Annotated in this window: 50 protein-coding genes and 1 tRNA gene (1 of these 51 cut by a window edge); 20 read left to right on the forward strand and 31 right to left on the reverse strand. The window is 70.4% G+C overall.

All coding sequences use genetic code 11. The annotated features are described in order from the left end of the window. The first annotated feature begins 128 nt into the window (after window positions 1-128). Together AB0L37_RS35165 and AB0L37_RS35170 are read left to right on the forward strand one after the other, a co-directional pair. A complete protein-coding gene (locus tag AB0L37_RS35165) occupies window positions 129-1,007 on the forward strand; it encodes an ABC transporter permease (RefSeq protein ID WP_365515061.1) in 879 nt (292 codons plus the stop codon). Between the two features lie 166 nt (window positions 1,008-1,173). Beyond that, on the forward strand, window positions 1,174-2,727 hold the full coding sequence (locus AB0L37_RS35170) for a von Willebrand factor type A domain-containing protein (protein ID WP_365515064.1): 1,554 nt from the start codon (window positions 1,174-1,176) through the stop codon (window positions 2,725-2,727). A 10-nt stretch (window positions 2,728-2,737) separates the two neighbouring features. Here the strand turns inward: AB0L37_RS35170 and AB0L37_RS35175 are convergent, their stop codons facing one another. The 3 genes from AB0L37_RS35175 to AB0L37_RS35185 form a co-directional block, all read right to left on the reverse strand. Beyond that, on the reverse strand, window positions 2,738-3,178 hold the full coding sequence (locus tag AB0L37_RS35175; protein WP_365515067.1) for a hypothetical protein: 441 nt from the start codon (window positions 3,176-3,178) through the stop codon (window positions 2,738-2,740). 303 nt (window positions 3,179-3,481) lie between these two features. Further along, window positions 3,482-4,696, reverse strand: a complete 1,215-nt coding sequence (locus AB0L37_RS35180; RefSeq protein ID WP_365515070.1) for an acyl-CoA dehydrogenase family protein — start codon at window positions 4,694-4,696, stop codon at window positions 3,482-3,484. A gap of 7 nt (window positions 4,697-4,703) precedes the next feature. Then, window positions 4,704-5,171, reverse strand: coding sequence for an SCP2 sterol-binding domain-containing protein (locus tag AB0L37_RS35185; protein ID WP_365515072.1), 468 nt, complete (start codon window positions 5,169-5,171; stop codon window positions 4,704-4,706). A gap of 137 nt (window positions 5,172-5,308) precedes the next feature. On the opposite strand from AB0L37_RS35185, the gene AB0L37_RS35190 reads away from it, so the two are divergent. Together AB0L37_RS35190 and AB0L37_RS35195 are read left to right on the forward strand one after the other, a co-directional pair. Continuing rightward, on the forward strand, window positions 5,309-5,935 hold the full coding sequence (locus AB0L37_RS35190; RefSeq protein WP_365515075.1) for a TetR/AcrR family transcriptional regulator: 627 nt from the start codon (window positions 5,309-5,311) through the stop codon (window positions 5,933-5,935). Window positions 5,936-6,054: 119 nt separating this feature from the next. Continuing rightward, window positions 6,055-7,992: an AMP-binding protein gene (locus tag AB0L37_RS35195; protein WP_365515078.1), complete on the forward strand. Its 1,938-nt coding sequence runs from the start codon at window positions 6,055-6,057 to the stop codon at window positions 7,990-7,992. Window positions 7,993-8,035: 43 nt separating this feature from the next. Here AB0L37_RS35195 and AB0L37_RS35200 read toward each other — a convergent pair whose 3' ends face one another. From AB0L37_RS35200 to AB0L37_RS35220, 5 genes are all read right to left on the reverse strand, one after another. Next, entirely contained in the window at window positions 8,036-8,824 is a 789-nt protein-coding gene (locus AB0L37_RS35200; protein WP_365515080.1) for an ABC transporter permease, read from the reverse strand. Beyond that, window positions 8,821-9,813, reverse strand: a complete 993-nt coding sequence (locus tag AB0L37_RS35205) for an ATP-binding cassette domain-containing protein (protein WP_365515196.1) — start codon at window positions 9,811-9,813, stop codon at window positions 8,821-8,823. The genes AB0L37_RS35200 and AB0L37_RS35205 overlap by 4 nt, the downstream gene beginning before the upstream one ends. A 67-nt stretch (window positions 9,814-9,880) precedes the next feature. Beyond that, window positions 9,881-10,723: a DUF4097 family beta strand repeat-containing protein gene (locus tag AB0L37_RS35210; RefSeq protein WP_365515083.1), complete on the reverse strand. Its 843-nt coding sequence runs from the start codon at window positions 10,721-10,723 to the stop codon at window positions 9,881-9,883. 84 nt (window positions 10,724-10,807) lie between these two features. Next, window positions 10,808-11,326 (reverse strand): hypothetical protein, encoded by a 519-nt coding sequence (locus tag AB0L37_RS35215; RefSeq protein WP_365515086.1) that lies wholly within the window; start codon window positions 11,324-11,326, stop codon window positions 10,808-10,810. Window positions 11,327-11,536: 210 nt separating this feature from the next. Then, window positions 11,537-12,958: a carotenoid oxygenase family protein gene (locus tag AB0L37_RS35220; RefSeq protein ID WP_365515089.1), complete on the reverse strand. Its 1,422-nt coding sequence runs from the start codon at window positions 12,956-12,958 to the stop codon at window positions 11,537-11,539. Window positions 12,959-13,290: 332 nt separating this feature from the next. Here AB0L37_RS35220 and AB0L37_RS35225 point away from each other — a divergent pair, with 332 nt between their 5' ends. Continuing rightward, complete coding sequence (locus AB0L37_RS35225) at window positions 13,291-13,743, forward strand: VOC family protein (RefSeq protein ID WP_365515092.1); 453 nt, start codon at window positions 13,291-13,293, stop codon at window positions 13,741-13,743. Window positions 13,744-13,848: 105 nt separating this feature from the next. On the opposite strand, the gene AB0L37_RS35230 is transcribed toward AB0L37_RS35225, so the two are convergent. Beyond that, window positions 13,849-13,921 (reverse strand) — tRNA-Arg (locus tag AB0L37_RS35230). 378 nt (window positions 13,922-14,299) lie between these two features. On the opposite strand from AB0L37_RS35230, the gene AB0L37_RS35235 reads away from it, so the two are divergent. The 5 genes from AB0L37_RS35235 to AB0L37_RS35255 all read left to right on the forward strand — a co-directional run bounded on the left by AB0L37_RS35235 (window position 14,300) and on the right by AB0L37_RS35255 (window position 20,374). Next, the gene (locus tag AB0L37_RS35235; RefSeq protein WP_365515095.1) at window positions 14,300-15,937 is read left to right on the forward strand and encodes a dynamin family protein; all 1,638 of its coding nucleotides are present in this window, start codon (window positions 14,300-14,302) and stop codon (window positions 15,935-15,937) included. Between the two features lie 5 nt (window positions 15,938-15,942). After that, window positions 15,943-17,703: a YfjP family GTPase gene (locus tag AB0L37_RS35240; protein WP_365515098.1), complete on the forward strand. Its 1,761-nt coding sequence runs from the start codon at window positions 15,943-15,945 to the stop codon at window positions 17,701-17,703. A 122-nt stretch (window positions 17,704-17,825) separates the two neighbouring features. Next, a complete protein-coding gene (locus tag AB0L37_RS35245) occupies window positions 17,826-18,257 on the forward strand; it encodes a single-stranded DNA-binding protein (protein WP_365515101.1) in 432 nt (143 codons plus the stop codon). 343 nt (window positions 18,258-18,600) lie between these two features. Next, entirely contained in the window at window positions 18,601-20,013 is a 1,413-nt protein-coding gene (locus AB0L37_RS35250) for a Cys-Gln thioester bond-forming surface protein (protein WP_365515199.1), read from the forward strand. 178 nt (window positions 20,014-20,191) lie between these two features. After that, on the forward strand, window positions 20,192-20,374 hold the full coding sequence (locus tag AB0L37_RS35255) for a hypothetical protein (protein WP_365515104.1): 183 nt from the start codon (window positions 20,192-20,194) through the stop codon (window positions 20,372-20,374). Between the two features lie 144 nt (window positions 20,375-20,518). Here AB0L37_RS35255 and AB0L37_RS35260 read toward each other — a convergent pair whose 3' ends face one another. Further along, on the reverse strand, window positions 20,519-21,298 hold the full coding sequence (locus AB0L37_RS35260; protein WP_365515107.1) for a GntR family transcriptional regulator: 780 nt from the start codon (window positions 21,296-21,298) through the stop codon (window positions 20,519-20,521). Between the two features lie 18 nt (window positions 21,299-21,316). On the opposite strand from AB0L37_RS35260, the gene AB0L37_RS35265 reads away from it, so the two are divergent. From AB0L37_RS35265 to AB0L37_RS35280, 4 genes are all read left to right on the forward strand, one after another. Beyond that, window positions 21,317-21,787, forward strand: a complete 471-nt coding sequence (locus tag AB0L37_RS35265; RefSeq protein ID WP_365515110.1) for an NUDIX domain-containing protein — start codon at window positions 21,317-21,319, stop codon at window positions 21,785-21,787. A gap of 9 nt (window positions 21,788-21,796) precedes the next feature. Continuing rightward, complete coding sequence (locus AB0L37_RS35270) at window positions 21,797-22,273, forward strand: hypothetical protein (protein ID WP_365515112.1); 477 nt, start codon at window positions 21,797-21,799, stop codon at window positions 22,271-22,273. Between the two features lie 462 nt (window positions 22,274-22,735). Further along, entirely contained in the window at window positions 22,736-23,917 is a 1,182-nt protein-coding gene (locus tag AB0L37_RS35275) for an AAA family ATPase (RefSeq protein ID WP_365515115.1), read from the forward strand. After that, window positions 23,914-24,510, forward strand: coding sequence for a DUF4276 family protein (locus AB0L37_RS35280; protein ID WP_365515118.1), 597 nt, complete (start codon window positions 23,914-23,916; stop codon window positions 24,508-24,510). The genes AB0L37_RS35275 and AB0L37_RS35280 overlap by 4 nt, the downstream gene beginning before the upstream one ends. 165 nt (window positions 24,511-24,675) lie before the next feature. On the opposite strand, the gene AB0L37_RS35285 is transcribed toward AB0L37_RS35280, so the two are convergent. The 4 genes from AB0L37_RS35285 to AB0L37_RS35300 all read right to left on the reverse strand — a co-directional run bounded on the left by AB0L37_RS35285 (window position 24,676) and on the right by AB0L37_RS35300 (window position 27,604). After that, window positions 24,676-25,260: a hypothetical protein gene (locus AB0L37_RS35285; protein WP_365515121.1), complete on the reverse strand. Its 585-nt coding sequence runs from the start codon at window positions 25,258-25,260 to the stop codon at window positions 24,676-24,678. Window positions 25,261-25,715: 455 nt separating this feature from the next. After that, a complete protein-coding gene (locus AB0L37_RS35290) occupies window positions 25,716-26,063 on the reverse strand; it encodes a hypothetical protein (protein ID WP_365515123.1) in 348 nt (115 codons plus the stop codon). After that, window positions 26,060-27,016, reverse strand: a complete 957-nt coding sequence (locus AB0L37_RS35295; protein ID WP_365515126.1) for a GntR family transcriptional regulator — start codon at window positions 27,014-27,016, stop codon at window positions 26,060-26,062. Before AB0L37_RS35295 ends, AB0L37_RS35290 begins: the two co-directional genes overlap by 4 nt. A gap of 306 nt (window positions 27,017-27,322) precedes the next feature. After that, entirely contained in the window at window positions 27,323-27,604 is a 282-nt protein-coding gene (locus AB0L37_RS35300) for a hypothetical protein (protein WP_365515129.1), read from the reverse strand. Between the two features lie 79 nt (window positions 27,605-27,683). On the opposite strand from AB0L37_RS35300, the gene AB0L37_RS35305 reads away from it, so the two are divergent. The 5 genes from AB0L37_RS35305 (at window position 27,684) to AB0L37_RS35325 (ending at window position 31,786) form a co-directional block, all read left to right on the forward strand. Beyond that, window positions 27,684-28,448, forward strand: a complete 765-nt coding sequence (locus AB0L37_RS35305) for a GntR family transcriptional regulator (protein ID WP_365515131.1) — start codon at window positions 27,684-27,686, stop codon at window positions 28,446-28,448. Between the two features lie 35 nt (window positions 28,449-28,483). Beyond that, on the forward strand, window positions 28,484-28,732 hold the full coding sequence (locus AB0L37_RS35310) for a hypothetical protein (RefSeq protein ID WP_365515133.1): 249 nt from the start codon (window positions 28,484-28,486) through the stop codon (window positions 28,730-28,732). 281 nt (window positions 28,733-29,013) lie between these two features. Continuing rightward, window positions 29,014-30,678 carry an energy-dependent translational throttle protein EttA gene (gene ettA / locus AB0L37_RS35315; RefSeq protein WP_365515136.1) on the forward strand — a complete coding sequence of 555 codons (1,665 nt, stop codon included), beginning with the start codon at window positions 29,014-29,016 and terminating at the stop codon, window positions 30,676-30,678. Then, window positions 30,678-31,106 carry a thioesterase family protein gene (locus AB0L37_RS35320; RefSeq protein WP_365515139.1) on the forward strand — a complete coding sequence of 143 codons (429 nt, stop codon included), beginning with the start codon at window positions 30,678-30,680 and terminating at the stop codon, window positions 31,104-31,106. Before ettA ends, AB0L37_RS35320 begins: the two co-directional genes overlap by 1 nt. Further along, on the forward strand, window positions 31,103-31,786 hold the full coding sequence (locus tag AB0L37_RS35325; RefSeq protein ID WP_365515142.1) for a hypothetical protein: 684 nt from the start codon (window positions 31,103-31,105) through the stop codon (window positions 31,784-31,786). Before AB0L37_RS35320 ends, AB0L37_RS35325 begins: the two co-directional genes overlap by 4 nt. A gap of 4 nt (window positions 31,787-31,790) precedes the next feature. Here AB0L37_RS35325 and AB0L37_RS35330 read toward each other — a convergent pair whose 3' ends face one another. The 4 genes from AB0L37_RS35330 to AB0L37_RS35345 all read right to left on the reverse strand — a co-directional run bounded on the left by AB0L37_RS35330 (window position 31,791) and on the right by AB0L37_RS35345 (window position 39,542). After that, the gene (locus tag AB0L37_RS35330; RefSeq protein ID WP_365515145.1) at window positions 31,791-32,765 is read right to left on the reverse strand and encodes an ABC transporter ATP-binding protein; all 975 of its coding nucleotides are present in this window, start codon (window positions 32,763-32,765) and stop codon (window positions 31,791-31,793) included. Window positions 32,766-32,947: 182 nt separating this feature from the next. Further along, window positions 32,948-35,686, reverse strand: a complete 2,739-nt coding sequence (locus AB0L37_RS35335) for an ABC transporter permease (RefSeq protein ID WP_365515148.1) — start codon at window positions 35,684-35,686, stop codon at window positions 32,948-32,950. A gap of 1 nt (window position 35,687) precedes the next feature. Beyond that, on the reverse strand, window positions 35,688-38,984 hold the full coding sequence (locus tag AB0L37_RS35340; protein WP_365515151.1) for an ABC transporter permease: 3,297 nt from the start codon (window positions 38,982-38,984) through the stop codon (window positions 35,688-35,690). A gap of 153 nt (window positions 38,985-39,137) precedes the next feature. Beyond that, window positions 39,138-39,542: a globin gene (locus AB0L37_RS35345; RefSeq protein WP_365515154.1), complete on the reverse strand. Its 405-nt coding sequence runs from the start codon at window positions 39,540-39,542 to the stop codon at window positions 39,138-39,140. 81 nt (window positions 39,543-39,623) lie between these two features. On the opposite strand from AB0L37_RS35345, the gene AB0L37_RS35350 reads away from it, so the two are divergent. After that, window positions 39,624-40,604, forward strand: coding sequence for a methyltransferase domain-containing protein (locus AB0L37_RS35350; RefSeq protein WP_365515157.1), 981 nt, complete (start codon window positions 39,624-39,626; stop codon window positions 40,602-40,604). A gap of 201 nt (window positions 40,605-40,805) precedes the next feature. Here the strand turns inward: AB0L37_RS35350 and AB0L37_RS35355 are convergent, their stop codons facing one another. The 13 genes from AB0L37_RS35355 to AB0L37_RS35415 all read right to left on the reverse strand — a co-directional run. Then, window positions 40,806-41,978, reverse strand: coding sequence for an FHA domain-containing protein (locus AB0L37_RS35355; protein WP_365515159.1), 1,173 nt, complete (start codon window positions 41,976-41,978; stop codon window positions 40,806-40,808). Between the two features lie 79 nt (window positions 41,979-42,057). Beyond that, entirely contained in the window at window positions 42,058-43,401 is a 1,344-nt protein-coding gene (locus AB0L37_RS35360) for a VWA domain-containing protein (RefSeq protein ID WP_365515162.1), read from the reverse strand. Between the two features lie 70 nt (window positions 43,402-43,471). Beyond that, window positions 43,472-44,782, reverse strand: a complete 1,311-nt coding sequence (locus AB0L37_RS35365) for a PP2C family serine/threonine-protein phosphatase (protein WP_365515165.1) — start codon at window positions 44,780-44,782, stop codon at window positions 43,472-43,474. A 4-nt stretch (window positions 44,783-44,786) separates the two neighbouring features. Next, entirely contained in the window at window positions 44,787-47,264 is a 2,478-nt protein-coding gene (locus AB0L37_RS35370; RefSeq protein ID WP_365515202.1) for a tetratricopeptide repeat protein, read from the reverse strand. A gap of 179 nt (window positions 47,265-47,443) precedes the next feature. After that, window positions 47,444-48,745 (reverse strand): hypothetical protein, encoded by a 1,302-nt coding sequence (locus AB0L37_RS35375; RefSeq protein ID WP_365515168.1) that lies wholly within the window; start codon window positions 48,743-48,745, stop codon window positions 47,444-47,446. Between the two features lie 51 nt (window positions 48,746-48,796). Then, window positions 48,797-49,831, reverse strand: coding sequence for a glutamate ABC transporter substrate-binding protein (locus AB0L37_RS35380; protein WP_365515170.1), 1,035 nt, complete (start codon window positions 49,829-49,831; stop codon window positions 48,797-48,799). Window positions 49,832-49,845: 14 nt separating this feature from the next. Then, entirely contained in the window at window positions 49,846-51,300 is a 1,455-nt protein-coding gene (locus AB0L37_RS35385; RefSeq protein WP_365515173.1) for a hypothetical protein, read from the reverse strand. Window positions 51,301-51,575: 275 nt separating this feature from the next. Further along, the gene (locus AB0L37_RS35390) at window positions 51,576-52,544 is read right to left on the reverse strand and encodes a BadF/BadG/BcrA/BcrD ATPase family protein (protein WP_365515176.1); all 969 of its coding nucleotides are present in this window, start codon (window positions 52,542-52,544) and stop codon (window positions 51,576-51,578) included. Next, window positions 52,541-53,806, reverse strand: coding sequence for a 6-phospho-beta-glucosidase (locus tag AB0L37_RS35395; RefSeq protein WP_365515178.1), 1,266 nt, complete (start codon window positions 53,804-53,806; stop codon window positions 52,541-52,543). The genes AB0L37_RS35390 and AB0L37_RS35395 overlap by 4 nt, the downstream gene beginning before the upstream one ends. Window positions 53,807-53,816: 10 nt before the next feature. Beyond that, window positions 53,817-54,728, reverse strand: coding sequence for a carbohydrate ABC transporter permease (locus AB0L37_RS35400; protein WP_365515181.1), 912 nt, complete (start codon window positions 54,726-54,728; stop codon window positions 53,817-53,819). A 5-nt stretch (window positions 54,729-54,733) separates the two neighbouring features. Beyond that, a complete protein-coding gene (locus tag AB0L37_RS35405; RefSeq protein ID WP_365515184.1) occupies window positions 54,734-55,669 on the reverse strand; it encodes a sugar ABC transporter permease in 936 nt (311 codons plus the stop codon). A gap of 17 nt (window positions 55,670-55,686) precedes the next feature. Continuing rightward, window positions 55,687-57,030 (reverse strand): extracellular solute-binding protein, encoded by a 1,344-nt coding sequence (locus AB0L37_RS35410; RefSeq protein ID WP_365515187.1) that lies wholly within the window; start codon window positions 57,028-57,030, stop codon window positions 55,687-55,689. Between the two features lie 86 nt (window positions 57,031-57,116). Beyond that, window positions 57,117-57,145, reverse strand: partial view of an ROK family transcriptional regulator gene (locus tag AB0L37_RS35415; RefSeq protein ID WP_365515190.1) — the 3' portion only. The gene runs 1,147 nt beyond the window's last position; the window shows 29 of its 1,176 coding nt (coding positions 1,148-1,176); its start codon lies beyond the right edge, outside the window; its stop codon occupies window positions 57,117-57,119.

The raw sequence follows: 57,145 nt of genomic DNA on the forward strand, positions 1-57,145 counted from the left end.
GCAGGCACTCAGCGCAGCCGCACCCGACATTGGTCGTCCGGAGGCGACGACACCAATCCGGCCGAGGAGGCACCCCGGCACGGCCCCGCCCCCACCACTCGCAGGCGAACGACGCCCGGAGGCCCAGCATGACCGCCGAAACAGCGCCACCCCCGGCCCCGGTCACCGAACTCGCCGACGGCTACCGCCCCGGCCGCACCCTCCCGTTCCGCGTGGAGCTGATCCGCCAGGTCAAGCGCCGCCGCACCCTCGCCATGGCCGCCGTCCTGGCCCTGCTCCCGTTCATCCTCGTCATCGCCTTCGCGATCGGCGGCGACCCGGGCGGCCGCAACGGCGCGGTGACCCTCATGGACACGGCCACGGCCTCCGGCGCGAACTTCGCGGCGACCTGCCTCTTCGTCTCCGCCGGCTTCCTCCTCGTCATCCCGGTCGCCCTCTTCTGCGGCGACACCATCGCCTCCGAGGCGAACTGGTCCAGCCTGCGCTACCTCCTCGCCGCCCCCGTCCCCCGAGCCCGCCTCCTGTGGTCCAAGCTGACCGTCGCCCTGGCCCTCAGCCTCGCCGCGATGCTCCTGCTCCCCGTCGTCGCCCTCGCCGTGGGCACGGCCGCGTACGGCTGGGGCCCGCTGGAGATCCCGACCGGCGGCGCGCTCGACGCGGGCACGGCGGCGCAGCGCCTCCTCGTAGTGATCGCGTACGTCTTCGTGTCCCAACTGGTCACGGCGGGCCTGGCGTTCTGGCTGTCGACGAAGACGGACAACCCCCTCGGCGCGGTGGGCGGCGCGGTCTTCCTCACGATCGTCGGCAACGTCCTCGACGCGGTCACGGCCCTGGGCGACTGGCGCGACTTCCTGCCCGCGCACTGGCAGTTCGCCTGGGCGGACATGATCCAGCCGCAGCCGGAGTGGAGCGGCATGATCCAGGGGGCGTCGGTCTCGGTGGCGTACGCGCTGGTCCTGTTCGCCCTGGCGTTCAGGGGATTCGCGCGCAAGGACATCGTGTCGTAGGAGACGCAGGGCGCGCGGCACGGCGAGATCTCCGGAGGATCACCCACCGGTCACAACTGCCGCCTCCCGTAACCCCTTTGAGGCCAAGGCGCAACCGCGAGGAACGAACACTCGACCCGTCCCGCACGTCACAGTCACAGGACATCGGCGTACGGGAGGGGCGGGCATGAGGATCGGCTCGGCAGGGACGGCTCTGGCGGCGGTACTGACAACGGGGCTGCTGCTCACAGGATGCGGCGGCCCAGGAGGCTCAGCGGACTCCCCGGACTCGGCGAAGGGGAAGGCGAACCAGGGCGTCACCGGAGGCGGAAGCACAGCCGACGAACCAGCGGCATCCGTAGCCCCGGACGCCAAGGGCCGGAAGGAGAACACCACCCCCGACCCGAACCACCTCTCCACCTTCGCCCTGGACGTGGACACGGCCTCCTACGGGTACGCGCGCCGCTCCCTCCAGGAGGGCCGCCTCCCGGACCCGATTTCGGTCCGCCCGGAGGAGTTCGTCAACAGCTTCCGCCAGAACTACCCGCGCCCCGAGGGCAACGGCTTCTCCGTGACGATGGACGGCGCCCGCATGGGCCACGACGGCTGGCGCCTGATGAGGGTGGGCCTGGCGACGGCGCAGGCCCCGGCATCGGGGGAACGCCCACCCGCGGCGCTGACGTTCGTGGTCGACATCTCGGGTTCGATGGGCGAGCCGGGCCGCCTGGACCTGGTCAAACAGTCACTGACAACGCTCACCGGGCAACTGGGCCCGGACGACTCCATAGCGCTGGTCACGTTCAGCGACGAGGCGAAAACGGTAGTCCCGATGACCCGCCTCGGCGCCCGTGACGGCACGGCCCGAGACCGCATCCTGGAAGCGGTGGACACCCTCGAACCCACCGACTCCACCAACCTCGACGCGGGCATCCGCACGGGCTACGACACCGCGGTACGAGGAACACGCGACGGCGCGACGAACCGAGTGGTGCTCCTCTCCGACGCCCTGGCGAACACCGGTCGGACGACAGCGGACGCGATCCTGGAACGCATCACGGACGCCCGCCGCGACCACGGCATCACGCTCTTCGGCGTAGGGGTGGGCAGCGACTACGGCGACGCGCTCATGGAGCAGCTGGCCGACAAGGGCGACGGCCACACCACGTATGTGTCGACGCCCGAGGACGCCCGCAAGGTCTTCGTCCAACAGCTTCCGGCGAACGTCGAGTTGAGGGCGCGGGATGCGAAGGCGCAGGTCGCCTTCGACGAGAAGAACGTCACGGACTTCCGTCTCCTCGGTTACGAGAACCGCCGCGTCGCCGACGACGACTTCCGCGACGACCGCGTCGACGGCGGCGAGATCGGCCCGGGCCACACGGTGACGGCCCTGTACGCGGTCAAGCTCCGCGAGGGCGCGTCGGGCCGCATAGCGAAGGCGACGGTCCGCTGGCTCGACCCCGACAGTCGCGCGCCCCGCGAGGAGTCCGGCACCGTCGCCGCGTCCGACCTGGACCGCGACCTCTGGTCGGACGAGACGGAACTCCGCCTGAGGGTCGACGCGGCAGCGACGTACTTCGCGCACAGCCTGGGCGACGCCTCGAAGGCGACACTCCCCGGCGAGCCATCGCTCACCGAACTGGCAACGCTGACGCGCCAGTTGGCAGACGAAACGGAAGACGCAGACGTACGGGCCATGGCGGAAGCGGTACGCCAGGCGTCAGCCCTGAAGGCGGCGGAGTAGGACCCACGGATCACCCGGTGCGCCGCACATCGGCGCACGCCACCTCGGGCGCGCCACCGTACGGATCGAAGGCGATCCTGTCAGCGGAGACATCACCGCCGAGACACAACTGGGCGCCCATGAACCGCAGATCGAGAAGAAAACGCACGGAGTCCCCGGCGCGCCGGGGCCCGTCCATCGCGGCGTCGTCATAGCCGAGGCGCCGGAGCGCGGCGCCGACCTGTTGCGGGCCCGCGGATTCGATGCCGCGCAGCGCCTTGCGGATCCGGCGCTCGTGCTCGCGGGCGGCGCACTGTTCGGCTTTGCCGAGCTTCACCTCCTTCTTCAGGAGGTCGGGGTCGCGGGCCGGGTCGGCGGAGAGAGCGTCCTGTGGGACGGAGAGCGAGGGCAACGGCAGATCCCTCGCCGCGCGGGGCGCCTCGGTGCCCTCGTCGGCTTCGTCGTCGTCCATGTCCTCCTTCGCGTACGGCGCACATGGCGAACTGACCTTGTCGAGCATCTCGGCGAAGGCGAAGAACTCGGGGCTCCCGGTCTCGTCGTCACTGAAACCAGCACCAGAAGGGAACGACGAAGCAGCCCGCACATGAGCTTCACTTCGCGGCGCGCCCCCGCCCCCACAGCCGGTGACCCCCGTCGCAGCCACGACAGCCAACACCAAGCAGCACAGGGCACGTTGAACAGTGAAAAGTCTCATGGAGGCAGTTTTCGCCCGAAGACCACCCGGGTCATGAGTACAGCTACTCAACCGACCTGCTCACCGAATCTGCCGCCCGGAGATGGCCCGGGCGATGACCAGCCGCTGAATCTCACTGGTCCCCTCGAAGATGGTGTAGATCTTCGCGTCCCGATACATCCGCTCCACCGGATGCTCCCGGCTGTACCCGGCCCCGCCGAGCACCTGCACGGCCTTCCCGCTTGCGGCGACGGCGAGTTCACCGGCCCGCAGCTTCGACATCGACCCCTGCGCGGCGTCGAAGACCTTGTCGTTGCGGGCCATCCAGGAGGCCTGCCAGATGAGCAGCCGGCACGCCTCGATCTCGGTGCGCAGGTCAGCGAGGGCGAACGCGATCGCCTGGTTCTCGATGATCGGCCGCCCGAACGCCTCGCGCTCGCCCGCGTACTCCAGGGCGTACTCGTACGCGGCCCGGGCGATCCCGAGCGCCTGCGCCCCCACGGTGGGTCGGCTGACCTCGAACGTCGACATGGCGGCCTGCCCGCGCCCGCCCCTGGATCCGTCCCGGGCCCGCGCGAGCCGCGCTTCAAGGCGTTCGCGCCCGCCGAGCAGGCAGTGTCCGGGCACGCGCACGTCGTCGAGGAACACATCGGCGGTATGGGAGGCCCGCAGACCCAACTTCCGTATCTTCTTGGCGCCTTCGAGTCCGGCCGTCCCAGGTGGCACAATGAAAGCTGCCTGCCCGCGCGCACCCAGCTCGGCATCCACCGACGCCACGACGACATGCACGTTCGCGATGCCGCCGTTGGTGATCCAGGCCTTCTGCCCGCTGATCACCCACTCGTCCTTGGCCGCGTCGTAGCGGGCCCGCGTCCGCATCGCCGACACGTCGGACCCGGCCTGCGGCTCCGAGACGCAGAAGGCGGCGACCTTGGGGTCCGCCTCGTCGCCGTAGCACTGCGGCACCCACTCGGCGAGCTGGTCGGGGGTGCCGGACGAGAAGATCCCGGCGACGGCGAGCGACGTGCCGAACAGGGCCATGCCGATGCCGGCGTCGCCCCAGAACAGCTCTTCGTTCGCGATCTGGAGGGAGATCCCGCTCGGGTCGCCGAACATCTCGGCGAGGGACTCGAACCCGTACAGGCCGATCTTCGCGGCCTCCCGGATCACCGGCCAGGGCGTCTCCTCGCGCTCGTCCCACTCGGCGGCCGCGGGGCGCACCACGTCGACGGCGAAGCCGTGCACCCAGTCCCGCAAGTCCCGCTGTTCCTCGCTCAGTTCGAGGGAGAAGGCCACGGCGGCATCACGCCTTGGGGATGTCGAAGTAGCGGGTCAGGCCGGACGCGAGCGCGACATCGCCCGCGATCTTCACCTTGCGCATCATGAACATCGTGACCGGGGAGGAGTTGCCGGAGACGAGCTTCAGGAAGTCGGCGTCGCCCATGATCAGCGTCACGCGGGGTTCCGCGTCCGAGCGGCCCTCGGTCACCGTGCACGTACCGTCGGAGATCCTGGTCTCGTAGACGGCCTCGGGGCTGTCGCCCTGGGCCGTCACCTTCCAGCGGATCAGCGCTTCGAGGGACCCGGCGACGTCCGGCTTGAACTGCCGCTCCATGCGTCCGAAGACCTCCTTGAGGACGCGGGCGCGCAGCGCGGCGTCCTCGGCGATCTCGTTGATCTCCTTGGCGGACAGGCCCTTCACGATCCGGGCGAACTCCTCGGGCGTGACGCTCGCGAAGTCGAGGGCCGCGATCTCGTCGGCACCACTCATGAAGCCACTCTCCTCACCGCTGCTTACCGTTCAGTAAACTTACCGATTGGTAAGGTTACGGCGACGTAGGTAGGCTGACAAGGGTGACGGGGAGATCGGAAGCGGCTCAAGGGCGCACGGCAGCGCGAAGGAAGCGCGTGCCGCGCCACGAGCGCGAGCAGCAGATCATCGACGTGGCCGTACGGGTCTTCGCCAAGCGTGGCTACCACGCCGCGTCCGTGGACGAGATCGCCGAACTGGCCGGAATCTCCAAGCCGATGGTGTATCTGTACCTGGACTCCAAGGAGGGGCTGTTCCTCGCGTGCCTGCGCCGCGAGGCGGAGCGGCTCGTCGCGGCGTTCCAGGTGGCGGCGCGCGACGCGGGCCCTGCGCCCGAACTGCGGCTGCACGCGGGCCTGTCGGCGTTCTTCGCGTTCGTCGCCGAGCACCGTGACAGCTGGGTCGTGCTGCACCGGCAGGCCTCGGAGCTGAGCGAAGTGATCGCCGGGGCCGTCGCCGAGGCGCGGCGCGCGGTGATGGCGGAGGTGGCGTCCCTGATCGGGGACGGCATACGGGACGGCCTCGCGGACGGAATCCGCAGCGCTCAACTCGGCGACGAGGACGCCGACTTCGTGGCCCATGCCCTGGTCGGCGCGGCCGACTCGCTCACGGACTGGATGGAGAGCCATCCCGACCAGTCGCCCGAGGGCATCACGCTGCGCCTGATGAACATGGTGTGGGTGGGTATGCGCGACGTCCTCGCGGGCGAGGTCTGGCTGCCGTAACGCCGCGCCCCCGAGCCAGGCCCGCGCCCGCCGATTCCCCGCACCCCATTGAACTTTCCTTACGCGCGAGTAAGTTGACCTCCCAGTAAGTCCGAGCAGCCGCGCGACCGGGAGCCGTCATGGGCGTACGCAAGGATCTGAAGAGGGCCAGGAAGCAGGCGCACCTCGCCGACCGCGCCAAGGCCGAACTGGTCAGGGACGAGCATGGGACGGTACGCGAGGCACACGTCCCCGCCCTGGCCGCACCCCCCTCGAACGGCACCACCCCCGCCGACATCCCGTTCGTGAACGCCGCCGAGGCGCCGGACGCGGTCGTCCTGCGCCGCAAGGAGGCGGGGGAGTGGCGGCCGGTCACCGCGGCCGCCTTCGCCCGCGAAGTCACCGCCGCGGCAAAGGGGTTGATCGCGGCGGGCCTCGAACCGGGCGGCGCCGTCGCGCTGATGTCCCGTACGCGCTACGAATGGGAGGTCCTCGACTTCGCGATCTGGGCGGCGGGCGGCCGGACCGTCCCCATCTACGCCACGTCGTCGCCGGACCAGATCGAGTGGATCGTGCGCGACTCGGGCGCCCGGATGCTGATCGTGGAGACCCCGGAGAACGCCGCCACGGCCGAGACCGCCCTCGCCGCCCTCCCCGAGCCCGACCGCCCCCGCACCTGGGAACTGGACGCGGGCGCGATCCTCGAACTCGCCACGCAGGGAAGGGAGATCGACGACGAAGAGATCACCAAGCGGCGCTCGGCCCTGACCCCCGACAGCGTCGCGACGATCTGCTACACGTCCGGCACCACCGGCAAACCCAAGGGCTGCGTCCTCACCCACGGCAACCTCCACGCGGAAGCCGCCAACACGGTCGAGCTGCTGCACCCCATCTTCAAGGCGATCACCGGCCAGGTCGCGTCGACGCTCCTCTTCCTCCCCCTCGCGCACATCCTGGGTCGCACGATCCAGGTCGCCTGCCTCCTCGCCCGTATCGAACTGGGGCACTGTGCGAGCATCAAGCCGGACGAGCTGAGGCCCGAACTCCGTTCGTTCCGGCCGACGTTCGTGGTCGGCGTCCCGTACCTCTTCGAGAAGATCCACGACACGGGCCGGGCCACAGCGGAGAAGATCGGCCGGGGCGCGTCCTTCGACCGGGCCGACCGGATCGCGGTCCGCTTCGGGGAGGAACACCTCGCCCGTTTCCTGCAAACAGGTGGCGGGGCCGGCCCGCGCCCCGGCCTCCGCCTCGCCGCCGCCCTCTACGACCTGCTCGTCTACCGCCGCGTCCGCAAGGAGCTGGGCGGCCGGCTCCGCTACGCGATCAGCGGCGGCTCACCCCTCGACCGCAACCTCAACCTCTTCTTCTACGCCGCCGGAATCGTGATCTACGAGGGCTACGGCCTGACCGAGACGACCGCCGCCGCCACGATCACCCCGCCGCTGCGGCCCCGCCCGGGCACTGTCGGCCTGCCCGTGCCCGGCACCACCGTCCGGATCGCGGACGACGGCGAGGTGCTCATCAAGGGCGGCATCGTCTTCGGCGCGTACTGGCAGAACGAGGACGCGACCAGTCAAGTCCTGGACGAGGACGGGTGGTTCGCGACCGGCGACCTCGGCGCGCTCGACGACGAGGGCTACCTCACGATCACCGGCCGCAAGAAGGACATCCTCGTCACGAGCGGCGGCAAGAACGTCTCGCCGGCGGTCCTGGAGGACCGGCTGCGCAGCCGCTCACCCGTCGGTCAGTGCCTCGTCGTCGGCGACAACCGCTCCTACGTGGCCGCCGTCATCACCCTCGAACCGGAGTCCGTGGCCCACTGGTTGAGCGTGCGCAAGCTGCCCCCCGACACCCCGATGTCCGAGGTGATCGCCGATCCGAGGATGGTCGCCGCCGTCCAGAAGGCCGTCGACTACGCCAACGAGGCCGTCTCGCGCGCCGAGTCGATCCGCAGATTCACCCTGGTGGAGGGCGAGTTCACGGAGGACAACGGCCTGCTCACCCCGTCCCTGAAGATCAAGCGCGGGGCCGTCATGGCGGCGTACGAGCGCGAGATCGAGGAACTGTACGGCGCGTGAGCAGGCCGTTCGCGAGTCGTTCGCGAGTCGTTCGCCGGCGACGTCAGCGCTTGGTGGTCCGGCTGAACAGCGACCGCGACCACAGATAGCCGACGAGCGTAATCCCCACGCACCAGGCGAGCGAGATCCACCCGTCGTTGCCGATCTCCGAGCCGGTGAGCAGCCCGCGCAGCGTCTCGGTCATCGGCGTGAACGGCTGGTTCTCGGCGAACCAGCGCAGGCCCGGCGCCATCGAATCGGCCGGCACGAACGCGGAGCCGATGAACGGCAGGAACTGGATCAGCAGCGGCTTGTTGCTCGCGGACTCGACCGTCTTGGAGATCAGGCCGAGCGCCGCCGACAGCCACGCCACCGCGAACGCGATGGCCGCGAGCAGCCCGGCCGCCGCCAGCCACTCCACGGGGTTGGCGTCGGGCCGGAACCCCAGCGCGACGGCGACGACCACGACGAGGACCAGGCCGACCAGCGTCGTCAGGACGCTCCCGAGCACATGGCCCGTCATGAACGACGAACGCGTGATGTTCATGGTGCGGAAGCGGTTGATGATGCCCTCGGTCATGTCCTGGCAGACCGCGATCGAGGTCGACATGGCCCCGGCGGCCACGCCCATGATGACGATCCCGGGCGTCAGATACTCCAGATACGCCGACCGGCCGCCGTCGCCCGGCAGCCCCGCGCCGATCGAGTCCCCGAACGCGTACACGAAGAGCAGCAGCATCAGGATCGGCATCATCGCCGGGCCCAGCGACACGGCGGGATAGCGCAGCGCGTGCTTGAGGTTGCGCCGCAGCATCGTCATCGAGTCGTGCACGGCGTACGTGAGCGTGCTCATCGCTGGAACTCCTTGACGTGGAGGGAGCCGGCCTCGGTGCCGTCACCGGTCAGGGCGAGGAACACGTCGTCGAGGTCGGGGGTGTGCACGGAGAAGTCGGCGGCGCGCACCCCGTGCGCGTCGAGCCGGTCGAACAGGGCGCGCAGCGCGGCGAGGTCGCCGTCGCTCGCGATGCGCAGGGCGAGGTTCTCGTCGTCACGGGCCGCGGCGGGGAAGGCGCCGGCGGCACGCTCGTACTCGTCGAACGCGTGGAACCGCAGGCGTACGTGACTGCCGGGGATCTGCGCCTTCAGCTCGTCGGCGGTGCCCTCGGCGACGATCCGCCCGCCGTCGAGCACGGCGATCCGGTCCGCCAACTGGTCGGCCTCGTCCAGGTATTGCGTGGTCAGGAAGACGGTGACGCCACCGGCGACCAGCGTCCTGACCGTCTCCCACATGGTGCGGCGGCTGCGCGGGTCGAGCCCGGTCGTCGGCTCGTCGAGGAAGATCACCCGCGGGTCGCCGACGAGTGTCATGGCGAGGTCGAGCCGGCGCCGCATGCCGCCGGAGAAGGTGGCGGCGCGGTTCCCGGCGACGTCGGCGATGGCGAACCGCTCCAGGAGTTCCGCGGTCCGCTTCCTGCCCTCGCGCTTGCCGAGGCGCAGCAGGTCGGCCATGAGGAGCAGGTTCTCCTCGGCGGTCAGCATGTCGTCGAGCGCGGCGAACTGCCCGGTGACACCGATCGCGGCGCGCACCCCGTCCGGTGAGGCGGCGACATCGTGCCCGGCGACCTGCGCCTGCCCGCCGTCGGCGTCGAGGAGCGTGGACAGGATCCGCACGGTCGTCGTCTTCCCGGCGCCGTTCGGGCCGAGCAGTGCGAAGACGGAACCGGCGGGGATGCGCAGGTCGATGCCGTCGAGGACGGTCTTGTCGCCGTACGACTTGCGCAGGCCGACGGTCGAGATGGCGGCGGGCGGCAGTTGACCGTCGCCCTGCCTGGACATGGGCATGACAGAAGAAGGCATGGGGCCCTCCAGTTCGAGGGGGCGGGGGAGTGAAGGGAAGTCCTGTGCGGTGTCAGCCCTTGGCGCGACGCACGTCGATGTTGCCGAACTTCGTACGGGCGCGGACCTCGACCGTGTCGTCGCTCGCCTCCGGCGATTCGGAGGCGGTGAGCGTGTTGCGCACCTGCCCCTGTCCCGAGGTGGCGTCGAGCCAGGCGGCCGTGCCCTCGCGGACACCGATGTCGATGGAGCCGTACGAGGTCTCCAGCTGGACGGTGCCGCGGACCACTTCGGCCACCCGCAGCGCGCCGTGGGCGGTGGTGGCGGCGACCGAGCTCTCGGCGCGCCGGATGTCGATGTCGCCGTTGGCGCCGCTGACCCGCAGCTCGCCGGTGGCGGTGCCGACGACGGTGCTGCCGTGCGAGTTCTTCACGACGGCCGCGCCGTCCACATGGCCGACGCGGATGCTGCCGGAGCTCGAGGTGATCTCGGCGTTGCCCTCGACCCGGTCCACGGTGATCGCGCCGTGCGAGACGGCCAGGCGCAGCGGCCCGGTGGTGTCGAAGCGGACGTCACCGGTCGAGATCTTCACGCGGACCTCCCCGAGCCGGCCCTCGCCGAGCACCTGGGTCCAGGCCCCGGTCGTGTCGATGTGCGAGCCGGTGGGCAGGTCGACCGTCACGCGGACGACGCCGCTCGGGCCGATCATGCGGCGCTCCCTGGTCCGTACGGTGAGGGCGCCGCCCGCGAAGGAGACCTCGGTCTGCTCGGCGGCGCGCACGTCCTTGTCCCGCTTCGGGTCGCCCGGCAGCACCTCGACGAGGGTGTCGGTGCGGTCGCTCGCGGTGAACTGGATGGAGCCGGCGCCCACATGGGCGGTGACCGAGATGGCTCCGGGGGTGTCGAAAGCAGGCATGGCTGTCCCGTCCTCTTGACTCGTTGGGTCGTCCCCGCTGGTGGGACGTGGTGTGCCGTTCTCGTTCCTGGGCCCGGCGTGCGGCTAGCGCACCCAGCCCGTGAAGCTCTGTCCGACGGACGTGGTCCGCTCCGGCGTGCGCGGCCTGCCGCCGCCGTCGACCGCGGCCGACACGGCGCGCACCAGCCACGCGTTGACCGAAAGCCCCTCGCGACTCGCGGCCTCCTCGGCGCGGGCCTTGAGGTGGGCGGGCAGCCGCAGATTGACGCGGGCGGTGCCGCCCTCGTCGCCCTCGACCGGGGCGGAGGCCTTGTGGAGATCGGCGGGCGCGGCCGACTCGGCGGGGGCGCCGCGGTCGCTCGGCGGCAGTGTCACCTGGAAGTCGGGGTCGAGCCCCCGCAGCCGTACGTCGACCGAGCCGGGGGCGAGTTCACGGGTGATCTCGTCCATCGCGGCGGAGAGCACGTTGAGCAGAGTCAGTCGGGCGGCCGACTCCAGGGGAGCGGTGAGCCGCTCGGCCAGCTCGCGTGCTTCGTCGCCGCCGGCTTCGGCGGCCACCGCGAGTTCCCGGCGGAGAGTGTCGACATACGGCGTGAGGTCCATGACGTCATAGTGGCACCATCATGGCGCCACATGCAACCCCTGATGGTGCGAGGTTGGCGTATGTGCAGGTCAGGCCGGAATCCTTACCAGCAGCCGGGCGGTTCAGGCGCCACGGAACGCCCCACACGGCACCCAGATGGCATCACGTGACGCCACTCGATGCCACTCGATGGCACTCGACGCCACCTGGCGCCACTCGGGGTGTCGCCCTCACCCCGCGTGATCCGGCACCCAGTTCCCATGGAACCCCACGGGCACCCGCACCGGCAGATGCACCCGCGCCACAGGACCGCCCGCCAGATCCTGCGCGGCGAGGATCACCAGGTCGGTGGCGCCCCGGTCGGGATCGAAGGCGTACGCGAGGAGCCAGCCGTCGTCCTCGGCACTCCCGGCGGCGGACGGCACGAAGACACCCTCGCCGACGTCGCCGTCCGGATGGAACAGGTGCCGCTCGCTGCCGCCCCGCTCCAGGTCGAACTTGACGAGGCCGATCCCGACCTGGGCCGGCCCGGGCGCGGGCGACGAGGGGGACAGCAGATGCCGCCGCGCCCGCCCGCCCCCGCCGTAACCGTCCTCCGGCTCAAGAACTCCGTACCCGTACCGGTGCGCGCCGGTCGCCCGCCGCGGGTCGACGCGCGGGAACTCGACGGCCCGCTCGTCCAGTTGGTCCTCGCGCACGGTCCCGGCGACGAGATCGACCGTCCAGCGCACGAACTTCGGCGGCGTCTCGTCGGGCCCCCGGCTGTCGTGCGAACCGAACATCCGGTCGTAGCGCACGAGATGCACGGTGATCAGCCCGGCCCCGTCCTCGTACGCGTTCATCGGGTGGAAGACGAAGCACGGCTCGACCTCCAGCCACCGGATGTCCTCGGCGCGGCCCTCGCGCGGCAGCACCCCGAGCCGTGGCGTGCGCTCGGGATCCCACACGTACGGGAGCGAGGACGGGGAACTGGCGACGTCCGGGTTGAACACCACGGGCAGGTCGTACAGCAACACATACGAGGCGGTGAGCGAGAAGTCGTGCATCATCGGCCGCCCCTCGACGGGCACGTTCACGCACCGCCGCACCCGCCCGTCGACGCCCACGACCAGGTACTGCACGTACGGATACGCCCAGCAGTAGGCGACCGCGTGCAGCTCACCGCTGACCGGGTCGACCGTGGTGTGCGCGGCGAACCCGCCCGGCAGGGTGCCCTGGAAGTCGAAAGGACCGATGGTCGCGAGGTCACCGTCCAGCTCGTACGGGAGCGGTCCGCCCTCCACGGTGGCGAGGTAACGCCCCGCGTACCGCAGCACGTGCGTGTTGGGCGCGAAGTCCATGTCGAGGTGGCGGGGCCCGTGAATGGCCTTGTCGCCGAGGAGCGCGGCGGTGGCGTCACTGCGCACCCACCGGTTCCGGTACCACTCGGCCCGCCCGTCGCGCAGCCGCACCCCGTGCACCATGCCGGGGCCGCTGAACCAGTGGTACGCGGCCGGGTCGTCGACGTTCAGCGGATTGGGCCCGTTGCGCAGGAACCGCCCGTCGAGCCCGTCGGGAACCCGCCCGGTCACCGCGAGCCCACGCGCGGTCACTTCTTCACGAACGGGCGCGAACAGCCCCCGCAGATAAGGATTCCGGCCCTGACCGTCCATGGAGACCTCCAGCCCACGAGACCTCCACCATCCACCTGAACGGCGACGGGGTCGACCCCGCGCACGGACTTCAGCGGGCGGCGGTCCCTTCCGCGACCCGAACGGGATCCTGGTCGCCGGTGAGGACCGCCCGCGTCACGACGAGTCCGGCCCGACACGCGCGCTGCGGCGAGGCCGGCTGGAGTGTCGAGCGGCTCGGTGTCGCGGGGCCCGAGCGTGCTCTACCCGCTCCCGGCGGCCCCGACGAGCACCGTCCAGGGCGCCGGTATCCCAGCGGTGGCCACGCCGGAGAGGTAAACAGGTCGGACGACAAAGGGAAAGAGGAGACCGGCATGGCGATCCACCGCATGGACAACGTCGGCATCGTCGTCGAGGACCTGGACGCGGCCATCGCGTTCTTCGTGGAACTGGGCCTGGAACTGGAGGGCAGGGCCGAGGTCCAGGGCCTCTTCGCCGACCAGTGCACCGGCCTCGACGGCGTCCACTGCGACATCGCGATGATCCGCACCCCCGACGGCCACAGCCGCCTCGAACTGGCCCGCTACCGCACCCCGAAGGCGACCGCCCCCGAACGGCGCGACAACCCGCACAACATCCTGGGCACCCACCGCGTCATGTTCGCCGTCGACGACGTGGAGAACACGCTCGCCCGCCTGCGCCCGCACGGCGCCGAACTCCTGGGCGAGATCGCCCGCTTCGAGAACAGCTACCTCCTGGCCTACATCCGGGGGCCGGAGGGGATCATCATCGGACTCGCACAGGAGCTCGGCCAGCCGGAGGGATAACCGGCGAACCTCGCCGCGGACAGGGCCGGACGGCTCCATCGATGCTGACGGCGACTCCCGCCCCGACCAGCAAAAAGGCCCCGCCGAAGCGGAGCCTGTTGGAGGCGCCCCCGGCAGGACTCGAACCTGCGGCCAAGCGCTTAGAAGGCGCCTGCTCTATCCACTGAGCTACGGGGGCCGGTGTGTGGCCGGGTGGGTTGGTCTCGGGGGTGGGGGTGATCCGTGACCTTGCCGGGGACAAGGATAGGGCTCCCGGGGCCCTGTCCCTGCTGCTTCGCCTCCGTTTCGTCTCCGTGGATCGATGTGGAGGTTCAGTGAAGCGGTCCTGATAATCGCAGGCAGGTACGAATCGTGCATCGCTTTTGGCTTCTCCCGCCCCGGGTGTTGTGCACTCGTTATGCCTGCGCCCCCTGTCTCCCCTTCCGTCCCGCTGTGCGCTTCCTGTGCGCTATCGCACCCCTTGATTCGGGTCCTGGAGGTGGCCACTGGTGTCTTATCGGCGCGCAGAGGTGGTCATATGCTTCAGAAAGCCTCCAAAATTGGGCATTCTTCGCATGTGGTGACCTTGGACGTACGGCCTCAGCTGCTCGACGCACTTACCGCGCTGCGCGACCGTGTCGCCGCCGCGCGGTTTCCGCTCCCCCTCGCGGGAGCGCCACGCGCGCGTGCCAACCGCGGTGAGTTGCTCGCGCAGCTCGACGACTATTTGGTGCCCCGGCTGCGGGCGCCCGAAGCGCCGTTGCTCGCCGTGATCGGCGGCTCGACCGGGGCGGGCAAGTCGACGCTGGTGAACTCGCTCGTGGGGCGTGTGGTCAGCGAAGCGGGGGTGTTGCGGCCGACGACCCGCACGCCGGTGCTCGTCTGCCACCCGGACGACCACCACTGGTTCTCCGGAATGCGGGTCCTGCCCGACCTCACGCGCGTGTGGGTGCCCCGCCAGGCCGACGCGGGCGAGGAAGAGGAGGACGACGACGCGCTCGCGCCCGTACTCGACGAAGGGGAGCAGGTCCTGCGGGTGGAGACCGCGGGCACGCTGCCGCGCGGGCTCGCGCTGCTCGACGCCCCCGACATCGACTCCCTGGTCGCCGAGAACCGGGTGCTCGCGGCCCGTTTGATCAGTGCCGCCGACGTCTGGGTCATGGTCACCACCGCCTCCCGGTACGCCGACGCCGTGCCGTGGAACCTGCTGCGTACCGCCAAGGCCCACGACGCCAGCCTGGTGACCGTGCTCGACCGGGTGCCGCATCAGGTCGTCGCAGAGGTGTCACGGCAGTACGGGGCACTGCTCGCCAAGGCCGGGCTCGGTGAGGTGCCCCGGTTCACGGTGCCCGAGCTGCCCGAGTCGACCCGGGGCGGAGGGCTGCTGCCCGCCACCGCCGTCGCGCCGCTGCGGGCCTGGCTGACGCACCGCGCCCAGGACCCCGACGCCCGCGCGCTCGCCATGACCCGTACGGCCCGTGGCGTGCTCGACTCGCTGCGGGTGCGGATGCCGGAACTGGCCGCCGCCGTCGCCGCCCAGTACTCCGCCACCGTCCGGCTCACCACGGCCGTCGAGGAGGCGTACGAGAACGAGCACGCGCGCGTGCGCAGCCGGCTGCAAGGAGGCCGGGTGCTCGCCGGGGACGCGCTGAAGCGGTGGCGCAGTTATCCGGTGGACTGCACGGCGGGGGAGTTGCTGGACGCGCTCGTGGAGAGTCTGGGCGCCTTGTTGTTGTGTGCCGTCACCGCCGCCGACGAGCGGGTGGACGAGGCCTGGCGGCGCGAGCCGGGCGGCGCGGCGCCCGGACTGAGCGGGCGCGACCCGGAGTTGGAGAGCGCCGAGCACCGGATCGGGATGGCCGTACGGCGATGGAGAAGGGTCCTTGAGGAGTACGCCGAGGAGGAGGTGCGGGCTGTCGGGGACGCGCACGGCTCGGCGCCGCCCGACCCCGAGGTGGTCGCCGCGCTCGTCGCCACGGCCCTGCTCGGCGGGCGTCGGGCCAAGACCGCGGGCGAGAACCTCGCCGAGCGCATCGGCGCCCAGGCCGCGCTGCGGCTGCGGGACCGCGGCGGGCGGCTGCTGAGCGAGTACCTCGACACCGTCCTCGGCGCGGAGCGCGAACGCCGGCTCGCGCCGCTCGACACCCTCGGCGTCAGCCCCGAACCCCAGGCCGAGCTGATCGCGGCCCTGTCGCTGCTGCAGAAGGAGAGGTGAGGGCGGTGACCGCCGTCACGGATCACACGGATCACACGGATCGCCCCGAACATGCCGGAGGGGCGGCCTGGGACGACGGGCTCATCGCGCGGCGCGCCGGTGACCAGTCCGAGGACGGGCCCCGGGCCGATGAGTCGGCGGCCGGTTCGGCCACGTACGACGGGCAATTGAAGCAGCGGCTCGACGCCTTGCGCGAGCTTGTCGGGCTTTCGCGGACCCGGCTCGACGGAGGGACCCTCGCGGAGGCCGGGCGGGTGCTCGACGAGGCGGCCGCGCGGCGGCGTCTGTCCGCGCGGCACACCGTCGTCGCCATCGCGGGAGCCACCGGCAGCGGCAAGTCGACGCTGTTCAACTCGCTTGCCGGAGTGGCACTTTCGGAGACCGGGCTGCGCCGGCCGACCACGTCCGCGCCGATCGCGTGCAGTTGGACGGACGGCGCCGCGGGCCTCCTCGACCGGCTCGGGATCCCGGGACGGTCGCGGCGCAGGCCGTTGCAGGGGCAGCACGGGGACGCGGCGCTCGAAGGACTCGTCCTCGTCGACCTGCCCGACCACGACTCCGCGGCGCCGGAACACCGTGAGCAGGTCGACCGGGTGCTCGCGCTCGTCGACGCCGTCGTGTGGGTCGTCGACCCCGAGAAGTACGCCGACGCGATGCTCCACGAGCGCTACCTGCGGCCCATGGCGGGCCACGCCGAAGTGATGTTCGTGGTGCTCAACCAGGTCGACCGGCTGCCCGGCGACGCCACCGAGCAGGTCCTCGACGACCTGCGGCGGCTGCTCGACGAGGACGGCATCGCGCTCGGCGAGCACGGTGAACCCGGCGCCACCGTGCTGCCGTTGTCCGCGCTGACCGGCGAGGGCGTCGGCGAACTGCGCGACGCCCTCGACCAGTTCACCGCCGAGCGCAGGGCCCCCGCCCGCCGTATCGGCGCCGACGTCGACGCGGCCGCCGACCGGCTGCGGCCCGTGTACGCGGCCGGGCGGCAGGTCGGGCTGAGCGAGGAGGCCCGCGAGGAGTTCGCCGACCGGCTCGCCGACGCGGTGGGCGCGGCCGCGGCGGGGCAGGCCGCCGAACGCGCCTGGGCCCGCGGCGCCAACAAGGCGTGCGGCACCCCCTGGCTCAGGCTCTGGCGCTGGTACGAGGCTCAGCGCGCCCTCGCGTCACCGGCTCCGGCCCCCGTGCCGCCGGCCGAGGAGGAGGCCACGGCCCGCCAGCGCGTGGAGCACGCGGTGCGCGCGGTGGGCGACGCCGCGGCGACCGGGCTGCCCGCCGCGTGGGGGCAGGCCGTTCGGGAAGCGGCGACGCGCGGCGCCGAAGGGCTGCCCGAGGCGCTGGACGCGCTCGCCGTGAACCCGCCGCAGGGCGCCGGACACGTGGGTCAGAGCGGTGCCGGGCGGCCGCCGCGGCCCGGGTGGTGGCCGGTCGCCGTGCTCGTGCAGGCCTCCATGACGATCCTTCAGATTCTGGGCGGGCTGTGGCTGTTGGGCCAGATCATCGGGGTCGTGCCGCCGAACCTGGGCGTGCCCGTGCTGATGATGCTGGCCGGGATCGTGGGCGGCCCGTGCGTGGAGTGGGCGTGCCGGCTCGCGGCGAAGGGGCCCGCGCGACGGTACGGGCAGGACGCGGAGCGGCGGCTGCGGGACGCTGCCGCGGCGTGCGGCAGGGCCCGGGTGCTCGACCCGGTCGCGGCGGAGCTGCTGCGGTACCGGGAAGTGCGGGAGCAGTACGTACGGGTGGCCGGGTTTTCCACAACCGGCCGGTAGGGCACAGGCGTCGGCGGGATTCGGCGGGCGGGGGCAGTCTGGGATCGCGGTTCGGGGAGGGCCCGGGCCGCGACTCGGATCACGGCGTGCGGGGGCTCCGCGTGCCGGGAGGGGCGTACGACATGAACGAGACGCTGTTGACGGTCGTGGGGAACGTAGCGACGACGCCGGTGTACCGCGAGCTGCCGACCGGGCCGGTGGCACGGTTCCGGCTCGCGGTCACCCCGCGCCACTTCGACAAGGTGCAGAACGCGTGGGTGGACGGGCACACGAACTTCTTCACGGTGTGGGCGCGGGGGATGCTCGGTTCGAACGTGCAGGGGTCGATCGCGATCGGTGAACCGGTCATCGTCCAGGGCCGGTTGAAGGTGCGCGACGAGGAGCGGGGCGGGCAGCACTGGACGTCCGCGGACATCCAGGCGACGGCGGTCGGGCACGATCTCTCGCGCGGCACGTCCGCGTTCCGCCGGGCGGCAAGGAAGGCGCAGGCGGCCGAGGAGCAACGGGCGAGGGACGAGCCGTCGTTCGAGATCGAACCGGCGCCGGTGGGGTGAGCCGGCCGTGCACCGGATGACCGAAGTACGGCTTATTCATTGGTATCCCGGCTTATCCCTTCCTTTTGGCCGGTGCGTGCCGGTGATTTGTCGATAAGCCCAGCTCGGACGCGGTGTCGGCGATAACGATTGCGAGTCGGATCGGTTGCCTGAGGACAGCACTGGGGATCGTGATAGGCCGCTTCCTTAGGATGCCGGGCGTACCTCAAGTAGCTCGTGAAGCAGCTCGTGTAGCTGGTGTAGCTCAAGGGGCCTTTGCGGCCCACGCATTGATCTGCCGGCGGGACACCACCCCCCATGTGTGTGTCATGACGTCCCGCCTGAAGGGAACTACGTGTTTTCTGTGTTCTCACAGGCCGCGCGTCGCGGGCGAGGCACCGCTCGCCTCGCCGCGGCGAGCCTGGTGTCGTCACTCGTGGTGGCCGGCGCGATATCCGGCGCCGCTCCGGCCTCCGCGGACGACGGCGTCCAGGGGCAGGGCGGCGCGAGCGCCACCATCGGCGGCCTTCAGACGTACGGCGCGGCCGAGATCCACGAGGACGGGCGCACCGAGCGGATCTCCGCGGGGCTGTTCCAGATGACGGTCGACGGTGGCGGGATGCTGCAGACGTACTGCATCGACCTGCACAACCCGACCCAGACGGACGCCAAGTACCAGGAGACGTCCTGGAGCGGCACGTCGCTGAGCGGCAACTCCAGTGCGGGCAAGATCCGTTGGATCCTCCAGAACTCGTACCCCCAGGTCAACGATCTCGCGGCGCTCGCCCGCAAGGCCGGGGCCGGCAGCCTGACCGAGCAGGACGCCGCGGCCGGCACGCAGGTCGCCATCTGGCGCTACTCGGACAAGGCCGATGTCGAGGCGGTGAGCGGCGCCGCCGAGAAGCTCGCCGACTACCTGGAGAAGAGCGCCCGCGACCTCGGTGAGCCGCAGGCCTCGCTGAGCCTGTCGCCGCAGGCCGTCTCCGGGCACCCGGGGGAGCGGGTCGGTCCGGTCACGGTGCGGACGAACGCGGAGAGCGTCACCGTGATCCCGCCCGCCGAGGCCGCTGCCGGCGGGGTGGAGGTCGTCGACAGGAAGGGCAGGCCCGTCGAGTCCGCGGCCGACGGCAGCCAGATTTTCTTCGACGTGCCGAAGGACGCGGGGGCGGGTTCCGCCGCGCTGACCGTGCAGGCGTCGACGACCGTGCCGGTCGGCCGCGCCTTCACCTCCGACACCCGCAGCCAGACGCAGATCCTCGCCGGGTCCAGCGAGTCCACGGTCTCCGCGACGGCGACGGCGACCTGGGCGCGGCAGGGTGCACTGCCGGCGCTGACCGCGCGGAAGAACTGCGCGGCGGGCGGTGTGGACATCACGGGGGTGAACAAGGGCGACGAGCCGTTCACCTTCAAGCTGATGGGCACGCGGTACACGATCGAGCCCGGGGCGAAGCGGACGGTGACGATTCCGCTTCAGGAGGACCAGGCGTACGACTTCACGATCAAGGGGCCGCACGGGTTCGAGCAGCGGTTGCGCGGCATCCTCGACTGCCGCACGGTGGCCGCGGCCACGGGCTCCGCCGACGCCGGCCTGCGCACCCAGACCACGACGCAGCCCAGCCCGGCGTCGGTCGGCGGCACGGGCGCCACGGACCTCGCCGAGACCGGCAGCTCGAACGCGACGCCGGTGATCGCGGGCATCGCCATTCTGCTGGTGGTGGCGGGCGGGGCCTCGCTGATCCTGGTCAGGAAGCGGAAGTCGCCGGGGCGGGGCGAGTGAGCTGAGGGTGTCGCGCTGAGCCTTCCCCCGTCCCCCTAGGACGGCTCAGCGTGGTTCGCCGCGCGGCCTGCCGGTCGTGGTCGTGTTCTGGTCGTACCGCGGCCCGTCCGGTAGCCGGCCTGCCGCAGTAGCCCCTCGTGGACGAAGCCGTGCCAGCGCGCCGTGTACGTTGCCCGGCGTGATCACTTCACCTGAATCCGTCGAGAGTCGTGAAGACCTGGCGGCCTTCGTCCAGGCCCTGCGGCGCAGCCACGCTGAGGAGGGCGGTGCGTGGGAGAACGCGGATCTCCCCAGCTTCCTCGACGCCCTGTCCGCCTGGATCGGCGATGCGGACGGCTGGTACCGCAGCACGGGGATCTGACGCACAGCGGATCACTCCTATGTAGATGCTGAACTCCGTCACTCATGTACATGAGTGACATGAAGAAGAGTGCATCACTCCTGTACATGAGTCAACCCGCCGCGACAGATAAGTCACGGCGGGCTGTGAGGAGTTGAGCGAGCGTCAGTCGGCGGCGGGGATTCGGTACTCGAATACGAACTGGTCAGCGGCCATGAGGGTGTCGCACACCTCGACCACACGGCCCTCGGTCGTACGGGCCTCACGGATCAGATGAACCACGGGAGCACCGGGGCTCAACGCCAGTTCGGACGCCTCCGCCTTGGAGGCCGGCCGCGCTTGCAGCGTCTCGACGAACTCCGCGAACTCGTGCCCGTGGTCTTCGAGACGGGCGTAGATGCCGCCACCGCCGGGGTTCTCGGCGAACAGCTCGGGGATGTCCTTCACGACGTCCCACGGGAGGTACGAGGAAGCCGTCTCGACCGGGGTGCCGTTGCGGAAGTAGAGGCGCCGACGCGCGAGGACCTGAGTACCGGCCGCAACTCCGAGACGTTCGGCCGCATCCTCCGGGGCCTCCATGGGCCCGATGTAGAGCACGCTGACCTTTGCCGTGGCGCCGGACTGCGCAGACTCGGCGAGGTAGGCAGCCTTGCCGCCCTGGCGGTGCGAACGGCGGAAGCGATCCGAGGAACGGTGCCGCACCGGCGGCCGGTCCCTCACGATCGAGCCCTTACCGTGCCGGGTCTCCACGAGCCCACTGGCCCGCACCTCAACCATGGCCTTACGGATCGTGCCGCCCGAGACGTTGTAGCGGTCGACCAGCTCCGACTCACTCGGCACCATGTCTCCGGGCTTGAGGACTCCGCCCCTGATCTGCTGAACGATGTCTTCAGCGATCTGCACGTACCGAGGTACGGCCCTCCCCTCTCCAACTGCAGTTTCCATAGTCCTTCTCTTCCTCCTATGCTCCTGTACATGAGTAACAGCGCCCAGGAAGGCCAGTCAACGCCACTGCACTCCGTGTCCGTAGCCGGAGTGGTGGTCCGCGACGACGGCCGACTGCTGGCGATCCGCCGCGCGGACAATGGCCACTGGGAACTCCCCGGCGGTGTGCTCGAACTCGAAGAGACCCCCGAGGCAGGCGTAAGGCGCGAGGTCTGGGAAGAGACCGGCATCCACGTCGAGGTGGACGAGCTGACCGGGGTCTACAAGAACACGACCCGAGGCGTCGTCGCCCTGGTGTTCCGCTGTAAGCCCGCAGGCGGTGTCGAGCGAACGTCGAGCGAGTCGGCGGCAGTTGAGTGGCTCACGCCTGACGAGGTCACGCAGTACATGGCCGAGGTTTACTCAATCCGGCTCCTGGACGCCCTAGATGGGGCTGGCCCTCATGTGCGAAGCCACGACGGTCGCCGCCTGACTCCCAACGCAGGCTAGGGCGGGGAGATGGCTGCGTCTCTTGCTCTCAAGTTCGAGCGGCGATCAACGAAGGGCGCCCACAGCGATTTGCGGTTGTGGATTGGCCCGTACCGCCACCGATGCGATTCGTACTACTTCGCCATCGACGAGTCTCCCACTGCGCTGCGGCACCTCGGCGCGAGTCTGGCCCGACTGCTGGATCAGTGGATGGAACAGGTCGACGAGCTGCGAAGTTCAGGAGGCGTCGCCTACCTGCCGTACGACTTCTCGGATCAGTGCACTGCCTGGCTGCGTGTCTCATCGGCAGACGGGTGTGCAGCGAACGTCCAGGCTGGCTGGAGCCTTGTGGAGGCCTGGGGCATCGAACCCTCCAACTACCGTGCAACAGCACCCGAGATCAAGGACTTTGATCCGATCCCCAAGGCCCAGATCGATTGCTCGATGAGCGAACTGATGCAGTGCCTCGTACTCAACCGCGAAGCTCTGGCAGCCACAGGACCGTAGCGCGATAGAACTTTCCCTACTTCATCAAGGCCCGCGCACGGCGCGGGCGCGCGCCACCTCTGCGGCGCGGCCTGCCTCCTGTCTGCGCCCCGGCTGGCCGCGCCCGGCGGCGAGCTCGGCGGCTGCGGGCAGAAGTGGGGAGACACCCTCTGTGGCTGGGGCGGTCGGCTCCACGGCTTTAGGCAGCCACTTTGGGGCGAGCCTCTAAGATCATGGCCCCAACGTCGTGCTTTAACGGGCAGGTCCACAGATTGCCCGACTCGCCGGAAGCTTACGGGGCCATGATCACTCGCCCCAAAGCAGCTCCAGCCCAAAGCCGCTCCGCCGACCTGCGTCGCTGGCACTAGCACGTACACACAAAAGCGGATGAAACGCCCGGCGTTCTTGTTGCTCAAGGCATGATCTCTGCGCACATCGACCGGATGCTCGTATCTGTTGCCTAGCCGATGCCAAACTGATCGCATGCAGGACAACTACTTCTCGCTCACCCGTGTCCGGCTGCGGCACTACAGGAGCATCGCGGCAGCCAACGTTGAGTTGGGTCGCCTCCTACTGCTCGTTGGCCCTAACGGCTCAGGAAAGAGCAACTTTCTGGACGCCCTAAGGCTCGTATCTGAGTCCCTGCAGACTTCCTTGGACCAAGCACTGCGCACGCGCGGGGGAGTCTCTGAGGTTAGGCGCCGCTCCACAGGGCATCCCACCCACTTCTCGATCGATCTATCCTTCGAGTCCCCTGATTTTTCGGGCGAGTACGGCTTCGAGGTGGGCGCCGTCAAGGGCCTTGGATATCGAATCTCCAAAGAATACTGCACTGTTTGGAGTGAACCTCGAGACGAGGATGGGCCACTCCCTGCGCGTGCTCATTTCCGGGTTGAGAGTGGAAAACTAACCGAACACAGCGAGCCCGTGATGCCGCCAGCGACCGAACAGCGCCTTTATCTGGTCTCCGCAGCCGGACTGGAAGTGTTTCGCCCAGTTTTTGATGGACTTGCTGGCATGAGCGTATTTAGCTTGAACCCTGACGTGATACGACAGCCACAAACCCCGGACGCTGGAGACTTCCTCCACCGCGACGGATCCAATATCGCCAGTGTGCTGCACCGCCTAGAACGCAGTCAGCGCGGTCGGCAAGATAAGGCGCGAATTGAAAGCTACCTGCAGAATATTGTGCCAGGGATGCATGGGGTTTCGCGCTCTGAACTTGGAAACTGGGAAACCTTGGTATTCAATCAAGATGTCCCGGGTTCAAAGAATCCGTGGCGGTTCCAAGCTCAATCTGTTTCCGATGGCACATTGCGTGCACTAGGTGTCCTGGTTTCCCTATTTGCAGGCACGGGATCTACTCTCAGTACAGTCGGAATCGAAGAACCGGAAAGTGCATTGCACCCAGCGGCGGCCGGTGTCTTGCTTGATGCGCTGCGTGATGCAAGTGAACGTCGCCAGGTGATCGTCACCAGCCACAGCCCTGATCTGCTAGATCGAGACGACTTCAACCTGAAGGAAATCCGTGCAGTTCGCTCCATCGCCGGAGAAACGCGAATCGGCGAGTTGGATGAAGCCGGGGCATTGGCCCTTCGTGAGCACCTATACACGCCAGGAGAGCTCCTTCGTAACGACCAGCTTCTTCCCGGAGTCGCATCGTGACCCAAGCTCCAATCCTGGCTCCCATCGTCGAAGGACATGGTGAAGTTGCAGCCGTACGACAGCTGATCAGTTTGATCGGAGAGAAACACGGCGTTTGGATCGAAGTGGCCCAACCGTTCAGGCTCGACTCAGGGAAAATGAGGAAGCCTGAAGAGCTGGAAAAGGCAATCCGCCTGCAAGAGGCTAGGGTTAGAGCTCGAAAAGGTGGAGTTCTGATTTTGCGTGACGGTGACGACAGTGACATTCGCTGCCCGGTTGAGCTGGCTAAGCTGATAGCTCCAGATGCGGGGAGATTCTCCGTTTCCGTGGAGGTCGTGATCGCTTATCACGAGTATGAAACGTGGTTTCTTGCCTCCATGGAATCCGTTCGGGAGCATCCATCTGTCCGTGACGATGCGACTACTCCATCAGATCCGGAAAAAAGAAGAAGCGCCAAGAGCCAGTTGGAGTCCATGATGCATGAATCCTATAGGGAGACCTTGCATCAAGCGAAATTCTCATCACTGATTGACTTGGCCGCGGCATCTGAAAAGAGTCGCTCGTTTCGAAGAATGGTCCATGCTGTCGAGAAGCTGAGCGGATTGGCCCCCTAGACCCCGAGGTCGGGGAGCCAGGCACTCGATCGGTCCGCGGCGTGGCGAGCGTGGCAGGGTCCGGGGTGGGAGGTGACCACCTCGGGCCGCCTTTGGGCCGTCCTAGGCCGCTCAGTAGTGACCTACGGCGACCGGTGACGCAGGTCCTTAAGCGACGCTCCCAGGTCAACCTGCGATGGGGAGCGGCTCGTGGCGGTGCCAGAGCAGATACCGATCCTCGCGGCGCAGTTCCGCAGAACCCCACTCAATGCGCATGACACCCTGCTCCATAGAGCAGGCGTAAGCGACGAGGACGAGTTGCACGCCTTCGGGGAGTAGCTCCAGGTCTGGGTGTATCTCGGAGTCGTCAAGTTCTCCCCAGTCCAGGTCGAATGCTGGCTGTAGGGGAGTCGGGCCGTGGCGTCGGATCAGGTCCGCTCGAAAGCCTGTGGCCCGACGGAGGCGTGCAGCCGTGACAGGCACGTCCTTCTTCGCGTAGCGGAGGGGGTAAATCAGGTGGCTGCGGACGAGCATCATCGTGCGTCCTTGCAGACGCACCGGTTCCCCGAGTCCGGAGATGCCGGCAGCCAGTTCCTCGTATTGCACCGCGTAGAGTCCGTGTCCGTAGGCTTCGAGCGTCTGGGTGTGCACACCCTCCTGCCCGGTGCGTGCTCGATCATGGGCCCGGACCAGGCAGGCCGGGATAATATCGGCCAGTTCGCTGGCTATGTCCCCTAAGGTCTCGCGTGCCCACTGACTGGCTGAACCCACAACGTACCGCCCTTCCCTGGTGGTCTTGCAGGCACCGAGCACCGTCCACCTAAACCGTGCTGCGTCCAGGCGAGTCACACAAGGTCGCAACCAGCGCACAAAAGGAGCGCACACCACCTGACGAGGGTTCACCGCACTTACCTGCTCGCGTTCCAACAGCAGCAGACGTCCTCCCGGCCCGATCGCTCGCGGTGACGGCAATCCTGACGGCAACGACTGCGGACGACAGCAGCATCCAGCAGTCCAGCACGGTGCCTGCGTAGGCCCATAAGGTCGTCCTACCGGGACTTGCCCGCATCTTCTAAGCGCGTGCTCGCAGATTTGAGCCTTGCCAGCGGGTACGGCTGCGCATGTGGACCTGCGTCGATTCCCCGTCGCCGATCGGGGCGTTGGACAGCAGTGAGGGAGGACACCGGATGCTCACCGGAACCCTCCCTCGTTCACGCCTTGGTCGACTAGGTAAATGCTGATGCCTGCAGCCGAGGCCCCTCGTCGCCGCGTTCCCGGCTGGTGGAGTCGCCCTGAGGCAACCGCTGGCCGCGGCTTGCCGCAACTCTGAGAGTTGTCCTCAGCGCTCCCGCCAGGTCCCTCGCCACCAGGCGCAAATCGCTCGGCGTCACCTTTTCTTCAGCGAGCAGTCCTTCTGCCTGGTCCAGGACTTCAGCAGCCAACCCCAAGTGGATGGCTTCGGTGTTGTCGGCCAGGCGGGACAAGTAGCTGTTGGCGTTGTCGGTGCTCAAGTAGCAGGGCTGGCCGTCCGGTCCCGACCAGGGGAGGAGCCGCAGCTCGCTTGGCGTCGTCATCCTTCCCTCCTGTTCTCTGCTGGTACGGCGCGGGTGACGAAGTACGCGTCTGCGCGGTGGCTGGGGAGGACTAGGAGCGCTGCCTCGACTACGCGTCCCGTGTTGTCGATTGCTACGCGGGTGATGTCGAGCACTGCGAGTGTGGAGCTGATCCGAAGCACTTCTGCTTCCTCGTACGTCGGTAGGCGGGCTGTAAGGCGTTCTCGGATTTCCGTCAGCGGCGAGTAGGGCTCTGCCGGCCGCGTTCCGAAGGCCTGACACGAAGGCGCCTCGCAGGGCAGGTCCTTCGGCGGCAGATCGCACGGCACGTAGATCCGGGCCAGGCTGTGCGGGGAAGACCCGTCGTTGTGGATACACAGGAACTGAGATAGTTGTGTGTTGGGAGGCACCCGCAGCAGGGGGACGAGTTGCCCCTGCGCCGGTAGCCGGGTAGTGCGGACGGTGACCCGGAGCCCCGGGCCAACTTGGCTGGCCTCGAATGGCATTCGGGTCCCACCTGCGTACGTGCGACGGTGGGACGCACGACCGATGAAGTTCCCCTTGCCGTGGGCCTTCTCGACAAGCCCTTCGCTTTGGAGGAGGGCCAGAGCGCCCCGCAGCGTCGATGTGCTCACCCCGTAGCGGGAAGCGAGGATGGCTTCTGACGGGAGGCGTTCGCCTGCTTTGAGTTGGCCGGCCGCGATCTGAGTTCGGATGTCGTCGGCGATGGTTTGGCGACGGGAGGGCACGGTCTCAGTCACCGCCCTCTCAGCATGCGGAGAGCGATCAGTCGAGTCCGCGAACCCATGGTCAGGAGTTCGCCCGACTCGAACCGGACCTGCTTGGCGCCTCCTGGAAGTTGGATGAGATCGACTACTCGGTGCGGGCTTCCGCCGACATTGATGACGTCCTGGCGGCGGATGTTGGTAACGGTGATCTCGACCGGAACAGCCACCGTTCCAGTCGGGGCCCACCGCCTCACCGGGCTACCTCCGGCGTATTGCCCCCGACGGCCACCGCATGGCAATCACAGCTGCACGTCTCGTAGATGACAGGCGCGTCGATCGCGAATGCGGTGGGCGAGGACTGCGCACAAGTGCCGTGCCTACCGACCATGCAGGCACTCGACTTGTAGGGGACGGGGGTCGCATGGGAGACGCCAGGGGGCTTGCCCAGTGACATCAGAAGGCCCCTTTCCACAGGGACCTCAAAGATGAAGCACGCCGGGCACCCACGTAGCGGGTGGATCTGCGAGTACGGTTGAACACGCGGATCAGCTCCTATCGCTGACTGCCAGGCCCCCGGACCCCACCCGTCGCGGGGGTCTCTGTATGTACGGCGGCCCATAGCGTGCGGCCGTTGACGCTGTTGGCCAGGAGCCCGAATCGGTCGGCCTCCGCCACTGCTTCCAGGGCCTCCCGCCACCTCTCGGCGGGGAGGGAATCCGGGACCTCCGCTTCGATCGCCAGGTGACGGGCGTGCTCTGTCACGCGGGGGGTGAGGCCGAGCGCGGTCAGGCGGGCCGCGATGCCCTCGGCGCCTGCACCCGAAGCAGCAGACACAGCTCCGCCCCCGTCACTCGTCAATTACTCTCGGTCAAGCTAGTTAACTAGATTAGAGCTAGTGGACTAGATTTTCCATATGCCTGAGCAGCCGCCGTACCTCCGCATTGCTGACGTGCTCCGGCGTCGGATCGCGGATGAGGAATGGGCGCCGGGGGACCGGCTTCCCTCTCGCGCCCAGATCGCCGAAGAGTGCGGCGTCGGTGAGAACGTGATCCGCCGGGCTCAGGAGTTGCTGATCTCCCAAGGCGTGCTTGAGGGGCGGGCTGGGTCCGGGACGTACGTCGCCGCACCCCGTCAGCGCGTCCGCGTTGTCCGATCCTCTGCGCGTGAGCAGCCCAGCGGGTCGCCGTTCCGCGCGGACATGAAGGCCGTGGGCAAGCAAGGTGACTGGGAGAGTCGTACCGAAGCCAAGGTGCCGGCGCCCGCCGACATCGCGAGGCGGCTCGGCATTGCCGAAGGTGATCTCTGCGTCCGCACCGTGTACGAGTTCCTCGCTGATGGTCGCCCCGCGCAGTTGTCGACCAGCTGGGAGCCGTACGACCTCACCGCCGGCACTCTCGTCGTCCTCCCCGAGGGCGGACCGCACGCTGGGGTCGGTGTCGTGAACCGGATGGCGGAGATCGGGGTTGTCGTCACCCACGCCGTGGAGCAGCCGGAGCCGAGGCAGGCCTCCGCCGAGGAAGCGTCGTTGCTGGGCATCCAGAAGGCCGCGCTCGTCACCCACATCCGGCGGACGTACTACAGCGGCCAAGGGAGGCCCGTGGAGACCGCGGACATCGTGGTGCCCGCCGCCCTGTGCGAGATCGTTTACGAGATCCCGGTCGATCCGAATCCTCGCTAGGGTCCGGGGCCTGCGCGCCAAGTAGGTTCTAGCGCGTGACCTCATCGCCTCAATCCGTCGACAGTCGTGAAGACCTGGCGGCCTTCGTTCGTTCCCTCCTTCGCAGCTATGCCGAGGAGGGGAGTACGTGGGAGAACGCGGATCTCCCCAGCTTCCTGGAGGCCCTGTCCGCCTGGATCGACGACGCGGACGGTTGGTACGGCAACACCGGCCGTGAGTTGCCAGCCGACGGTGACTGGCGGTTCTTCGCGCGGGCTCTGCGGGCGGCGACCGTCTACGAGTGATCCCGGAGTCCGCGTCGCATGGGTGCGGATCGTCGTCACGAAGATCATTCCTGGGCCGTCTCTGGGCCGTCCAACGTCAGCCAAGGTCGACAAACAGCGACCGACAGTGACAGACCCGCTACGGCCGTCCACCCCGAACCCCCAGCTCAGGGCCACCCCTTGATACTGGTTTCCGCCTAGCAGTAGCCATGCGGCAAGATGGGGTGTATCTGCCCTCATGCGGTGGAGCCGCGTTTCGCGGGGCCCCTCGCTGCCACACTTCGACTGCCGGACGGTTTCTCTTGGCTGAGTTCATCTACACCATGCGCAAGACGCGCAAGGCGCACGGCGACAAGGTGATCCTCGATGACGTCACCCTGAACTTCCTGCCGGGGGCGAAGATCGGCGTCGTCGGTCCGAACGGTGCCGGTAAGTCGACCGTGCTGAAGATCATGGCGGGTATCGAGCAGCCGTCGAACGGCGACGCGTTCATCACGCCCGGCTTCAGCGTCGGCATCCTCATGCAGGAGCCGAAGCTCGACGAGTCGAAGACCGTCCTGGAGAACGTGCAGGACGGCGCGGCCGAGATCATGGGCAAGCTCAAGCGCTTCAACGAGGTCGCCGAGCTCATGGCCACCGACTACTCCGACGCGCTGATGGAGGAGATGGGCAAGCTCCAGGAGGACCTCGACCACGCCGACGCGTGGGACCTCGACGGTCAGCTGGAGCAGGCGATGGACGCGCTGGGCTGCCCGCCCGGCGACTGGCCCGTCACCAACCTCTCCGGTGGTGAGAAGAGGCGTGTGGCGCTGTGCAAGCTGCTCATCGAGGCGCCTGACCTGCTGCTCCTCGACGAGCCCACCAACCACCTCGACGCCGAGTCCGTGAACTGGCTGGAGCAGCACCTGGCCCAGTACAAGGGCGCCGTCGTGGCCGTCACCCACGACCGGTACTTCCTCGACAACGTCGCCGAGTGGATCCTCGAACTCGACCGCGGCCGCGCGATTCCGTACCAGGGCAACTACTCCACGTACCTGGAGAAGAAGTCCGAGCGCCTCAAGGTCGAGGGCAAGAAGGACGAGAAGCGGCAGAAGCGGCTCAAGGAAGAGCTCGAGTGGGTGCGGTCCAACGCCAAGGGGCGCCAGACCAAGTCCAAGTCGCGTCTCGCGCGCTACGAGGAGATGGCCGCCGAGGCCGAGAAGATGCGGAAGCTGGACTTCGAGGAGATCCAGATCCCGCCGGGCCCGCGTCTGGGCAGCATCGTCGTCGAGGTCGAGAACCTCGGCAAGGCCTTCGGTGACAAGGTGCTCATCGATGACCTGAGCTTCTCGCTGCCGCGCAACGGCATCGTGGGTGTCATCGGTCCCAACGGTGCCGGTAAGACCACCCTGTTCAAGATGATCCAGGGCCTTGAGACCCCGGACTCCGGCTCCATCAAGGTCGGCGAGACCGTCAAGATCTCGTACGTCGACCAGGGCCGCGCGAACATCGACCCGAAGAAGACCCTGTGGGCGGTCGTCTCCGACGAGCTCGACTACATCAATGTCGGGCAGGTCGAGATGCCGTCGCGGGCTTACGTCTCCGCGTTCGGCTTCAAGGGCCCGGACCAGCAGAAGCCGGCCGGAGTGCTCTCCGGTGGTGAGCGCAACCGCCTCAACCTCGCGCTCACCCTCAAGCAGGGCGGCAACCTGCTGCTCCTCGACGAGCCGACGAACGACCTCGACGTGGAGACGCTCTCCTCCCTGGAGAACGCGCTGCTGGAGTTCCCCGGTGCGGCCGTGGTCGTCTCCCACGACCGCTGGTTCCTGGACCGGGTGGCCACGCACATCCTCGCGTACGAGGGTGACTCCAAGTGGTTCTGGTTCGAGGGCAACTTCGAGTCGTACGAGAAGAACAAGATCGAGCGGCTCGGCCCGGACGCCGCGCGTCCGCACCGCGCCACCTACAAGAAGCTGACCCGCGGCTGATGGCTCGCCACGTATACGCCTGCCCCCTGCGCTGGGCGGACATGGACGCGTACGGACACGTCAACAATGTCGTGTTCCTCCGGTATCTGGAGGAAGCTCGTATCGACTTCCTGTTCCGCCCGGACAAGGACTTCCAGCAGGGGTCTGTCGTGGCACGCCATGAGATCGACTACAAGCGGCAGTTGGTGCACCGGCACCGTCCCGTCGACATCGAGATGTGGGTGACCGAGGTGCGAGCCGCCTCGTTCACGCTCACCTACGAGGTCAAGGACGAGGACGTCGTGTACGTGCGCGCCTCGACGGTCATAGTGCCGTTCGACTTCGAGGCGCAGCGGCCCCGGCGGATCACCGCGGAGGAGCGGGAGTTCCTGGACGAGTACCGGGACGACGCCGATACGGACCGTGCCGCGGGGGCGCTCGCGGCATGAGTTCGCCCGTGCTGTATTTCGCCGATGCCGGGGAGGCGGCGGACCTCGCCGCCTTCCTGGGCCGGCTGCTGCACTACGACAAGGCGGCCGCCGTACGGCTGCAGGCGCAGGCCGGTGGGCAGGCGCTCGCGGTGTTCGGGCGGCCGCCCTCGTTCGAGGTGCTGGCCGTGCGGACGGCGCGGCTGCTGAAGCCGTTCGAGGACGGGATCGAGGACGCGCTCGATGTCACCGTCTCCGCCGGGGAGTTGCTCGACGCCATCGACGAAGCGGGGGCGAGCGCCGTCGTGCCGGCCGCCGTGACCGGGCCGCCGTGGGCCGGGATGCTGCCGCCCCGCGGGGGCTGGGAGCGGGTGGCCGGGTTCCCGGACACCGGGGCGCTGCGCGGGCTCGTGCAGGCCGCCGTCGCCGAATTCCGGTCCCGCGTCGAGGAGTTGGCTCCGGACGCCCGTACGCGCGGCGAACTCGACCGGATCGGGCGGGAGATCTGGTCGCGGGAGATCGCCGGGACCGGGGTGCCGGTGCGGATCGCGCACGCGGCGGTCTCGCTCGGGTTCCTGCGCGGCGACGCCGTCGATCTGTTCGCGTCCGGGGCGTGGGTGCGGCTGCGGGCCCCGTACGGGTCCGTTGCCCTGCGGCGGGCTTCCTCCGGGCTCGGCGGGCTTTCCGTGCTGCCCCGCTGAGTACTCAGCGTTCCTGGTCGTCCGGCCAGATCTGGATGTGGTCCTCCTCCAGTTCCAGGAGCACGCGGTCGCGCATGCGCAGCGACTCCGTGTACTCCGTGGGGAGTTGGAGCCGGCCCGCCCGGTCCAGCATCGCGTACTCGCGCGAGACCACGGACTCCTGGCCCGTCGTCGCGTCCACCTGCCGGTGGCGCAGCACCTCCGTCGACGTACGGCCGTCGCGGATCGCCACCGTGCGGCGGACCTCGCTCGCCACCGTCTGGTCGTGGGTGACGATGACGACCGTCGTGCCCAACTCCTCGTTCGCCGTGCGGAACGCGGCGAAGATCTGCTCGCCGGTGTGCGAGTCGAGTTCGCCGGTGGGCTCGTCGGCGAGCAGCACCTTCGGTTCGTTGGCGAGGGCCACCGCTATGGCCACGCGCTGCTGTTGGCCGCCGGACATCTGCTGCGGGCGGCGGTCGTGGCAGTCCGCTACGCCGAGCATGGTCAGGAGTTGCTTGGCGCGCTCTGCCTTTGTTGAGCGGCGGGTCTTTCCCCGCAACTGCATCGGTAGCGCCACGTTCTGAGCTGCCGTCAGGTACGGGAGGAGGTTGCGGGCCGTCTGCTGCCAGACGAAGCCGACCGCCTCGCGGCGGTAGCGCAGGCGGTCCTTCGCGCCCATCGCCAGGAGGTCGTAGCCGGCCACCTTCGCCGCGCCCGCCGTGGGTTCGTCCAGGCCCGCCAGGATGTTCATGAGGGTTGATTTTCCGCTGCCGGACGCGCCCACCAGCGCCATCAACTCGCCGTTCTGGACCAGGAGGTCGAGGCCCTGGAGCGCCTGGACCTCCACGCCGTCCGTCGTGAAGATGCGGACGAGTCTGTCGCAGGTGATCAGGGCGTCGTGGCCGTAGGCGGGGCGGTCTCGGTGGGCTGTGGCGCGTTCTTCGAGGTCGGCCAGGGTGGGGGCCGGGGTGGGAGTGTGCGGCGCCTCCGGTGTCATGGTTCTCTTCTCCGTTTCCCGGTTGTTCTTCGGCTGGCTGTGGGGGAGGGCTGGAGTCTTTGGGGTCGCCCCCTCCTCCCCTTCCCGTCCCGATCCCCGGGGGCTTCGCCCCCGGACCCCCATTGGATTGCGGTTTCTTGCGTGCGGATTGTTCGTGGTTGCTCGCGCCGGTCCCCGCGCCCCTAAAGGGGCGCCTCTTCGCCTGCTCTCAGTTCCTTGGCCGCGCTTCGTCTGCTTGAGCGGTACGCCTGTAGGGACGCTGTTCCTGTTGCCAGGAGGAGGACGGCCACCGCCGGGAGCGCCAGGGAGAGGGGGTCCGTGCGCAGGTGGGCCGTCGCCGTCGTCGTCTCGTCTGCCAGGGCCAGGGACGTCAAGTCCAGGCCGGGGGAGAGGAGTTGGATCGCCGCCCAGCCGGTCAGGGCGCCGCCGGCCGTCGCCAGGAGTGCCTGGGGGAGGGACTCCAGGATCAGCAGGCGGCGGGCCTGGGCGCGGGTGAGGCCCATGGTGCGCAGGCGGGCCAGGAGCGCCAGGCGTTCCGGGGTCGCGCGGGCCAGGGCGAGGAGCAGGGCCAGGGCGGCGAAGCCGGCGCCCGCGGCGACCGCCGCCAGGTAGCTGTCGGTGGCGCCGGTCTGGAGCGGGGAGTCGACGTAGCGGGCGCGCTCGACGGCGCGGACGCGCACCGTCGTGTCGTCGCCCGCCGCCTTGCGCAGCGCCCGCGCGTCGATGTGGCCGCCGGTGAGGAGGAGCGAGGTGGGGCGGGTGGGGGCGCCCGTCGCGTGGGCCAGCGCCTTCGCGTCGACGATCAGGAAGTCGGCCGCGAGCGCGGGGGTCTGGGAGCGGACGACCGCCGGGGTGAGGGTGACCGTCTCGCCGTTCATCCACAACTCAAGGCGCCCGCCCGGGAATTGCTCCTGGAGGGACGGGGAGATCAGCGCCGGGACGGTGGACGACGTCGCCTTCAGCTTGTCCGCGGGGAATGCGCCCAGGTTCGTACGGGCCGACAGGCGTGCGTACGCCGCCGGGTCCACCGCCGCCAGCGGGAAGCGGCGCGTGCCCTGCTTCACCTCGGCGTCGTAGCGGACCGTGACCTCGGTGGTGCCGGTCACGCCGGGGGCCTTGCGGATCGCGTCCACGGTGGCGGTGGGCAGCGGGCCGCTGCCGTCGACTCGGGCGTCCGCGCCGGTCGCAAGCAGCGCCGCGCGGTCGCGGGTGCCGTCGATGCCGGCGAGCACGGAGCCGCCGAACGCCGCTGTCGTGAGTGCGGTGAGCAGGGCCAGGAGCGGCAGGACCGCTGTGCCCGCGCTCGCCCTGGTGCGGGCCGCGCGGGCCAGGGACAGCAGGCCGATCGCGCCGCGCAGCCGTCCGGCGGGCCCCACGAGGCGACGCAGGAGCAGCGGGTGGACCCGTACGAGGACGAACGCGGCGACCACGCCGACCAGCACCGGGGCCAGGGCGACGAGGCTGTCACCGCCGTCCGTCGCGCCCCGGCGGCGCAGCGCCACGATGGCGCCGACTGCCAGGACCAGGACGGTCAGTTCGGCGATCGTGCGGCGCGCGGACGGGCGGGACGTCGCCATGTCGTCGCGGCCCGTGTGGAGCCGCGTACGGCGATGGGCGGCCAGCGCGCGCACCGGCAGCGCCGCGCACGCGACGGCCACGACCGCGCCCGCCGCGACCGCGGCCCGCGTCCAGCGCCCGTACGGCACGGCCGCGAGCGCGAGCAGGAAGCCGAGCGCGCCGGCCGGCACCGCGACCACCGCCGTCTCGGCGAGCAGCCGCCCGCCGAGTCCGCGCAGGGAGGCGCCGCGCGAGCGCAGCAGGGCGAGTTCGGTGCGGCGGCGGTCCGCGCCGAGGCCGCCCGCCATCAGCAGCACGACACAGGCGACCGTGCCCGTGCCGTACGCGGCGACCGCGACCACCGGGGTGATGCCGTCGCGCAGCGCGTCGTAGCGGCCGATGACGTCGTCGAGGCCGGTGGAGACGTCCGTTGTCTCGGAGGCTGTCGCCCGGCGCACCTTCAGCAGGCCGGGGCCGTCCGTCGTGTACGCCAACGCCTCGCGCAGCGCCGGGAGTTCGCGCGCCTTGAGGGAGTCGATGGAGGGCGCGAGCTGCCAGTACTGCTCGACGCCGTTCGGCAGGTTGATGAGGGCGGGCCCGGCGCCCGGGTTCAGGAGCAGCGTGCCCGTCCAGTAGTGCTTCGGCGGCTTGCTGTCGTCGCTGCGCAGGGCCGGGGTGCGCAGCAGCGGGCGCGTCGACCAGTAAGCGCCCGACGGGTTGCGCGGGGCGACGATCCCGGTGATGCGGATGGCGGCCCACTCGCCCTCGATGTTGGGGGTGTGGATCACCGAACCGGGCTTGATGTGCAGAGTGGTGGCCGTCTCCTGGGTGACGGCCGCTTCGAGGGAGGTCAGGGACGCGGCGGCGCGCGGCAGCCGGCCCGCCGTCACCTTCGCGTGCTCGGTGAGATCGCCCTGCGCGGCCAGTGTGAACTGGACGTCGACGCCGTCGGGTTCGGGCAGCCAGTCGTCGCGGACCGCCTCCACCGGATCACGGCTGCGCACGCCGTACGACGACTCCCGCGGATCCGCGACGAGCGGGGCGCGCAGCCCCGTCATGATGTGCCGGAACGCGAAGCGCGTGAAGTTCTCGCTCAGCCGCTCGTCCCGCTGCTCCGGGGGGAGTTCGATGCCGGCGTCGAGCGTCGTCGCGTTCAGGCCCATGTGGCTCGGCGCCTCGTCGGCGACGGTCTGCCGCAGACCCTTGTCCTCGTAGCGGTCGACGGCCCGCGGGAACGCCGCCGCCAGGCACGACGTGAGCAGCACCAGGAGGAACAGCGCGGCCGCCGCTCCCGGCGCCGTCCGCAGCCGGGTGCGCACCCACGGCGCCACGGCCTTCTTCGTGCTCGCCATACGGCCCGCCATGTCACTCGCCTCCCTGCGCGCGCAGCGCCGTCGCGGCGCGCGGCGGCCTGCGCAGCGCCAGACCCGCGGTGATCAGTACGGGGGTCGCGGCCACGCCCAGGAGCAGCAACGCGACGTGCTGCCATGGGAGTTGGACGACCACGTCGGGTACGGGTCTGGTCGCCTCGCCGGTCAGCACGATCAGCGGCACCACCGCCCGGGTCAGGAACGTGCCGAGCGCGGTGCCCACCAGAAGGGCCAGGGCCACGAGCACGCCCTGTTCGGCGGCGACCAGGCGGGCCAGTCGGCGCCGCGACGCGCCGAGCGCCGCCAGGATCGCGAACTCGGCGCCGCGTTCGCGCAGCGAGCCCGCCGTGTTCACCGCGAAGCCGACCGCCGCGAGCAGCGCCGCCGCCAGGGCCACCGCGGCGAGCGCGGACTGCGGGCCCGCGCCCAGCGGGTCGTCGCGCAGCTGCTCGCCGATCTCGGCCCGCACCACGACCTGCGAGGGGTCGATGTCGGGCCTGCCGCGCAGCGCCGCCGCGGCCTTCTCCGCCGCTCCCGGCGCCGTGGTCAGCCACCACTCGTTCGGTGCGACCGGGTCGGTGGTCGGGCCGGTCAGGGCGCGGTTCAGCTGCCGCAGGTCGACGAGGAGGGCGCCGCCGTCCCTGGCCGTGTCACCGGTGCCGGCCTCGGCGCCCGTGGTCGGCAGGGCCCGTACGCTCTTCACGATCCGCACCTGCACGGTCGCGCCGTTCAGGTTCACGTCGGCGCTCTCGCCGACGCGCGTGCCGGACGACTTCAGATAGCGGTCGGTGGCCACCGCCGCGATGCTCTTCACCTCGGGGCGGACGGGTTCGAGGCGGATGGTGACGGTGGGCAGCGTGCCGTAGCCGCGCCACTCGGAGGGCAGCGTGTACCCGGTGCCGTACTCCAGCTTCAGGCGTCCGGCCGTGAGGGCATCGCGATCCAGCTTCGGGGCGGACGGGGCACCCGGGGTCCTCGGATCCGTGTCGGCTGCGCTCAGGATCGACGCCCGCCACTTCAGGCCGTCGATGCTCAACTTTCGCACCGGGCCCGCTGGTTGAGAGGCGCCGACGGACGTCACCTCGATGCGCTGCTGGGCGCCCTCGCCCAGCTGCTGTCCGGTCTCGAAGTCGAGCCCGGCCAGGGTGAGCGGGCCCGCCGTGTCGCCGAGGGCCAGGTCGAGCCGGTGGGTGCGGCCGTCCAGCGGAAGCTCGCCGACCTGTACGCGGTACGTGAGTCCGTAGCGGTCCTGGATCGTCGCGGACACGGTCGTCGCCAGGTCGGGGACGGTGCCGCCCTTCGCTTTCAAGTCCTTCGAACGCAAGGTGAGCCGGAGGCGGTCGGCCTTCGCGGGCAGGCGGACCCCGGGGTCGCGGCCCGTCTTCGGGGCGACGGCCGCGACCACCTCGCGCGGTGACGCCGTCGCGAGGTCGTCGCGGAGCATCAGACCGTTCTTCACGTGCGCCGTGTCCAGGGCGAGGACCGTGCCCGAGCGGCCGCTGTCGAGCGGGACGGACATCCGGTAGGCGGGCGCCGCGTCCCGCACGCCCGGCACCGACGCGTACCGCGCGACCTGGTCCCTGCCCGGCTCCGTGGCCAGGACCCGCACGTCGGCGCCCGAGCGGAAGTCCGCCTGGTCCTCCTGCGAGCGGTCCCACGACGCGCCCTGCCCGATCGCGAGCACCCCCATCGCGACGGCGAGGACGAGCAGCAGCACGGGGCCCGCGCCGCGCATCGGACGGCGGCTGAACTGCCAGCCCGCGAGCGCCACCGGCAGCCCGCGCCCGCTCGCCGCGCGCCGCTCCGCGAGCTTCGCCACCGGCGGCAGCAGCCGCAGCGTGAGCACCGTGCCCGCGAGCAGCGCCAGCGCGGGCGCCACGACCAGGAGCGGGTCGATGCCGAGGGTGCCGCCGCGGTCCGCGGTGATCGCGCCCGAGCCGCCCGAACCGGCGGTCTGCCGGTCCAACTGCCAGTACGCGACAGCGGCGATGACGAGCAGGCCCACATCGGCCCCGGCCCGCACCGGCGCGGGCAGCGCCCTGGCCCGCCCGCCCTGCGGCCCCTGGACCGTCAGCGCGGGCACCGTCACCGCGAGCGCGCAGCCCACCGCGACGCCCACCGCCACCAGCCACACCGACGCCGTGCCAGGGCCTACGTCCAGGCGCAGGCCGATCCGCGACAACGCGCCCTGCGAGGCGACGAGTTGGGTGAGCGGCCCGGCGAGCAGCGGCGCGCACACCGCGGCCGGCAGCGCGAGGAGCAGCGCCTCGCTCGCCGCGAGCGCCGCGATCCGGCCACGCGAACCGCCGCGCGAGCGCAGCGTCCAGGTCTCACCGGCCCGCTCCACGCTCAGCAGCCGCGCCACGAGCAGCAGCGCGTACCCGGCGAGCAGCACCAGTTGCAGTGCCACGATGAGGAGCGTGGAGCGGGAGACGAGCAGCGCCCGCTCCGAACGGTCCAGGACGGCCGGCAGCGAGGTGCTCACCGCCGTCGTGCCGGTCAGCTCCTTGTCGTGCAGCAGCTTCCGGGTGCCCGTGCGGGCGGCGTCGCGCAGCGCGTCGATCCGGTCCGTCGTCATCGTGGCGAAGTCCGCCGTCGCCAGCCACGCCGACTGCCCGTCGCTGACCCGGCCGCCCTCCACCACCGACGGGTCGGCGAGCAGCGGCCCGTACGTCGTGAAGCCCTGTTTCTGCACACCGCGGCCGCCGAGCTCGTCGAGCGTCCAGTACGGGTCCTGCGGGCGGGCCGGGCGGTAGACACCGGTCAGTTCGACGCGGACCTCGGGCCCGCCGAGCCGGTCGGTGAGGGTGAGGCGGTCGCCGGGCTTCAGTTTCAGCGCCCGCGCGGCGACCTGGGGGAGCGCCCCCTCGACCACGGAGCCCGTGCGGGCGCGCGGCAGCCGCCCGGAGGTGACCTTCACCTCGGACGGGTCGATCGCGGCGAACTTGGTCAGGTCCGGCTTGTCGGCGGTGCCCGTGTGCGGCAGGCCGTACGCGCCGGAGCGGGTGAACGACTCGCGGTGCACGGGCAGCCCGTCGAAGATGCGCCGCGCGCCCTTGTCGAGAGCCGCGACCGCCTTCTTCCGGTCGGCGGCCGGGACGTCGGCGCGGACCAGGAGCGCGGTCGTCGCCGCGTCCCGGGTGCGCAGGGAGTGCCGCAGCGCGGCGTCCCCGATCGCGCCGGAGAAGGCGCTGAGCATCGCGAGCACCGACGTGGTCAGCAGCACCGCGAGCACGGCAGCGGTCAGCAGCAGGCGATGCGCCCGCACCCGTAGCAGGACAAAACCCCACACCCCTGAAGCCCCCGCCTCATTCTTTCGCTCCGTACGCCCCCGAAAGTCTGTCCGGATGTTGTCAGAGGGGGCGGGGTTTGGGGAAGAGGTCTGGACCGGCCGGTCGACCGTTTATCGGGCAGAGGTGTCCGCTGTGCCGGACTTCGGGGGAGGTCAGCCGGCCGTGTTCACCATCGACGCCGCCGCGTACGTCAGGTAGTTCCACAGCGTCCGCTCGTGCTCCTCGGACAGGCCCAGCTCGTCCACCGCGACCCGCATGTGCTTCAGCCACGCGTCGTGCGCGGCCCGGTCCACCTGGAACGGGGCGTGCCGCATCCGCAGCCGCGGATGGCCGCGGTGGTCGCTGTACGTGCGCGGGCCGCCCCAGTACTGCATGAGGAACAGCGCGAACCGCTCCTCGGCGGGGCCCAGGTCCTCCTCCGGGTACATCGGACGCAGCAGCGGGTCCTGGGCGACGCCCTGGTAGAAGCGGTGCACGAGACGGCGGAACGTCTCCTCGCCGCCCACCTGCTCGTAGAACGTCTGCTCCTGAAGCGTGTCGCGCGGGATCTCAGTCACCCGTCCATGGTCTCAGACGAGGTGGCGGAGGACTTGGGGCTTAGGTCTTGCCGGGGGCCCCGCGAGAGGCACAGTGGACATATGGGCGCAGACCACACGGAGGACCTCGAGTCCCTCGCCGTACGGGCACGGGCCGGGCTCGTACGTGACATCGAGGAGAGCGGCGCGTGGGACACGGACCAGCGGTGGCGGCCGGTGTTCGCCCAGGTGCCGCGCCATGTCTTCGTGCCGTACTACTTCCGCGGCGTGCCCGGCGGCTACGAACGGCTGTGGGGCGAGCACCCCGACCCCGAGCGCCGGGCGCGGTGGCTGCGCGGCGCGTACGCCGACCAGCCGCTGGCCACCCGGCTGCGCGACGGGCACCTCGTCTCGTCCAGCAGTCAGCCGTCGCTGATGGCGAAGATGCTGGTGGATCTGGACGTACGGGACGGGGACCGGGTCCTGGAGATCGGGGCGGGCACCGGCTACAACGCGGCGCTGCTCGCCCACCGGCTCGGCGACGACCACGTCACCACGGTCGACCTCGACCCGGAGATCACCGAGTCGGCGCGGACGCATCTGGCTGCCGCCGGGTACGCGCCGGCCGTCGTCACCGGGGACGGGGCGCGCGGGTGCCCCGAGCGTGCGCCTTACGACCGGATCATCGCCACGTGTGCGCTGCGCTCGGTGCCGGTGGGATGGCTCGCCCAGTGCCGGCCCGGGGCACGGATCCTGGCGCCCGTCTCGACCGGGCTCGTGGCGCTGACCGTGACGGACGAGGGCGCCGCCGAGGGGCGGTTCCTGTCCACGGCGGCGTATTTCGTGGCGTTGCGCGGGGAGGCGGGGGAGGTGGCCGAGCCGTATGTCGGGGGTCTGCCGCGGCGGCTGATCCGGGACGAGCTGTTCCGCTTCCTGCTGGCGCTGACGGCGGGCTGCCTCGACCCGCGCGAGGTCGTCGCCCTCTGGGAACGGGAAGGCCGTCCGGCCAGGGACAGGTTCGGGCTCACCGTGGAAGGGGGGCGGGAGTGGGCCTGGCTGGATGATCCCGGGGGGCCTTATGTGTGGGCGCTGCCGGGGGCCTAGGGGGTTCGTTGTCGGGTGCGGGTCCGGTGGGGGCTGGTCGCGCAGTTCCCCGCGCCCCTGAAATGCAGACGCTTCGCGTCGCATTTCCCCGATACGAACGCGCCCCTGAGATGCCGCACCGAAGGTGCGCATCTCAGGGGCGCGGGGAACTGCGCGACCAGCCACGACGAAAGCCGCAGCCGAACTACCGGCCCAGAAAACTCAGCCCCGGTGGATCGTGATCGTGGTCCAGGCGCCCACGTGCACCCGGTCACCGTCCTGGAGCGGCACGGGAACGAACGGCTGGATCGGCTCCTCGCCGCCGTTCACCGTCGTCCCGTTCGTCGAGTTCTGGTCGACGACCGCCCAGGAACCGTCCGGCTGCTGCACCAGCACCGCGTGCGAGTGCGAGACGCCCGGGTCCTCCGGCGGCACCGACAGATCGATGTCGGGGGTGTCACCCGTGGAGTGCCGGCGGCGGCCGATCGTGATCTGGTTCCCGGTGAGCCGGCGCTGCTGCTCGGGCGAGTACGCGGGCAGGTTCAGGCCCGACGCCTCGGGACCGCTGCGGTGCATCATCGCCATGAAGTACTCGCGGTCGGGACCGATCGTCGCCGACCAGCCCATCGGCTGCTGGGGCTGCTGCGGCTGAGGCGGCTGCTGATAGCCGGGCCCGGGCTGCTGGTAGCCCTGCTGCGGCGGGCCCTCCGGCGCGGTCGACGGCGACGACGGCGGCGAGATCACCCAGTCGTCCCCGTTCGTCCCGCCCCCGCCGAACGACGGCGAAGGACCGGGCGGAGGCGGCGGCGGACCCTGCGGGTTCGGTGCCTGCGGGTAGTCGGGGAACGGCGGCGGCGCGGGCGGGCCCGGCTGCGCGGGCGCCGGCGGCTGCTGCTGGAACGCCTGCGGGACACCCCCGCCCCGCCCCGACGGCTCGCCGCCGAACGGGTTCGGCGGGATCGGCTCGGCGGGCCGGTTGACCTGCGACGGGCGCGAGCCCTGGTACTCGTACGGATCGGCGCTCTGCGGCGGCTGCTGGAAGCGCAGCGCCGGGTTCGGGCCCTGCGGGCCGGGGCCACCGGGGCCGCCGCTGTTCGGCAGCGGCGGGTTCGGGGCCGCGGGGGTGTACGACGTCGCCGTGTTCGTGAGGAAGTTCCAGCGGCACTCCTCGCAGAACGGGGCGCCGCCTTCACGCGGCGTACGGCACTGCGGGCACAGCTCCGGCGCTCCGCCCCCACCCTGCGGCGCCTGCGGCGCGGGCGGCTGCTGGGGGTAGCCGTAACCGGCGGCCGGGGGCGGCGGAGGGGGCGGGGGCACGGCACCGGCCATGCGGTGACCGCAGACCTCGCACCAGTCGTCGGAACCCGACTGGTGTCCGTTCGGGCAGGTCGGCATGTCGGCGCTTCCCCCTCTCCTTCGTACGTACTCGTGTTCCGTACGTCAGTCTGCGTTGCTGTTGAGCTGCTGTGAGCTGCTATTTCTTGACGCGAACCGTCTTGGTGGACCGGGTTTCGAGTGTCATCTCGTCGGCCTCCGCGACCTTCGCCTTCAATCGAACAGTACCTTCCGCGGCATCCACCACGTCCACCACCTTCGAAAGCAGTTTCGCCGTATCCGCGTTTCCGGAGAGCGCCGCGAGCTGCACCGCGCGGCCGAGCTTCGCGGTGGCCCCGTCCACATCGCCCGATTTGCGCGCGTCCAATCCCTGCTGGATCACCTGGGCCAGTTCGGCCTGGCCCGTGTAGTGCGCGACCTGCGGGTTGATCGACGTAGAAGCGGCCATGTCGTCCGTCCACACCGCGCGGACCAGGCCCTGGGAGAGCGTCTGGGCCGAGCCGTCCGGCTGCGGGATCACGAGGGAGACGCGGGCGGCGAGCATCTCCTGGCCGAGGTCGGCGTTCGGGACCTGGACGCACACGTGGTAGTCGCGGGACTCGTCGCCCCAGGAGCCGGTCGGGTAGTCCCCGGCACGCGGGCCCGCCTGGGTGCGGCGCTCGGTCAACTCCTCGACGGTGGGCGCCACTTGCTTGACGAACTTGATCTCGGAGCCGAGCGGGGTCCAGAGCCGCAGCGCCACGTCCGCGACCTCCTTGCCCATCGCCGTCTCCATCATCTGCGTGAAGTCCTCGGCGAGATGCGCCGGGTCGGCGACGATGTCGGCGGTGCCGAGGAGCGCGGAGGCGATGCCCGTGACCTCCTTCACCTCCCAGTCCGTACCGACGCCGCGCGCGTCACAGGTGAAGCGGCCCGCGCACGCGTCGAGCGTGGCCCGCAGGTCCTCCGGCGACTCGTGTTCGTTGCGGCCGTCGGTGAGCAGGATGCCGTGGCGTATGGAGACGTCCGCCGAGGAGAGCAGACGGTCGGCGAGGCGCAGCCAGGTGCCGATCGCGGTGCCGCCGCCCGCGGACAGCTTGCGCAGCGCCTGCTTGGCCTGCTCGCGGGTGGTCGCGTCGGCGACGGCGAGCCGGCCGCCGCCGGGGTAGACCTCCTTGGCGACGTGCGTGCCCGCGATCACCGCGAAGTGCACCCCGTCGCGCAGGGTGTCGATGGCGGCGGCCGAGGCGTCGCGCGCGCCCCGCATCTTGGTCGCCGGGTAGTCCATCGACCCGGAACAGTCCACCATCAGCGCGACCGCCGCGTCCGAGCCGCCGCCGGGGCTGAACAGGTGCGGGGCGCCGACGGCGCCGCCGACCGTGCCGCCGCCGGTGGACGTCACCGTGACGATCGCGTTGACCTCGCGCCCGCCCTCCGGCAGGAACTCGTTCTGGTAGACCTCCACCGAGAACTGCGGGACGTTGGACTTCGAGAAATTGGCCATGGTGACAAGTCCCCCCTGAACAAGACCATTTGGTACGCGCTGCTCGGTACGTGCTGCGGCCGGAACCGGCCTAGGCCGATCCTGCCCCTGACGGCGGGACCGGGAACGGCAGCACTGCCACTGTTACGTTGTCGTGGCCCCCGCCGTCCAGGGCGTGGCCCACCAGAACCTGAGCGCTGTGCAGCGGGCGCACGGCCGCGTCGCCCGGGACGGCCCGGGCCATCTCGTCGGCCCCCTCCGCGTAGTTCCACAGGCCGTCGGTGCACACGATCACCACGCCGGGCCGGTCCGGCTTGAACGACGCGGTGTGCGGCTCCAGTTCGTACGCGTCCGCGCCGAGCCAGCCGGTGATCGCGTGGGCCCGCTCGTCCGCGTACGCCTCCGCCTCGTTCATCAGGCCCGCCGCCACCATCTGCGCGGCCCACGAGTCGTCCTCGGTGAGCCGGGCCGCGGGCGCGGCCCGGTCGTCGGGCACCCAGTAGGCGCGCGAGTCGCCGACCCAGCCGACGATCAAAAGCTCCTTGGTGATGATCGCGCCGACGAAGGTGCACGCCGGCGCGTTCTGGTGCGGCTGGTGCTCACGGGCCGTCTCGGGCTCCTGCGCGAGCGCGTTGACCGCCTCGGCGGCGGCGACGATCGCCTCGTGCATGGCCTGCTGCGGGTGCGTGCCGCGCGGCAGGGACTCGTGCAGCGACTCGTTGGCCGCGCGGGACGCGGCGAGCGACGCGTCGTCGGGCCGGGTCGCCGAGGAGACCCCGTCGCAGACGACGGCGACGACGGCCGCCGAGCCGTCGGGCAGCGCGGCCGACGAGATCGCGAACGCGTCCTCGTTGCGGTGGTGGCGCAGGCCGCGGTCGCTGACCGCCGCGACCGCGTCCAACTCCTGCTCCATGTGGTCGCGTTCGCGCGGCTGGGCGTGCCCGCAGTTCTCGCAGTAGCCGTCCGCGTCGACCTGACCCGCGCGGCACGCCACGCACATCTTGGTGCCGGCCGGCGGCGTCGCGGCCTCGATCTCCGCGGGAGACGCCGTCCGCGGATCGGGCGCCGCGAGCGGGAAGTCGCCGTCCGGGGTGGCCGGGGCCGGGTCGTCGAACCGTACGGCGGCGGGCAGTTCGGCCCCGCCGGAATCCGTGCCCTCCAGGTCGGTGGGCAGGTGGACCGGCGCGGGCGTGTCCGAACTGTCCAGCTCGGGCGCGGCCGGCCACTCCACGGAGGCCGGCTCAGGACCGGGCTCGGGCACGCCCATGGTGAGCGTCGGCTGGTCGTCCGGTGCCGGGGGCACGGACGACAGGTCGTATCCACAGGCCCCGCAGAAGCGGTCGCTCTGGTCGAGCGGCTCCTCGCAACTGGGGCAAGCGGCCGGCTGGTGCTTCTGCGACATCAACTCACACCCACGTCCGGGGGCGGTAGCGGTTGGCCCGCTCCACCAGTTCGATCCTCTCCTCGCCCCGCTGAGCGAGCCTGGCCAGGGTCCGGTACGAGCGCTCCAGGCCGAGGCGCAGGCCGCGCTCGTCCAGGTCGCTGCCGAGTACCACCGTGCGTACGGGGCCCTGGGGCTGACCGGAACCCTGCCTACCGGAGAGTACCCAGTCGAGCGCCGTACCGAGGACCTCGGTCGACAACTGCTCGCGGCGCACCGCGTCGAGGCCGAACGCGTCGAGCGCCTCGACCTGCCCCGCCGCGGCCGTCAGGTCGTTCAGGAGCGGGTCCCCGTTCAGGGCCTGCGCCATGCGTCCGCGCAGCCGCGCCCGTACGGAGGCGACGCGGGCGGCCGTGTAGTGGATCGAGGACTCCGGCACCGACTCCAGGGTGCGCACCGCGCCGCCCCGGTCGCCCGCGGCCAGCTGGACGCGGGCGAGGCCGAACGCGGCACTGACGTAGCTGGGGTCGGTGGACCACACCAGGCGGTAGTACTCCGCCGCGTTGTCGAGCTGGCCGAGGACCTCCGCGCAGACGCCGAGCGCCAGCTTCGGCGCGGGCTCGCCCGGGAAGGCGTCGTAGATCGCGTCGAAGGCCAGCGCCGCGCTCGCGTGGTCGCCGGTCGCCAGCGCCGCGACGCCCCGGTACCAGACCACCCGCCAGTCGTCCGGGTGATCGGCCTCAAGGGCGGCCAACCCCCGTACGGCGGCGTCGAGTTCGCCCATCTCCAGGCGGGCCCGCAGCTCGCGCAGGCGCAACTCCAGAGAGCCGGTGGGGGCCGCGTGCAGCGCCGAGATCAGCTCGGCGGGGGCCGACGCGATCAGGCCCGCGAGGAAGCCGGCGTTCGGATCGCCCGGGTCGACCCGGGGCACCGGCAGCGCGAGGGCGGTCGCCGGTGCGTTCAGGTGTTTGACGAGGGAGGCCGGGGACGGCGGCAGCGCGGGCTGCTCGGGCGCCGCGGTGATCCCCGCCCGCGCCGCCTTGCGTCCGACCGGCGGCCGGCGCACCCCGAGCCGCGACACGTCGCCGTCGAAGCGGCCGAACAACTCCGTGTCGGTGACCTTCACCTCGGGCCCGAACAGGGTCGACAGGGCGGGCCGCGGCCGGTTCGTCTGGAGCGCCACGACCTCGCGCAGGACGCCCGTCAGCTGCTCGGCCATCTCCTGCGCGGAGGCGAAGCGGCGGGCCGGGTCCGGGTCCGTGGCGCGTACCAGGAGCCGGTAGAAGGACTCGTAGCGGCGGAAGACCTCGATGTTGTCGGGGTCGGGCAGGGAGTCCACGAACACGTTCGTGTAGCCCTGGAAGTCGAAGGTGAGGACCGCGAGCGTACGGGCCACCGTGTACAGGTCGGAGGCGATGGAGGGGCCGACCTCGGCGACCTCGGGCGCCTGGTAGCCGACCGTCCCGTAGATCGCGGACTCGTCGTCGTCCATCCTGCGGACCGCGCCCATGTCGATGAGCTTGAGCTGGTCCTCGGTCTGGATCGCGTTGTCGACCTTGAAGTCGCAGTACAGGAGATTGCGGCTGTGCAGGTGGCCGAGCGCCTCCAGGGCCTCGATGCCGTACGCGCACGCCTGCTCGACCGCGAGCGGGTCCCGCTTGCCGTCGGGCGTGCGGCGCTCGTTGGCGATCTCCTTGAGGGACTTGCCGCCGACGTACTCCATGACGATGTAGCCGTCCATGGAGCCGGTGCGCTGGTCCAGGTGCTCGACGAAGTTGTAGATCCGCACGATGTTGCTGTGCTCGATCTCGGCGAGGAAGCGGCGCTCCGAGATCGCCGCCGCCATCGCGTCCTGGTCACCGGTGTCGAGCAGGCCCTTGAGGACGACCCAGCGGTCGGACACCGCGCGGTCGATGGCGAGATAGACCCAGCCGAGCCCGCCGTGCGCCAGACAGCCCACGACCTCGTACTGGCCGTGCACGATGTCGCCCGCGCCCAGCTTCGGCACGAAGGAGTACGGGTGCCCGCACTTGGTGCAGAACCCTTCGGTGCGGCCGGGCCGGTCGCCGCGCGCGCGGCCGACGGGGGCGCCGCAGTCGGAGCGCGAGCAGAATCGCTTCCGCTCGGGGACCTCCGGGTTGTCCTGGACCATCGCGCGCGGGTCGGGGCGCGGCACGTCCGGCACCTTGACCAGACCCACACCGAGCCGGGCCCGCCCCGAACTGCCCGCCGTGGAACCGGAGCTGCGCACCGACACCGAACGGGACGTCGACGCCCCGGACAGCGAACGGGACAGCCGCCCGGACACCGAACGGCGCGACTGCGCGGAACGGGACGACGACCTGGCCGAGGCCCGCGACGACGCCCGCGAGCTCGACGACGAGTTCTGCGAGCCGCGCGCACCGCCCGCCGCGATCCCGGTCGGCGGGGACGACACCATCCCGTTCGGCGACACGACCGGGGCGAGCCCGCAGGTGTCGCAGTACAGCTCGCCGCCGCCCATGTCCTCGTAGGCGCCGGTGCAGCCGGGGCGCTGACAGGCCGCCGACGCCGGGGCCGGGGACGGCACAGCCGCCGCGCCGACCGGCTTCAGGCCGCACGTGTCGCAGTACAGCTCCCCGCCCATGTCCTCGTAACTGCCCGTGCAACCGGGCCGCGTGCACGCGCGTGCTTCCGCCACGACTACGACTCCCCCCTCTGGTCACTGGGCGCTGCCAGTACGTCCGCCGCGGCCCGCTGGTAGCGCAGCACCGCCTCCTCCGCGACGCGCAGGTCGCAGGGCGCGCTCCACAGCATGCGGCGCGCCGCGTCGTACCGCTCCACCAGGAACGGGTCCTCCGCGAAACCGAGCCGCGCGACCTTCGCCTTGTACGCGTCGAGCCGCCCGCGCAGCTCCGCGCGGACGGCCAGCGGCTGCGTCACGGCCGTCAACGACTCGCGGGCGCGCAGCAGTTCGTCCTCGGCCTTCGACTCCAGGGACTCCAGGAGCGGCGAGAGCCGGTGCCACTGGCCGTGCCTGCGGTACTCGGCGGCCATGGCCAGCTGCTCCTGGAGCGCGGTCGGCGGGCCCGACACCGCGGGCACCTCCGACGCGGCGATCTTCGCGAGGACCTCGCCGCGCGCCGATCTCGCCTCGGCGAGGGTGCGGTCCGCGCGCGAGAGCACGTCCCGCAGCTTGGCGAGGCGCGCCTCCGCGTCCTGCCGTACGCCGAGCACCGCCTCGATCTCGCGCCGCACCTCTTCGAGCGCGCGCGCCTGCCGGTCGTACGCCGACGTGTCGGGGCGGCCGCCGCCCGGCGCCGAACTCCCTTGCGCCTTCTGCCAGTACGTGAGCGGGTCCGAGATCACTTCCTCGCGCAGCCGGGTCAGGGCGCCGGTGATCCGCTCCAGGTCGTCGCCCGCCGGGTGCTCACCGGGGCGTACGCCGACGGAGTGCGCGAGCTGACGGGTGCGGCCCAGCTCGGCGGCGAGCAGGTCTATCCGGGCGGGCAGCGCCGACCACACCGCGTCGGCGGCCACGACCATGTCGAGGGACGACGCGTACAGGTCGTTCATCCGCTCCACCAGGGCGGCCAGCGTGAACCGCTGCGACAGCTTCGCCGGTCCGGTGATCGACGGCGAGGTGGCGCCGGTGCTCGCCCCGGAGGCGACCGTGACGGACTCGCCGCGCAGCAGCTCGGTCAGCTCCACCAGGTCGTCACGGCTGGGCCAGCGGCGCCGGGCGCGCATCTCCCGCGCCGCGCGCAGAGCGCCCGCGTACGCGTCGAAGTACGTCCAGAGCAGCGTGATCGCCTGCTCGGCCGACGCCCAGCGCTCCCGGGTCGTCCCGGTCAGCTGCGCGCCTTCGAGCAGGCGGCGTCCGGCGTGGTCCTGGAGCGCGAGCAGCGACGTCTCGATCGCTTCGTGCTCCGCGCCGAGCCGGGCCAGGGCACGGTCCACCTCGTCCCGGTCCATCACCGGACCAGGGGGTCCCGCGACGCCCATCGATCACTCTCGCTTTCCCTCAAGTCCCCGTACTTCCCTGTCACTTGTGCGTCACTTGTACTTCGGTGCGGGCGGCCCCGACGACGTGCCGAGCGCCGGCTCCAGCCACTTGTCGTACGACTTCTGCCAGCCGTCGTTCTCGCGGTAGTCCTCCAGGGCCCCGTTCACCCGGCGCACCAGGTCGTCCGAGCCCTTCTTCATGGCGATGCCGTAGTACTCCGTGGTGAACGGGTCGCCCTTGAGCTCCACCGTCGGGTCCTGCGCGGCCTGGCTCGCCGCGAGGGCGCCGTCGGTGACGACCGCGTCGACCTCACCGAGTTGCAGCCGCACCAGGCAGTCCAGCTGGTTCGGCACCGTGGTCGCGATGTCGGTGCTGTCCGGCAGCTTCTTCGCCGTCTTGTCGGCGTCCAGCGCGAGCTCGGCCGTCGACCCCTTGGCCGAGCAGATCCGCTTGTTCGCGAGCGAGTCGTCGTACCCCGTGATCTTCGAGGTCTTCGGGGCGAGCACCTGCTGGCCCGTCTGGAAGTACGCCGTGGAGAAGGCGACCTGCTCCAGGCGGGCGCAGCTGATGGTCATCGTGCGCACCACCATGTCGACCTCGCCGCGCTGGATCGCCGGAATGCGCTGGTTGGTGGGGATCGCGTGGAAGCGGACCTTGGCGGGGTCGCCCAGGATGCGGTCCGCCATCTCGTGCGCGAGGTCGATGTCGAAGCCCTCCAACTCGGCTGTCTTCGCCGAGCTGTTGGGGTCGCGGTAGCCCCACCGGTAGCTGTTCTGGTCGACGCCGACCGAGAGATAGCCGCGGTCCTTGATGGACCGGACCGCGTCCCCGTCGTCGCTGCCGGACTTGGGGTCGAGGCTGCGCTCCGGCTCCTTGCCCTTCGTGCCGCAGTCCTTGTCCACGGCCTGCGTGCCGTCGGCGACGCCGCCCGAGCCGTACCCGATGCTGCCGTCACCGTCGCTGCCGGACCGCTGCGTCAGGGGGAGCAGCAGCGCGAACACCACCGTCAGGGCACAGGCCACCGCCATGGCCGCCACGCCGCCCCAGCCGCGCAGACTCACCCTGCGCGCCCCTCGCTCATCCATCACCGCACCCCCTCTCACCGGTACTCCGAAAGCCTGCGCCCGATGCCGAGCACCGCGCCGGCGGCGGCGAGCACCGCGAGCACGGCCGCGCCCACGGGCAGCCCGGTCATCGCGTCGCGTCCGTCGCCCGCCTCGGCGCTGAACTGCCGCTGCTCGTGCGCCAGCGCCGTGTCGAGACTCTGGTCCACCTGATCGAAGCACTCTCCGGTCGGCTTGTCCTGCTTCGAGCCGATGATCTTGTCGAGGGCGCCCTGGTAGTTGCCGGAGTCGTCCGCTTTACGGGCATCCTTGTGGCGGCCGAGCCACGCCTTCATGGCGCCGTTCGCCTTCGTCACCGGGGCCTGCCCGGCGCCGTCGTCCGCGAGCGCGTGGGCGGCGCCCAGCTTGTCGCCCAGCGTCTTCATCTGCTGCTGGAAGTCGACGTCGTACTTGTCCTTGATGTCGCCGTTCTTCAGCTCGACCGTCTCGGCGCCGCGGCTGACCAGCGTCAGGTTCTCGCTGCCGCGCGCCTTGAGGGACGCGATGCTCGCGTCGTGCAGGACGTTCAGCGACCGTACGCCGTGGTCGTACGAGGCGTTGAGCCCGCTGCGCGCCACCGTGTGACCCACCACGAGCCACAGCAGCACCACCGTGGAGGCGGCGGTCGCGGCGAGCAGGCCGTGGTTGAACACCCGGTTCGTCCGTCGGTAGTTGCGCCGCTGTGCCCACGCGAGGGCTCCGAGGGCGACGACGCCGAGCGCGATGGCGATCCAGGGGTACGGGGTCGCCGCGTCGTAGTCGCCGCGCAGCCGCTGGTTCTCCTTCGTGTACAGGTCCTCGGCGGCCGGGAGCATCTGCGTCTGCATCTTCTCGTTCGCGTACCGCAGATAGGCGCCGCCCAGCGGGAAGCCCTGCCGGTTGTTGGCGCGGGCCCGCTCGATGAGGCCCTTGTACTGCGGCAGCAGCTTGTTGAGCTCGGCGATCGTCTTCGCGGAGGGGGAGCCCGGGTCGGTGCTCGCCGCGGCGGTCACGAGCTTCTCGGCGGCGGTACGGATGTCCTTCTCGTACCGGTCGCGCACGGCGGCGGGCTCCTGCCCGCCGGCCAGGAAGCCGCTGGACGCCGCGGTGTTGGCGTCGGCGAGCGAGCGGTAGATGTCGGCCGCGTCGGCGCTCAGCGGCTGGCTGGAGTGCAGCACGTCGTCGGCCGCGGCCGAGCGGTCGGTCATCTGCCACGCCGTCGTCGCGCCGAACGCCACGACGAGCAGGGCGATCACGGCCCCGATGATGCGCAGCCGCCCCGGCTCGGTCGTCGCCGCGGACTTCAGCCGGTCCACGCCCTCGGCCCACGCGGTGCGCCGCGCGGGCGCCGCTGCGGGCGCGTGCGCGGGCACGGCCGGCGCCGCGCCCCGCGTCTGCGGTGGCACGCTCGGCCTCGACGGCACGGTGCCACGCCCCGGTGGCGCCGCGCTCCCGTTCGGCGGTGATGTCACGCTCGACCCTCCCCCATGGTCGTACTTCGGCCGCAAGTATCGCTGCCGCGACTGACATCCGCACAGCCATTGACTCGATCTTGTTCAGTCGATCTTGCGCAAGCGCCTTCCGGCACGACGTCGCGGGCCCCGCCTGTGAACACGTGATGGGGGTGGGATCGGTTCCCCGGACGCGGACGCGCCCCTGAGATGGCGCACGAAGTGCGCATCTCAGGGGCGCGGGGAACTGCGCGACCAGCCACGACGGCGCCGCAGCCGACAACGAACAATCCGCCCTACGGCGAGTAGTGCCCCCGGACCCGCGCGAACACGTCCGGCGAAGCCCCCACCGTATCGAGGCCCAGCAGCACAGCCCCGAGCACAGGCCGCTCCGCGACCACCCGCACCACAGCCTTCGGCGCCCGCGCGGCCAGCAACTCCACGATGCGTGACTCCAGTTGGGCATGCCGGGCCGCCAACACGCTGCCGCCCAGCAACACCGGCACCTCCTCCGCCAGCAGATCGAGCCGCCGCAGGGCAACCGTGGACATGGCCACCACCTCGTCGGCCATCCGGTCCACCAGCGCGCGGGCCACCGGATCCCCGTCCGCCGCCGTCGCGAAGAGCACCGGCGTGCACTCATGGCGCCGGGCAGCCGGGACATGCCCCAGGTGCAGCGCCTCGATCAGCGCGTACATGGACGTCAGCCCGAAGTGCGCGGGCAGCGTGCGCATCAGGGCCGTGGGTTCGCCCCGGCCGTCCTCCGCGCGGGCGGCGAACCAGAGGGCCTCCTCCGCCAGGCCCCCGCCCCCGCCCCAGTCCCCGGAGATCTTGCCGATGGCGGGGAAGCGGGCGGTGCGCCCGTCGGGGAGCATGCCGACGCAGTTGACGCCCGCGCCGCACACGACGGCGACGCCGCGCGGCTCGCTGTCCTCCAGGAGCCCGGCGCGCAGCACGGCGAACGTGTCGTTGCGTACGTCGACACTCGGCGCCCACCCCCGGGCCCGTAGGGCTGCCTCCAACTCCCGTTCCTCGACGGGGAGATCGGCGTTGGCGAGGCAGGCCGAGACGTGCGCGGCCGACGTGACGCCGGCCTGCGCGAACGCCCGGCCGACCGCCTCGGCGAGCACGTCGACGGCCGCCTCGACGCCCACCCTGGGCGGCTGGAACCCGCCGCCGCGGGCCGCGCCGACGATCGTGCCGTCGGCCGCGACCACCGCGACGTCGGTCTTGCTGTTGCCCGCGTCCACGGCAAGGACGGTCATGCCCACGCGAGGTGCTCCCGGTTGTGCGCGATCAGCTGGTCCGTGAGCTGCTCGGCGTACTCGTACTGCCCGACCAGCGGGTGCGCGAGCAGCGCCTTGAAGACGCGGTCGCGGCCACCGCGCAGGGCGGCTTCCAGGGCCAGGTCCTCGTACGCGGTGACGTTCGCGATGAGGCCCGCGTACAGCGGGTTGAGGGGTGCCACCGGCAGCGGGCGCGCGCCCTTGCCGTCGACCGCGGCCTGCACCTCGATGACGGCGTCGTCGGGGAGGAACGGGAGCGTGCCGTTGTTGTACGTGTTGACCACCTGGTACGGGGAGCCGCCCCCGCCGAGCAGGGAGGCCGCCAGGTCGACCGCCGCCTCGCTGTAGAACGCGCCGCCGCGCTTCGCGAGCAGCGCCGGCTTCTCGTCCAGCGCCGGGTCGCCGTACATCGTCAGCAATTCGCGCTCCATCTCGGCCACTTGCGCGGCCCGCGACGGCTTGGTGCGCAACTCCCTTACGACGGCGTCGTGCTGGTAGTAGTAACGCAGGTAGTACGAGGGCACGACCCCGAGCCGGTCGACGATCTCGCGCGGCATGTGCAGGTCCTCGGCGACGGCGTCGCCGTGCTCGGCGAGCAGGCGCGGCAGCACGTTCTCGCCGTCCGGGCCGCCGAGGCGGACGCCGAGCTCCCACGTGAGGTGGTTGAGGCCGACGTGGTCGAGGTGCACCTGCGACGGGGTGACGTCGAGGAGCTTGGCGAACTTGCGCTGGAAGCCGATGGCGACGTTGCACAGGCCGACGGCCTTGTGGCCGGCCTGGAGCAGGGCGCGCGTCACGATCCCGACCGGGTTCGTGAAGTCGATGATCCAGGCGTTCGGGTTGGCGCGGCGCACGCGCTCGGCGATGTCGAGGACGACCGGCACCGTGCGCAGCGCCTTCGCGAGGCCGCCCGCGCCGGTCGTCTCCTGGCCGACGCAGCCGCACTCCAGGGGCCACGTCTCGTCCTGGTTGCGGGCGGCCTGCCCGCCGACGCGCAGCTGGAGCAGCACCGCGTCGGCGTCCGCCACGCCCGCGTCCACATCGGACGTCGTGCGGATGACGCCCGGATGCCCCTGCTTGGCGAAGATCCGCCGCGCGAGACCGCCCACCAGCTCGAGGCGATCGGCGGCCGGGTCGACGAGGACGAGTTCCTCGATCGGCAGCGTGTCCCTCAACCGCGCGAATCCGTCGATGAGTTCGGGTGTGTAGGTCGAGCCTCCGCCGACCACTGCGAGCTTCATAGAACTGTCCTTAGCCCTTTACGCCTGTGAGGGTGACGCCTTCGACGAAGGCCTTCTGTGCGAAGAAGAAGACGATGCAGACCGGCGCCATCACGAGCAGCGTCGCGGCCATCGTCAGGTTCCAGTTGACGCTGTGCGCCGACTTGAAGGATTCGAGCCCGTAACTCAGCGTCCACGACGCCGGGTTCTGGGCCGCGTAGATCTGCGGGCCGAAGTAGTCGTTCCAGCAGTAGAAGAACTGGAACAGTGCGATCGCGGCGATGCCGGGCTTGGCCATCGGCACCACGATCTTCAGCAGGGTGCGCAGCTCACCGCAGCCGTCGACCTTCGCCGACTCGATGTACTCCTTGGGGATCGTCAGGAGGAACTGCCGAAGGAGGAAGATCGAGTACGCGTCGCCGAACGCCATCGGGATGATCAGCGGCCACAGCGTGCCCGACAGGTGGAACTGCTGCGCCCACACCAAGTACATCGGGATCACGATGACTTGAGGCGGCAGCATCATCGTCGAGATGACCAGCATCATCGCCGTACGCCGCCCGCGGAAGCGGAACTTGGCGAGCGCGTACGCGACGGGGATCGCCGAGCACACCGTGAACAGGGTGCCCAGTCCCGCGTAGATGAGGGAGTTCTTCCACCAGTCGAGGAAGCCGTCCGTCTGCACGACCGCCTTGTAGTTCTCCCAGTGCCAGGAGTCCGGCCACAGATCGCCGCTCATCGCCTGGTCGTCGCTCATCACGGACGTCAGGAAGACGAACACGAAGGGCAGCACGAACAGCAGCGCCACGGAGAGGGCGACGCAGTGGACGGCGATCCAGTGCAGGACGCGCTTGCGGCGGGCTCGGGCGCCGGCCGGGCCGTTCTCGTAGGAGGGGCCTGCGGTCGCTGTCGTCGCCGCCGGGCGCAGTGTCGTCGTGGTCATGGGTCTCAGTCCTCCGCCGCGAGCAGGCCCGAGCGCTTGCGCATCAGCAGCATGGTCACGGCCATGGCGATGACGAACAGGACGAGCGAGAGCACGCACGCCGCGCCGGTGTTGAAGTTCTGGAAGCCCATCGAGTAGACGAGCTGGGGAACGGTCAGGGTCGAGTGGTCGGGATACCCCGGCTGGATCACGGACCCCGGCCCGATGGAGACACCGGACGCGATCTTTCCGGCGACCAGGGCCTGGGTGTAGTACTGCATGGTCTGTACGACGCCGGTGACGACGGCGAACATCACGATCGGCGTGATGGACGGCCAGGTCACGTACCGGAACTTCGACCACGCGCCCGCGCCGTCCAGGTCGGCGGCCTCGTACTGCTCCTTCGGTACGTCGAGGAGCGCGGCCATGAAGATGACCATGAGGTCGCCGATGCCCCACAGGGAGAGCAGGACGAGGGACGGCTTGGCCCAGGCCGGGTCGTTGAACCAGTTCGGGCCTTCGATGCCGATCTTGGCGAGGACCTCGTTGACGGGTCCGGTCGCCGGGTTGAGCAGGAAGACGAAGGCGACGGTGGCCGCGACCGGCGGGGCGAGGTAGGGCAGGTAGAAGGCGGTGCGGAAGAAGCCGACACCAGTCTTGATCTTCGTGACGAGCAGTCCGAGCGAGAGCCCGAAGACGACCCGCAGGGCCACCATCACCACGACCAGCCACAGCGTGTTCCACAGGGCAGGGCCGAACAGCGGCATGTCCTGGAACACGTACTTCCAGTTCCGCAGTCCCACGAAGGTGGGCGCCTTGATCTGGTTGTAGTGCATGAACGAGAAGTAGACGGTGGCGATCAGCGGGTACGCGAAGAACGCGCTGAATCCGATGAGCCACGGGGAGAGGAAGCCGAGCGTACGCAGTCTGCGCCGCGCGGGCCGGGAAAGTGTGAGTGCCATGATGCCTTCTCCGCCCCTCAGTTCTGCGATTGCAGGGTGTCGGCGTCGATGAGTCGGTCGAGGCGTTTCAGCCCCTTCTTGAGGTCGTGGACCTCGCCGGCCTCCTCGCTGTACGAGAAGTCCTGCAACTGCACGATGTACATGCCGCCGTTCGTCGACGGGGGCATCACCTGGCTGTACTTGTTCCTGGCGATCTCAAGGAATGTACGGAACGTCGGATCGGCGTCCAGCTTCGGCGACTTGAGGGCCGCATACGTCGAGGGCACATTGTGGATGGCGTTGGCGAACTTCACGACCTGATCCGTGTCGGCGGTCAGGAACTTCACCAGCTCCCACGCGGCGTTCTGATGCTTGCTGCTGTGCGCGATCCCGGCGACGGTGCCGGTGAGATAGCCGCGCCCGTACGTCTCGGCCCGGTCGTCGGGGACGGGCAGCGGGGCGACCCCCCAGTCGAACTTCGCCTTCGCGTCGTTCAGCATCAGGCCGCGCCACTCACCGTCGAGATGCATGGCCAACTTGCCGCTCAGGAAAGCGTTCTGATTGGACATCTCGTCACCGAACGACGTCCGGAACTTCTCCAGGGCCCCATAGCCGCCCTGCGCGTCCACGAGCTTCTTCGTGGTCCTGAAGAAGTCGTACGAGGCGGGTTCCTTCGCGAGCCGCGAATGCCCCTGGCTGTCGAAGTACTTCGGCCCCCACTGCGCGAAGAGCCGGTCCGGGCTGTTCTGGTAGAGCCGGAAATTCGGCATGAACCCGACGCGCTGGTACGAGTTCCCGTCCTTCGTCTTCTCGGTGAGCTTCTTCGAGTCGGCGATGAACTCGGACATGGTGCGCGGCGGCCGCGCGATCCCCGCCTCCTTGAAGGCGTCCTTGTTGTAGTACATCCCGAAGGCGTCGGCGAGCAGCGGCAGAGCGCACTGATTGCCCTGGTAGCTCGTGTAGTTGAGCAGCGACCGCGGAAAGACCTTGTCCTTCTTCAGCCCGGTCTTCTTCATGAACGGGTCGAGGTCGACCCACATGCCGGAGTCGCAGTACTGCCCGACGTTGTTGGTGGTGAAGGACGACACGACGTCCGGCGCCTCGTCACCGCCGGCCCGCAGGGCCTGGTTGACGGTGGCGTCGGAGACGTTCCCGGTGGCCTGCACCGTGATGTTCGGGTGCAGCTTCTCGAAGCGGGCGATCGAGTCGTTGATCGCCTTGACCTCACCGGGCGCCGACCAGCCGTGCCAGAACTTGATCGTGACGGGCTTGGACGGATCGTCGTCGGCGCTGCCGGTACTCGGATTGGCGCAGCCGGCGAGCAACAGCCCGGCCGAGGCGAGTACCACGGGAGCGCGCAGGGGTATACGCCATCGCGGCATGGCGAACGTCCTTTACGTGTACGGGGATGGGGGAGACGTCTACAGGAATGGGGGAGCGGAGGAGTCGGGCGGGGGTGGGCGGGGGTTCAGGCGCCGCTCGTGTCGAAGACGGTGT

It is taken from the genome of Streptomyces sp. NPDC052225 (assembly GCF_040679615.1).
In the GTDB taxonomy this organism is placed as follows: domain Bacteria; phylum Actinomycetota; class Actinomycetes; order Streptomycetales; family Streptomycetaceae; genus Streptomyces.

Excerpts from the sequence above, each read along its gene's own strand:
- AB0L37_RS35380 (WP_365515170.1), bottom strand. The coding sequence starts at position 49,831 with ATGGATGAGCGAGGGGCGCGCAGGGTGAGTCTGCGCGGCTGGGGCGGC.
- AB0L37_RS35170 (WP_365515064.1), top strand. The coding sequence starts at position 1,174 with ATGAGGATCGGCTCGGCAGGGACGGCTCTGGCGGCGGTACTGACAACG.
- AB0L37_RS35225 (WP_365515092.1), top strand. The coding sequence starts at position 13,291 with ATGGCGATCCACCGCATGGACAACGTCGGCATCGTCGTCGAGGACCTG.
- AB0L37_RS35410 (WP_365515187.1), bottom strand. The coding sequence starts at position 57,030 with ATGCCGCGATGGCGTATACCCCTGCGCGCTCCCGTGGTACTCGCCTCG.
- AB0L37_RS35395 (WP_365515178.1), bottom strand. The coding sequence starts at position 53,806 with ATGAAGCTCGCAGTGGTCGGCGGAGGCTCGACCTACACACCCGAACTC.
- AB0L37_RS35390 (WP_365515176.1), bottom strand. The coding sequence starts at position 52,544 with ATGACCGTCCTTGCCGTGGACGCGGGCAACAGCAAGACCGACGTCGCG.
- AB0L37_RS35175 (WP_365515067.1), bottom strand. The coding sequence starts at position 3,178 with ATGGACGACGACGAAGCCGACGAGGGCACCGAGGCGCCCCGCGCGGCG.
- AB0L37_RS35305 (WP_365515131.1), top strand. The coding sequence starts at position 27,684 with ATGCCTGAGCAGCCGCCGTACCTCCGCATTGCTGACGTGCTCCGGCGT.
- AB0L37_RS35210 (WP_365515083.1), bottom strand. The coding sequence starts at position 10,723 with ATGCCTGCTTTCGACACCCCCGGAGCCATCTCGGTCACCGCCCATGTG.
- AB0L37_RS35365 (WP_365515165.1), bottom strand. The coding sequence starts at position 44,782 with ATGTCGCAGAAGCACCAGCCGGCCGCTTGCCCCAGTTGCGAGGAGCCG.
- AB0L37_RS35200 (WP_365515080.1), bottom strand. The coding sequence starts at position 8,824 with ATGAGCACGCTCACGTACGCCGTGCACGACTCGATGACGATGCTGCGG.
- AB0L37_RS35185 (WP_365515072.1), bottom strand. The coding sequence starts at position 5,171 with ATGAGTGGTGCCGACGAGATCGCGGCCCTCGACTTCGCGAGCGTCACG.
- AB0L37_RS35405 (WP_365515184.1), bottom strand. The coding sequence starts at position 55,669 with ATGGCACTCACACTTTCCCGGCCCGCGCGGCGCAGACTGCGTACGCTC.
- AB0L37_RS35325 (WP_365515142.1), top strand. The coding sequence starts at position 31,103 with ATGAGTTCGCCCGTGCTGTATTTCGCCGATGCCGGGGAGGCGGCGGAC.
- AB0L37_RS35335 (WP_365515148.1), bottom strand. The coding sequence starts at position 35,686 with ATGGCGGGCCGTATGGCGAGCACGAAGAAGGCCGTGGCGCCGTGGGTG.
- AB0L37_RS35265 (WP_365515110.1), top strand. The coding sequence starts at position 21,317 with ATGCTCCTGTACATGAGTAACAGCGCCCAGGAAGGCCAGTCAACGCCA.
- AB0L37_RS35375 (WP_365515168.1), bottom strand. The coding sequence starts at position 48,745 with ATGGGCGTCGCGGGACCCCCTGGTCCGGTGATGGACCGGGACGAGGTG.
- AB0L37_RS35330 (WP_365515145.1), bottom strand. The coding sequence starts at position 32,765 with ATGACACCGGAGGCGCCGCACACTCCCACCCCGGCCCCCACCCTGGCC.
- AB0L37_RS35215 (WP_365515086.1), bottom strand. The coding sequence starts at position 11,326 with ATGGACCTCACGCCGTATGTCGACACTCTCCGCCGGGAACTCGCGGTG.
- AB0L37_RS35165 (WP_365515061.1), top strand. The coding sequence starts at position 129 with ATGACCGCCGAAACAGCGCCACCCCCGGCCCCGGTCACCGAACTCGCC.
- AB0L37_RS35360 (WP_365515162.1), bottom strand. The coding sequence starts at position 43,401 with ATGGCCAATTTCTCGAAGTCCAACGTCCCGCAGTTCTCGGTGGAGGTC.
- AB0L37_RS35220 (WP_365515089.1), bottom strand. The coding sequence starts at position 12,958 with ATGGACGGTCAGGGCCGGAATCCTTATCTGCGGGGGCTGTTCGCGCCC.
- AB0L37_RS35350 (WP_365515157.1), top strand. The coding sequence starts at position 39,624 with ATGGGCGCAGACCACACGGAGGACCTCGAGTCCCTCGCCGTACGGGCA.
- AB0L37_RS35290 (WP_365515123.1), bottom strand. The coding sequence starts at position 26,063 with ATGACGACGCCAAGCGAGCTGCGGCTCCTCCCCTGGTCGGGACCGGAC.
- AB0L37_RS35275 (WP_365515115.1), top strand. The coding sequence starts at position 22,736 with ATGCAGGACAACTACTTCTCGCTCACCCGTGTCCGGCTGCGGCACTAC.
- AB0L37_RS35205 (WP_365515196.1), bottom strand. The coding sequence starts at position 9,813 with ATGCCCATGTCCAGGCAGGGCGACGGTCAACTGCCGCCCGCCGCCATC.
- AB0L37_RS35260 (WP_365515107.1), bottom strand. The coding sequence starts at position 21,298 with ATGGAAACTGCAGTTGGAGAGGGGAGGGCCGTACCTCGGTACGTGCAG.
- AB0L37_RS35245 (WP_365515101.1), top strand. The coding sequence starts at position 17,826 with ATGAACGAGACGCTGTTGACGGTCGTGGGGAACGTAGCGACGACGCCG.
- AB0L37_RS35370 (WP_365515202.1), bottom strand. The coding sequence starts at position 47,264 with ATGGGCGGCGGCGAGCTGTACTGCGACACCTGCGGGCTCGCCCCGGTC.
- AB0L37_RS35195 (WP_365515078.1), top strand. The coding sequence starts at position 6,055 with ATGGGCGTACGCAAGGATCTGAAGAGGGCCAGGAAGCAGGCGCACCTC.
- AB0L37_RS35320 (WP_365515139.1), top strand. The coding sequence starts at position 30,678 with ATGGCTCGCCACGTATACGCCTGCCCCCTGCGCTGGGCGGACATGGAC.
- AB0L37_RS35270 (WP_365515112.1), top strand. The coding sequence starts at position 21,797 with ATGGCTGCGTCTCTTGCTCTCAAGTTCGAGCGGCGATCAACGAAGGGC.
- AB0L37_RS35355 (WP_365515159.1), bottom strand. The coding sequence starts at position 41,978 with ATGCCGACCTGCCCGAACGGACACCAGTCGGGTTCCGACGACTGGTGC.
- AB0L37_RS35400 (WP_365515181.1), bottom strand. The coding sequence starts at position 54,728 with ATGACCACGACGACACTGCGCCCGGCGGCGACGACAGCGACCGCAGGC.